General features: G+C 45.6%; 47 protein-coding genes, 2 other RNA genes and 2 pseudogenes (2 of these 51 running past the window's edge). 43 read left to right on the top strand and 8 right to left on the bottom strand.

Annotated features, from left to right (window positions below; translation table 11 throughout):
* The 8 genes from eno to BLQ82_RS06835 all read left to right on the top strand — a co-directional run.
* Positions 1-1,213, top strand: partial view of a phosphopyruvate hydratase gene (gene eno, locus BLQ82_RS06870; protein WP_062523642.1) — the 3' portion only. Its footprint begins 74 nt before the window's first position; 1,213 of the gene's 1,287 nt are visible here — the last part of the coding sequence; its start codon lies beyond the left edge, outside the window; the stop codon is at positions 1,211-1,213.
* 109 nt (positions 1,214-1,322) lie between these two features.
* Entirely contained in the window at positions 1,323-1,589 is a 267-nt protein-coding gene (locus BLQ82_RS06865) for a YesK family protein (RefSeq protein ID WP_082722676.1), read from the top strand.
* 142 nt (positions 1,590-1,731) lie between these two features.
* Positions 1,732-1,965, top strand: a complete 234-nt coding sequence (gene secG / locus BLQ82_RS06860) for a preprotein translocase subunit SecG (protein WP_020425581.1) — start codon at positions 1,732-1,734, stop codon at positions 1,963-1,965.
* A gap of 252 nt (positions 1,966-2,217) precedes the next feature.
* On the top strand, positions 2,218-5,064 hold the full coding sequence (rnr, locus tag BLQ82_RS06855) for a ribonuclease R (RefSeq protein WP_062523682.1): 2,847 nt from the start codon (positions 2,218-2,220) through the stop codon (positions 5,062-5,064).
* A 577-nt stretch (positions 5,065-5,641) separates the two neighbouring features.
* A complete protein-coding gene (gene smpB / locus BLQ82_RS06850) occupies positions 5,642-6,121 on the top strand; it encodes an SsrA-binding protein SmpB (protein ID WP_020427771.1) in 480 nt (159 codons plus the stop codon).
* A 191-nt stretch (positions 6,122-6,312) separates the two neighbouring features.
* Positions 6,313-6,677, top strand: a transfer-messenger RNA (tmRNA) gene (gene ssrA / locus BLQ82_RS06845).
* Between the two features lie 435 nt (positions 6,678-7,112).
* Positions 7,113-7,358: a PD-(D/E)XK nuclease family transposase gene (locus BLQ82_RS32950; RefSeq protein ID WP_062523640.1), complete on the top strand. Its 246-nt coding sequence runs from the start codon at positions 7,113-7,115 to the stop codon at positions 7,356-7,358.
* A 27-nt stretch (positions 7,359-7,385) separates the two neighbouring features.
* A complete protein-coding gene (locus BLQ82_RS06835) occupies positions 7,386-8,186 on the top strand; it encodes a hypothetical protein (RefSeq protein WP_062523639.1) in 801 nt (266 codons plus the stop codon).
* A gap of 197 nt (positions 8,187-8,383) precedes the next feature.
* Here the strand turns inward: BLQ82_RS06835 and BLQ82_RS06830 are convergent, their stop codons facing one another.
* Both BLQ82_RS06830 and BLQ82_RS06825 read right to left on the bottom strand, forming a co-directional pair.
* Positions 8,384-11,071 carry a hypothetical protein gene (locus BLQ82_RS06830; protein WP_062523638.1) on the bottom strand — a complete coding sequence of 896 codons (2,688 nt, stop codon included), beginning with the start codon at positions 11,069-11,071 and terminating at the stop codon, positions 8,384-8,386.
* Complete coding sequence (locus BLQ82_RS06825) at positions 11,072-11,302, bottom strand: helix-turn-helix domain-containing protein (RefSeq protein ID WP_062523637.1); 231 nt, start codon at positions 11,300-11,302, stop codon at positions 11,072-11,074.
* Positions 11,303-11,991: 689 nt separating this feature from the next.
* Here BLQ82_RS06825 and BLQ82_RS06820 point away from each other — a divergent pair.
* Together BLQ82_RS06820 and radC are read left to right on the top strand one after the other, a co-directional pair.
* On the top strand, positions 11,992-12,210 hold the full coding sequence (locus tag BLQ82_RS06820) for a hypothetical protein (protein ID WP_062523636.1): 219 nt from the start codon (positions 11,992-11,994) through the stop codon (positions 12,208-12,210).
* 294 nt (positions 12,211-12,504) lie between these two features.
* Entirely contained in the window at positions 12,505-13,113 is a 609-nt protein-coding gene (radC, locus tag BLQ82_RS06815) for a RadC family protein (RefSeq protein WP_062523635.1), read from the top strand.
* A 146-nt stretch (positions 13,114-13,259) separates the two neighbouring features.
* On the opposite strand, the gene BLQ82_RS06810 is transcribed toward radC, so the two are convergent.
* Complete coding sequence (locus BLQ82_RS06810; RefSeq protein WP_244280713.1) at positions 13,260-13,619, bottom strand: helix-turn-helix domain-containing protein; 360 nt, start codon at positions 13,617-13,619, stop codon at positions 13,260-13,262.
* Between the two features lie 165 nt (positions 13,620-13,784).
* Between BLQ82_RS06810 and BLQ82_RS06805 the strand changes: the two genes are divergently transcribed.
* From BLQ82_RS06805 to BLQ82_RS06730, 15 genes are all read left to right on the top strand, one after another.
* Positions 13,785-14,027: a toxin-antitoxin system YwqK family antitoxin gene (locus BLQ82_RS06805; RefSeq protein WP_062523634.1), complete on the top strand. Its 243-nt coding sequence runs from the start codon at positions 13,785-13,787 to the stop codon at positions 14,025-14,027.
* Between the two features lie 18 nt (positions 14,028-14,045).
* Positions 14,046-14,480 (top strand): tetratricopeptide repeat protein, encoded by a 435-nt coding sequence (locus BLQ82_RS06800; RefSeq protein WP_062523633.1) that lies wholly within the window; start codon positions 14,046-14,048, stop codon positions 14,478-14,480.
* Positions 14,481-15,049: 569 nt separating this feature from the next.
* A complete protein-coding gene (locus tag BLQ82_RS06790) occupies positions 15,050-15,385 on the top strand; it encodes a hypothetical protein (RefSeq protein WP_062523631.1) in 336 nt (111 codons plus the stop codon).
* 13 nt (positions 15,386-15,398) lie between these two features.
* Entirely contained in the window at positions 15,399-15,863 is a 465-nt protein-coding gene (locus BLQ82_RS06785; protein WP_062523630.1) for a hypothetical protein, read from the top strand.
* 39 nt (positions 15,864-15,902) lie between these two features.
* Positions 15,903-16,844, top strand: a complete 942-nt coding sequence (locus BLQ82_RS06780; protein WP_062523629.1) for a copper amine oxidase N-terminal domain-containing protein — start codon at positions 15,903-15,905, stop codon at positions 16,842-16,844.
* A gap of 197 nt (positions 16,845-17,041) precedes the next feature.
* Positions 17,042-17,194 carry a hypothetical protein gene (locus BLQ82_RS31830; RefSeq protein ID WP_157243809.1) on the top strand — a complete coding sequence of 51 codons (153 nt, stop codon included), beginning with the start codon at positions 17,042-17,044 and terminating at the stop codon, positions 17,192-17,194.
* Between the two features lie 247 nt (positions 17,195-17,441).
* Entirely contained in the window at positions 17,442-18,290 is an 849-nt protein-coding gene (locus BLQ82_RS06775; protein ID WP_062523628.1) for a recombinase family protein, read from the top strand.
* Between the two features lie 99 nt (positions 18,291-18,389).
* Positions 18,390-19,988 (top strand): recombinase family protein, encoded by a 1,599-nt coding sequence (locus BLQ82_RS06770; protein WP_062523627.1) that lies wholly within the window; start codon positions 18,390-18,392, stop codon positions 19,986-19,988.
* A 290-nt stretch (positions 19,989-20,278) separates the two neighbouring features.
* Positions 20,279-21,397: an AAA family ATPase gene (locus BLQ82_RS06765; RefSeq protein ID WP_062523626.1), complete on the top strand. Its 1,119-nt coding sequence runs from the start codon at positions 20,279-20,281 to the stop codon at positions 21,395-21,397.
* The gene (locus tag BLQ82_RS06760; RefSeq protein ID WP_062523625.1) at positions 21,384-23,774 is read left to right on the top strand and encodes a S8 family peptidase; all 2,391 of its coding nucleotides are present in this window, start codon (positions 21,384-21,386) and stop codon (positions 23,772-23,774) included. The genes BLQ82_RS06765 and BLQ82_RS06760 overlap by 14 nt, the downstream gene beginning before the upstream one ends.
* Before the next feature lie 1,146 nt (positions 23,775-24,920).
* Positions 24,921-25,337 (top strand): hypothetical protein, encoded by a 417-nt coding sequence (locus BLQ82_RS06755; RefSeq protein WP_062523624.1) that lies wholly within the window; start codon positions 24,921-24,923, stop codon positions 25,335-25,337.
* A 1,997-nt stretch (positions 25,338-27,334) separates the two neighbouring features.
* Positions 27,335-27,694, top strand: a transfer-messenger RNA (tmRNA) gene (gene ssrA / locus BLQ82_RS06745).
* Positions 27,695-27,786: 92 nt separating this feature from the next.
* The gene (locus tag BLQ82_RS06740; RefSeq protein WP_020430878.1) at positions 27,787-27,984 is read left to right on the top strand and encodes a hypothetical protein; all 198 of its coding nucleotides are present in this window, start codon (positions 27,787-27,789) and stop codon (positions 27,982-27,984) included.
* Complete coding sequence (locus BLQ82_RS06735; RefSeq protein ID WP_062523623.1) at positions 27,977-28,549, top strand: ATPase; 573 nt, start codon at positions 27,977-27,979, stop codon at positions 28,547-28,549. The genes BLQ82_RS06740 and BLQ82_RS06735 overlap by 8 nt, the downstream gene beginning before the upstream one ends.
* Before the next feature lie 277 nt (positions 28,550-28,826).
* Positions 28,827-29,084, top strand: coding sequence for a hypothetical protein (locus tag BLQ82_RS06730; RefSeq protein WP_062523622.1), 258 nt, complete (start codon positions 28,827-28,829; stop codon positions 29,082-29,084).
* Positions 29,085-29,574: 490 nt separating this feature from the next.
* On the opposite strand, the gene BLQ82_RS06725 is transcribed toward BLQ82_RS06730, so the two are convergent.
* Positions 29,575-29,823: a hypothetical protein gene (locus BLQ82_RS06725; protein WP_157243807.1), complete on the bottom strand. Its 249-nt coding sequence runs from the start codon at positions 29,821-29,823 to the stop codon at positions 29,575-29,577.
* 270 nt (positions 29,824-30,093) lie between these two features.
* Here BLQ82_RS06725 and BLQ82_RS06720 point away from each other — a divergent pair, with 270 nt between their 5' ends.
* Positions 30,094-30,447 (top strand): nitrous oxide-stimulated promoter family protein, encoded by a 354-nt coding sequence (locus BLQ82_RS06720; RefSeq protein WP_062523620.1) that lies wholly within the window; start codon positions 30,094-30,096, stop codon positions 30,445-30,447.
* Positions 30,448-30,526: 79 nt separating this feature from the next.
* On the opposite strand, the gene BLQ82_RS06715 is transcribed toward BLQ82_RS06720, so the two are convergent.
* Complete coding sequence (locus BLQ82_RS06715) at positions 30,527-32,857, bottom strand: helix-turn-helix domain-containing protein (RefSeq protein WP_062523619.1); 2,331 nt, start codon at positions 32,855-32,857, stop codon at positions 30,527-30,529.
* 254 nt (positions 32,858-33,111) lie between these two features.
* Between BLQ82_RS06715 and BLQ82_RS06710 the strand changes: the two genes are divergently transcribed.
* The 9 genes and pseudogenes from BLQ82_RS06710 (at position 33,112) to BLQ82_RS06670 (ending at position 45,659) form a co-directional block, all read left to right on the top strand.
* On the top strand, positions 33,112-34,050 hold the full coding sequence (locus BLQ82_RS06710) for an ABC transporter permease (protein WP_062523618.1): 939 nt from the start codon (positions 33,112-33,114) through the stop codon (positions 34,048-34,050).
* A gap of 10 nt (positions 34,051-34,060) precedes the next feature.
* The gene (locus tag BLQ82_RS06705; RefSeq protein WP_062523617.1) at positions 34,061-34,945 is read left to right on the top strand and encodes a carbohydrate ABC transporter permease; all 885 of its coding nucleotides are present in this window, start codon (positions 34,061-34,063) and stop codon (positions 34,943-34,945) included.
* A 77-nt stretch (positions 34,946-35,022) separates the two neighbouring features.
* A complete protein-coding gene (locus BLQ82_RS06700; RefSeq protein ID WP_062523616.1) occupies positions 35,023-36,555 on the top strand; it encodes an ABC transporter substrate-binding protein in 1,533 nt (510 codons plus the stop codon).
* A 32-nt stretch (positions 36,556-36,587) separates the two neighbouring features.
* On the top strand, positions 36,588-37,634 hold the full coding sequence (locus BLQ82_RS06695; RefSeq protein ID WP_062523615.1) for a glycoside hydrolase family 130 protein: 1,047 nt from the start codon (positions 36,588-36,590) through the stop codon (positions 37,632-37,634).
* A gap of 238 nt (positions 37,635-37,872) precedes the next feature.
* Positions 37,873-42,579, top strand: a complete 4,707-nt coding sequence (locus tag BLQ82_RS06690) for a polysaccharide lyase family 8 super-sandwich domain-containing protein (RefSeq protein ID WP_074647942.1) — start codon at positions 37,873-37,875, stop codon at positions 42,577-42,579.
* A 566-nt stretch (positions 42,580-43,145) separates the two neighbouring features.
* Positions 43,146-43,349: pseudogene (locus BLQ82_RS32560) on the top strand (sugar ABC transporter permease); the annotation flags it as partial.
* 109 nt (positions 43,350-43,458) lie between these two features.
* On the top strand, positions 43,459-44,175 hold the full coding sequence (locus tag BLQ82_RS06680) for an ABC transporter ATP-binding protein (protein WP_062523612.1): 717 nt from the start codon (positions 43,459-43,461) through the stop codon (positions 44,173-44,175).
* The gene (locus BLQ82_RS06675) at positions 44,172-44,906 is read left to right on the top strand and encodes an ABC transporter permease (RefSeq protein WP_062523611.1); all 735 of its coding nucleotides are present in this window, start codon (positions 44,172-44,174) and stop codon (positions 44,904-44,906) included. The genes BLQ82_RS06680 and BLQ82_RS06675 overlap by 4 nt, the downstream gene beginning before the upstream one ends.
* Before the next feature lie 9 nt (positions 44,907-44,915).
* Positions 44,916-45,659: a MerR family transcriptional regulator gene (locus tag BLQ82_RS06670; protein WP_062523610.1), complete on the top strand. Its 744-nt coding sequence runs from the start codon at positions 44,916-44,918 to the stop codon at positions 45,657-45,659.
* Positions 45,660-45,814: 155 nt separating this feature from the next.
* Here BLQ82_RS06670 and BLQ82_RS06665 read toward each other — a convergent pair whose 3' ends face one another.
* Positions 45,815-46,216, bottom strand: a complete 402-nt coding sequence (locus BLQ82_RS06665) for a CHRD domain-containing protein (RefSeq protein WP_074647984.1) — start codon at positions 46,214-46,216, stop codon at positions 45,815-45,817.
* A 428-nt stretch (positions 46,217-46,644) separates the two neighbouring features.
* On the opposite strand from BLQ82_RS06665, the gene BLQ82_RS06660 reads away from it, so the two are divergent.
* The 8 genes and pseudogenes from BLQ82_RS06660 to BLQ82_RS06625 all read left to right on the top strand — a co-directional run bounded on the left by BLQ82_RS06660 (position 46,645) and on the right by BLQ82_RS06625 (position 56,004).
* Positions 46,645-47,994, top strand: a complete 1,350-nt coding sequence (locus BLQ82_RS06660) for an MFS transporter (RefSeq protein ID WP_062523680.1) — start codon at positions 46,645-46,647, stop codon at positions 47,992-47,994.
* A gap of 392 nt (positions 47,995-48,386) precedes the next feature.
* A complete protein-coding gene (locus tag BLQ82_RS06655; protein WP_074647939.1) occupies positions 48,387-49,361 on the top strand; it encodes a stalk domain-containing protein in 975 nt (324 codons plus the stop codon).
* Positions 49,362-50,026: 665 nt separating this feature from the next.
* Entirely contained in the window at positions 50,027-52,177 is a 2,151-nt protein-coding gene (locus tag BLQ82_RS06650; protein ID WP_062523607.1) for a pectate lyase family protein, read from the top strand.
* 141 nt (positions 52,178-52,318) lie between these two features.
* Positions 52,319-52,798, top strand: a pseudogene (locus tag BLQ82_RS06645) (Rpn family recombination-promoting nuclease/putative transposase); the annotation flags it as partial.
* Positions 52,799-53,029: 231 nt separating this feature from the next.
* The gene (locus tag BLQ82_RS06640; RefSeq protein WP_062523605.1) at positions 53,030-53,299 is read left to right on the top strand and encodes a DUF6809 family protein; all 270 of its coding nucleotides are present in this window, start codon (positions 53,030-53,032) and stop codon (positions 53,297-53,299) included.
* Between the two features lie 138 nt (positions 53,300-53,437).
* Complete coding sequence (locus BLQ82_RS06635) at positions 53,438-53,806, top strand: MerR family transcriptional regulator (protein ID WP_074647936.1); 369 nt, start codon at positions 53,438-53,440, stop codon at positions 53,804-53,806.
* A 22-nt stretch (positions 53,807-53,828) separates the two neighbouring features.
* Positions 53,829-54,590: an SDR family oxidoreductase gene (locus tag BLQ82_RS06630; protein ID WP_062523604.1), complete on the top strand. Its 762-nt coding sequence runs from the start codon at positions 53,829-53,831 to the stop codon at positions 54,588-54,590.
* A 277-nt stretch (positions 54,591-54,867) separates the two neighbouring features.
* Complete coding sequence (locus tag BLQ82_RS06625) at positions 54,868-56,004, top strand: outer membrane protein assembly factor BamB family protein (RefSeq protein ID WP_062523603.1); 1,137 nt, start codon at positions 54,868-54,870, stop codon at positions 56,002-56,004.
* Between the two features lie 575 nt (positions 56,005-56,579).
* Here BLQ82_RS06625 and BLQ82_RS06620 read toward each other — a convergent pair.
* Both BLQ82_RS06620 and BLQ82_RS06615 read right to left on the bottom strand, forming a co-directional pair.
* A complete protein-coding gene (locus tag BLQ82_RS06620; protein ID WP_062523602.1) occupies positions 56,580-57,407 on the bottom strand; it encodes a carbohydrate ABC transporter permease in 828 nt (275 codons plus the stop codon).
* Between the two features lie 13 nt (positions 57,408-57,420).
* Positions 57,421-57,671: the end of a carbohydrate ABC transporter permease gene (locus tag BLQ82_RS06615; protein ID WP_020427543.1), read on the bottom strand. Its footprint extends 631 nt past the window's final position; 251 of the gene's 882 nt are visible here — the last part of the coding sequence; its start codon lies beyond the right edge, outside the window; its stop codon occupies positions 57,421-57,423.

Here is a 57,671-nt window from a genome sequence, read left to right as displayed (position 1 = left end):
TTATCTGGAATCCGGTGCTAAAGGCCGCGCAATCGTTCCTTCCGGCGCTTCCACTGGCGCTCACGAAGCTGTAGAGCTTCGTGACGAAGACAAAAACCGCTACCTGGGCAAAGGCGTTCTGAAAGCTGTTGAGAACGTGAACGAGATCATTGCTCCAGAAGTAATCGGTATGGACGCTCTTGACCAGCTGGGCATCGACAAACTGATGATCACCCTGGATGGCACTCACAACAAAGGCAAATTGGGTGCGAACGCAATTCTGGCAGTATCCATGGCCGTAGCCCGGTCTGCAGCAGCAGCTCTGGATGTGCCTTTGTATGTATACCTGGGCGGATTTAACGCGAAACAGCTTCCAGTTCCAATGATGAACATCGTGAACGGCGGCGCACATGCCGACAACAACGTTGACGTACAAGAGTTCATGGTTCTGCCGGTTGGTGCACCTAGCTTCAAAGAAGCTCTGCGTACAGGCGCTGAAATCTTCCACGCTCTGAAATCCGTACTGAAAGGCAAAGGCCTGAACACTGCAGTTGGCGACGAAGGCGGATTCGCTCCTAACTTCACTTCCAATGAAGATGCATTGTCCTCCATCATGGAAGCTATCGAAAAAGCCGGCTACAAACCAGGCGTTGATGTATTCCTGGGTATGGACGTTGCTTCTACCGAGTTCTTCAAAGACGGTAAATACCACCTGGAAGGCGAAGGCAAATCCTTCACTCCAGCTGAATTCGTTGACCTGCTCACTTCTTGGGCTGACAAATACCCAATCATCACCATCGAAGATGGCTGCTCCGAAGATGACTGGGAAGGCTGGAAACTGCTCACTGAAAAATTGGGCAACAGAATCCAGCTCGTTGGTGATGACCTGTTCGTAACCAACACTGAACGTCTGAACAAAGGGATCGAAGAAGGCATTGGTAACTCCATTCTGATCAAAGTTAACCAAATCGGTACTTTGACTGAAACTTTCGATGCGATTGAAATGGCAAAACGCGCAGGCTACACTGCTGTAATCTCCCACCGTTCCGGTGAGTCCGAAGACAGCACTATCGCTGATATCGCCGTGGCAACCAATGCCGGCCAGATCAAAACAGGTGCTCCTTCCCGTACAGACCGTATCGCTAAATACAACCAATTGCTCCGCATCGAAGATGAACTGGGTGAATTGGCTCAATACAACGGCCTGAAATCCTTCTACAACCTCAAAAGATAATTGCTTTTGAGCTAAGCTTTCTAAAGAGTCTGCCTTATGGGCAGGCTCTTTTTTGCATCCTATCCGCTGAGAAGGTATTCTATAATAGTATATAAATGGAAGGAGTGGGATGATGAACGCCGTTATAGCCGGTATAGGGGTTGGAGTGCTCCTGGTACTGATCAGCTGGTTGCTGTCCCGAAGCGGACACCAGATGAAGGGCATTGTTTTTTATCCAGGGTTGATAGGGTTAATAGGCGGTGTTGTTTTGCTGGTTTGCAGCTTTTCCGTAATTGGAGGCTGGGAGGGAATCGGATATGCCTTCTTTTCCGTGCCTATTATTGTGATCTCCTTGCTGCTATTGCTGTTTCTGGGCTCGTTCAAGAGACAAACCTGAGAAATCACTAAAGTTATAAGGAGATCTCGGTTTGTATAGTTGTATTCGTTCTATGGCTATGATAAAATTAAAATGCTGTTTATGAAACGTAAAACTTAAATTAGCATAGATAGTGATGCTTGGACGTAGGAGGTGGAAGTGAATGGATATCTTTTTGAAAGTATTGCTCCTGATTTTTTCCGTCGGTCTAATTGCGGTCGTTCTTCTGCAAAAAGGGAAAAGCGCAGGTCTTTCCGGTGCCATCTCCGGCGGTGCTGAGCATCTCTTTGGTAAAACAAAAGCACGTGGTATGGAACTCGTACTGCAGCGTGTAACAGTTGGACTGGCAGCAGGATTTTTCATTATGTCAATTCTTGTGGCCGTTCTGGTTGACTAGATAGCTTACATTAAGCCTTTGCTCTGTTCTGAATGGAATGGGGCAGAGGCTTTTTTATTTTGAATAAGTAAATATTGTGTTTCCGTTAACCTTCGGTTGATCATTACAGGGATGCCTGGGATTAATTTCGTGTATACTAGGGTATGAGTATATATAGGTAAAATTTACTGGAATACACACAGGCATTATAGGACAAGACATACATATATGCCAGCGGTATACGAAATGCTGCGGAGGGCCGAGGTGACGAAGTTGATAACACAGGAACAATTACTGAATTTTATGCGGGAGACCGCTTATAAGCCGCTCACTTATGACGAACTGGTGAGCCATTTCGCATTAGAGGACAGCGAGTCGTTCAAAGCGTTCGAGGAACTGCTGCTTGCACTTGAGCAGGATGGAAGAATGATACTAACCCGGAATGCCCGCTATGGGGTACCGGAACGAATGGATTTGGTGCGGGGACGTGTACAGGCTCATGCGAAAGGGTTTGCTTTTCTGATTCCCGATGACCGTGATCATCCCGATATTTATATTAATGCCAATGATCTGAAAGGTGCGATGAACGGCGATATCGTGCTGGTGCGCATTACCTCGCGAAGCCCGTCCGGCGGGCGTATGGAAGGCGAAGTTGTGCGGATCGTCAAAAGAGGGGTGCTGCAGACTGTGGGTGTGTTCCAGAGCCTGGAGACCTATGGTTTTGTGCTGCCTGATGATAAGCGGATTAACCGGGATATTTTTATTCCAAAGCAATCCTTCAAGGGTGCGGTTGACGGGGAAAAGGTCGTTGTCCGCATTGTAAATTACCCGGAAGGCCGGGCTGCGGCGGAGGGGGAAATCATAGAGATCCTGGGCCATAAAGATGATCCGGGTGTAGATATTCTGTCGGTGATCCGGAAGCATCAGCTCCCGGAGGCTTTTCCGGCTGAAGTGATGCGTGAAGCGGAGCAGGCTCCTGACTCAATCACGGAGGAAGAAATTATCCAGCAGGGACGCCGCGATCTGCGCGGGCTGAACATTGTCACTATTGACGGCGCGGACGCCAAGGATCTGGATGATGCCGTGAACGTATCGCGTCTGGAGAACGGCCACTACAAGCTGGGCGTTCATATTGCGGACGTCGGTTATTATGTGCGTGAAGGGTCTGAGCTAGATAAGGAAGCTTTTGACCGCGGGTGCAGCGTGTATCTGGTGGACCGGGTTATCCCGATGCTGCCGCATCGTTTGTCGAACGGCATCTGCAGCTTGAATCCCAAGGTGGACCGGCTGACGATGTCCTGTGAGATGGAATTCGACGAGCATATGAAGGTCGTGAAGCATGATGTCTTTACGAGCGTTATCCGTACGAAGGAAAGAATGACCTACTCGGATGTCCGCAAAATCGTTGAAGACGAAGATCCCGAGCTGCTGGAGCGTTATAGTCCGCTGATTGAGGATTTCCGCCTGATGAAAGAGCTGGCGATGAAGCTGCGTGGTGCGCGGATGCGCCGAGGTGCAGTTGATTTCGACTTCGAAGAGAGCAAAATTATCGTCGATGAGAACGGCAAGGCTATAGATATCGTGAAACGCGAGCGTTCCGTGGCCGAGCAGATTATCGAGGAGTTCATGCTGGCGGCTAACGAAACTGTCGCAGAGCATTTCCACTGGCTGAAGGTGCCGTTCCTGTACCGGATTCACGAGGATCCGGACCCGGAGAAGCTGCAGAACTTCATGGCTTTTGCGGCGAACTTTGGCTATCATGTCAAAGGCCGGGGCAATTCGGTGCATCCGCGCGCGCTGCAGGATCTGCTGGAGCAGATCCAAGGGACGAAGGAACAGACCGTCATCAGTACCATGATGCTGCGCTCCATGAAACAGGCGAAGTATGATGCGGAGAGCACAGGCCACTTCGGGCTGGCAGCGGAATTTTATTCCCATTTCACATCGCCGATCCGGCGGTATCCCGACCTTGTTATTCACCGCGTCATGCGGGAGGTTATTGAGAACGGCGGAGCGCTGACAGAGAAACGCCATGAATATCTCTCCAGCCGGATGCCGGAGATCGCCCAGCAGTCCTCTGAACGCGAACGTGTAGCGGTAGAGGCTGAACGGGATACGGAGCAGCTCAAGAAAGCTGAGTTTATGCAGGACAAGGTTGGCGAGGAATTCGACGCCATGGTCAGCAGCGTAACCAGCTTCGGGATGTTCATCGAGCTGGAAAATACCGTCGAAGGCTTAATCCGCCTCAGCGCGCTAAGCGATGATTATTACCACTTCGACGAAGCCCATATGGCGCTCATTGGCGAGCGCACCTCGAAGGTGTTCCGTATTGGCGACGAGGTGAAGATCCGTGTCGCCAAGGTCAACATGGACGACCATACGATTGACTTCGAGCTGGTCGACATGAAGCCGCGCGCGGCAGGCGAGCACCGCAGTTATGGCGGGCGCGGCGGCAAGGGTGGCCGCACGGGCGGCGGCTTCGCCAAGCCGCCGGGAGCCAAAGCCGGCGGCAAGGGCCGCGCCGGCGGGAAAGGCAAGCCCGGCAGCGCAGCAGCGGGCCGGGGCAAGGCCGGCGGCGCAGCACATGCCGGCAAGGGCAAGGCCGGCGCGGTGGCACGCGCCGGGGAAGCTCCCCGCGCAGCGGAGGAAGCCAGCGGCGGTGCGCCGGCTGGCGGCCGCGGCAAGCGCGGGGGCGGCGGCCCGGCAGAGGCAGCGCGCCGGGCCTTCGCGGCCGTGAACCGCGGCGAGGCTGGCGGTGCCGGCGCGGCGCGGGAGCGGGACCGCAGCGGCGGGCGTAGCCGCAGCGGTGAGGCCGGAGGCGGTGCCGGGGGACGCGGCATCAGCTTCGGCTTTGGCTCCGGCAAGGGCGGCTATGGCGCCCCCACCGGCGGAGCAGAGCAGGCCAGCGAACTGCGCGGCGTGGACGCCAGCACGCGGTTCCGCAGCCGCGAGGATCTCGGCAGCGGGGCAGCGGCCAGCGGCGGCGAAGGCAAGAGCCGCCGCAAAAAGAAGAAAAAGGGCGGCGTCTTCATCAGCCCTTCCGTAACGCCGGGCAGCGACAAGAGCGGCAACGCTGAGGGCAGCGGCCGCCGGAAGAAGAAGAAAAAAACACAAGAGTAAACCGGGTACAATAAGAGGCACTGCTTCCTGTGTGAGGGAGCAGTGCTTTTTTTGTCGGATTCAATTGCCTTTTACAAACTAGTGCTGGCGAAAAAGTAAGGGAACAACCGCTAGTTGGAAAAAGGGAGCTTATTTCTCCCCAAAATCAACAATTGTGAGATTGAAGTGGAAAAAGGAAACTTAATTGGGCTATATTACATCGTCAGGAGCGAAATGTGCTGAATTAGTGATCCTTTTTCCAACTTAGGCTGCGGAGAGCAGGGTGTTCAAGCAAATTAGTGACCCTTTTTCCACTGGGAATTTCCGTAGGATTTATGAAAGGTCTCCAGACAACGCTTAACTGAAATCAAAAACGGCTACCTTATCCAGCCAAGGACAGCATAGCCGTGTTTTTTCCTAAACTGGCATGAGACGTGTGTGCCTTCATAGCTTTTCCTCTATTATTGCAGAGATAGATGAGCTTCTGTTCGGTTCGGTGGATCATCCTTTCTTGCGTTAGCGTAAGCGCTTTTGGTACAATATAGATCTGACGTTTGACTCTGTTCAAACGGGACATTTGATGCAAGGGGTGACTTTCATGGGTAAAAAAGCAGACGGGAAAGTGCTCGCCCAGAACAAAAAGGCTTCCCATGATTATTTTATCGAGGACACTTATGAAGCGGGTTTGGTGCTGACCGGCACCGAAATCAAGTCGCTGCGTAACGGCCGAGCTAACATTGGCGATGCTTTTGCCACCATTCGGAATGGCGAGATTCATGTGCACAATATGCATATCAGCCCTTTTGAGCAGGGGAACCGCAATAACCCTTCTGATCCGACGCGCACACGTAAGCTGCTGATGCATAAGGTACAGATTCACAAGCTGCTCGGCCAGTCCAAGCAGGAAGGCTACTCAATTGTGCCGCTCAAGATCTATGTGCGCAATGGCTATGCGAAGCTGCTGATCGGCCTGGGTAAAGGGAAGAAGCAATACGACAAACGCGACACCGCCGCCAAAAAAGACGCTCAACGCGACATCCAGCGTGCGCTGCGCGAGAAGCAAAAGATCGCCAGATAAGCCGATTGCCCGGCTCTTCCTGCCGTTCCAGATCTGCCCTTCAATTCCTTTAACCTACGTGTTAAAGTGTTGATAAATGTGCTATACTGTGTAAGTAAGATTTTTGCTTCGTGACAGTCCTCTAAGACAGAGGCTGCCTGGATCTCTCTTGCTGGAAGATCCGCTTGATCCGAAGCGCCCTTTTCTAATGAGGGGCCGTTCTTGGATTCGACGGGGGTAGTTCGAGCATGAGCAGCGAGTAGTGGGGACGCGTCCGCTTCATCAACGCTAAAGCCTATTAAACGGCAAACAACAAACAAACTACGCTTTCGCAGCTTAATAACCTGTGTGCGTGCTTCTACCCTGCATCGCCCATGTGACAGGGATAGGGGCTAACAAGTAGTGGGATACGCTGTCTGGTCTCCGCCTGGGGTCAGCAGAAGAAGATAATCAGGCTGACCCAAAGTATAGCCGGTTACGGGGCGATACTCGGGTGACATCAAAACTGTGACTACACTCGTAGAAACTTATGTGCCGTTATCTTCGGACAGGGGTTCGACTCCCCTCGGCTCCATATGGAGTAAAGTAGAAGACACCTAATCGGTGTCTTTTTTCATTTCAGCAGCTGTTTTGGACTATAAGTGGTGGTTAAAAAGCTTGCCATTACGCGGTTTTTGGGGCTTGTTGTTAATGGATACAGTGAGTTTCACTGAGACTATACGGAGACAGGAGGTTTGGGCCGCTCCGTAACCAGTGATAAATACAATCCCCTTCGGAGTGAGTTTTTTCCCTCCATGCCTCATCATCCGCACTTCGATTACTTATGACTACTCCTCAAGTTACCTCTCTAAAGTCTTCAAAGCTTCTCTTTTATTCAATTAGTCTACTCTGCACAATCGTATCTGAAATATTTCAAACGACAACCTGATTCAATCTGTGCAGTTTTACACATCTTTGCAAGGTTCGGAATCCTTGGGAAATGCTATAATAAAAACGAATTGAGCCAATGCCGATGGATTTGCTGGACCCGCGTGTAGATTTAATATTCAAACGGATATTTGGCAGAGAGAACAATAAGGATGTGCTGCTAGCGTTTCTTAACCGCATTTTCACGGAAGCTGGCGAGCCACTGCTGAAAAAACAAGTTGAATATCGCCACCACTACCACTTAGGCCAAAGCAACTGGAGTATCGGAGCAGGAAATACTGGCGAAAGCGGAGTTCTCGTAGGGCTCCCCCCTTCGGAGACTTCTAAGTAGGGAAAATCATTCTTAAGGAGTAAACATATGAAAAGAAAAAAGAAAAAGAAAATAAAACAAACAAAATTTTTAGAAGGACGAATACATGAGGGGAATTTTCTTGGAGCAGTAATTGACAATGAAAACAATCAAATCCGAGTTTACTCGAATGACATGCTACAAAAGAGAATTCAAAGAGATTCAAATATAATAGGAAAATCTTTTGATAAATTATGCCATGATGAATTGTCTCAAATGGGTGAATTATTTAGTAAAGCAACTTTTTTGATTAGTAATGGATTTTTTAGAGCAAACCAAGAAGAAAGTGAATTAAAATTAACGTCTAGTAAATTATTGATGAACGCTTCTATTACAATTCAAGCGGCAGTTGAATTGTTACGAACTGGATATACATTGCAACCATGTATGCTGCTTCGATCCGTTATAGAGACCATTAGCACAGTTGCTTATTTTCTTATGGAACCAGATGCTCATCAGGTTTATTTAGATGGTAAACTTGATGTGAACAAAACAATAAGATATGGAAAGCAGTTAATTCCTAATTTAGGGTACTTACAAGGTATATTAAGCAATCATTTTGTACATATTAGTTCTCTTCATTCTGATCTTAATGGGATTACAAAACACATAGAAGTCACACAACCACTAAGAGTAAATTTAAACATGATTAAGGTTTGTATGTGGTGTCTATTCGTAACTAGTGAAGTTACATTTTATGACTATTTTGATGATCATATTTATTGGACCAAAATATCTGAAATTGAATATAAGTTTAAGCAAAACGAAGAAGAAAAGAAATGGATGAGTGAGTTTCTCAAAGAAGAATAACAGTAATTACTCTTCGGGGCTATCACTCTTTGATTATCAAATGTATAATCGTAGAAAATATTCAGGCGACAAAAGACCCGGCCTAGGATAATAGTTACTAAGGCTGGGTCATTTCGTCAATACAGAACGTTGGGTATTCTTCAAATATGCCTGCTGAGTCTACTAAGAGCTTTCCCACGGCACTCATGGAGCAGTATTTACACTTCCTCTCCCAATTCTTTGATTCTGGCTCCAGGAATCGGATAGTTTGATAAGATCAGCACTGAGCAGTTCTCACGAATGGCTCTGGCTCGGCCAACAGCCTGAATCAGTTCCGTTTCAATCTCCCACAACTGGATTTCACGGATCAGCTCATTTTCGAACGTGTTAAACCAAAACTCGTAGCCGTTACGTTCGGTTAAACGATATTGAGCAGTTTGATCTGAAAGTCCCGCCATGTATCCCAGACACGCTGCAGTTAGCAGGTACTCATTGTTTGTAACATGAGGAGTACCCACAACAGCAATATCCTGTCCTTTGAAACCATCGTACCCCGCAGTATTTCCAAAGTATCCAACTACGTTAATATTGTATTTCTGAGCCAGTTTGACATATTCTTCAGTCACAGTTGCACCTTTGTAGAAGAAAGTCGGGAGTGATCCGACTTTCTCGCTGATCTCTGCGAATGCTTTCTCAGGATTCTTTTTTATCGAAGCTCGGGAATACCCATTCTTGATATACTGCTCAATCTTGCCTTTATGCTCCACAATTCCGATATCATGGAACCGCAGACGTTCCTTCAACAGAACACTGTACAAGTATTCAGAGCAGGTTGCTGACAAGACGATGAAGTTCTTATCTTTAGAGAACACGGTATCAGCTCTTTTAACTCTGTAGTCGAAGCTTTTACCATCAGCAGATTTAATGAAATTGCAGTTGGATTGCAAGAACTCCAGCATGTTGGATTGGAGAGAATCGCTGTGGTTTTTAATGACTTTGGCTATAAGTTTGGTATCAAAGGAATACGTGCCGACGGGGGTAACCCGATGCGGGGTAGCGTTCTCAAGGTCTTTGATAACAGCTTGGAATTGCTGGCTGAGTGTGGTCTTCTGAGTTGAAGTCAACTCGTTACTAATGAGAATGTATGACAAGAAGTGCTGGAAATCGTTCATATAAGCTCTGCCGCTCTTCATAACAGCAGTTCTCATGATGTCTTCGTCCACGATGACTGTTGAAATGTTCTTTGTTCTAATGTACGGCAGTCTATCATGTGTACACAAAATGGTCTGTGCTGTACCATTATGTATCTGATCCACTGCTTCCTGATACAAAATGGCTTGCTGTTGGCATGCAGAAAGCGGTTGTCTTTTGCCTTGCATCAATTTGGCTTGGAAGACATATCCTTGAAACACCTTTCCGGCCTCATGATAAGCTCCAATCTTGGTATAGCTTTGAATAAGACGTTCTTTTTCCTGATCGTCGAGTTGGGGACGCTCGATGACATTGCAGAACTTAACACCGTTTTCAAGCAACTTTTGAGCCACCTCTTCTCGAAGTTTATGGGTAGGAACTACGATCATTGTGTTTTCCAAATCACACTCGGTGTAGAGCTTGGTTTTCCCAATACCTGTGGGTGCCTTGATGACATGTACCAAGCCAGTTTCGCTTGTCTTTGCTTTTTCGAAAGCATCCATCAGTTCGAATTCTGCGTCCTCCAATGACTTATCCAAGGATGTTGAAACACGTCTGGTCTCACAACGCTTACAGTCGGTCTGTTGCAACATAACGTTCTTGTGACTGCAAGTACCTGAGTATGGGCAGAAAGATTCACATGCCATTGGGCTATACCCTTGACGGGCTGCGTATCGAAATTCGTATAAGCCCTTCTCGATGTGATAATCTTCACGTGAAGATAAGCCTTGTGCAAATCTGCTTTCCCCGCCTTCTACATTGACTAGATTAGTTGTTATTCCAAACCGCTCTGGATGACTAAGACGGCGGTTGCCATCGAGAAGTTCTTGATACAAGGGACATCGTTCGTAGAGGCTGTCGAAGTCAAATCGACGACGAACATTCGTCCGGACCTTTGTTTTGATCTGTTCGATATTATATTTAGGCTGGCGTTTCCCGGTTTTTACACTGCTTCTCATCTCCGCTTCGGACACACTGAATTCCAAGATGACGTTTTTATCGCCAGCTCTATAATTATATAATAATAGAGTTGGCGGCGTTTCTGTCATTTTCTCAGTCGGTCCGAAGGCGATTGCGGGCAATCCATTAACCATATTCAGACCCGTCTGTTGGCAAAATGAACGTATATTCCGCGTAGCATTTCCGTTATTGTCCTCAGCGAAGCAATAGCCCTGTATCAAGGTCTGGATATCAAGCCGTGCTTCATTGTTGAAGACAACAATATCAGGGCCCCCGTAGAAATGTCTGGCAGCGTCTGAGCATACCGAATCACATTGTGGGAACAGCCGCATTAGGGCAATCTGAATAACGCCTCTGGTTCGATAATCGGTCACTGGTTGTTCCAGAGTAAAGATAACCCGAAACTTCTCCTGCTCGGGGCTGCTGCTAAAGGTGTGATATACGATTGAAGGTTGAATGGAGTATTCATTACATAACAACATGAACTGTTGTACGGAAAGTCCCTCGTCGAAGTCCAGTTCAAAGATTTGCTGGGAAGACCAGCACTCGTTGTTCTTACGGGCTGCTCCGTAAGTTCCGTAAGGTGGTTGAAACGTAGCGGGTGTATGGGTTCTACCTTCTGTAATAGCTTGGGCAAGCAACTCCAGTGTCACGGAAGCTTGGTGTTGTGTGATTCGATTGACGATTTTCCCTGCTTGATCCTTGGTAGGTTTGGCAGTGAACTTCTCGGTATCCAGCATCAGACGAATGTTCATTTACAGCACCTCCTTAGAAGTGCTTCCTGAGCGAGTATCCGTGAAAAGCTCATTGATAGGGCAATCGTAAAGGGTTGCGAGGAATAGCAGCTCATTGGCTGACAATTCGGTTAGCCCCTTTTCCTTTCGCCAATAAGCGTTGGCACTGGAGAAGCCCAGCAGATTGCTGATTTGAATGCAGGAGTAACGGTGGGCCTTGCGGAGTTGTTTCAGTTGTTGTAAATTGATCATGTGAAGATTCCCTCCAATAAAAGAAATGGCGAGTACGGTCATTGACCGCCTCGCCATCCCTATTACTTGGTGTCAGGGGCTCTTTTACACTGTGAGTGAAAAATAAAAATTAATTTTGAGAAAGATTACAGAAGGTGGCATTGGACATGCTTAAAGGAATATTACCGATTAAAAGTAGCCATTCACATGTCCAAATGGATAAATAGCATATACTTCACGAAAAGCTTAATACTATAGGGATTTTGGTGAAATATAATAAATTCACACAAAAATAAGCCGTTTTTCCGTTTTGGAGAAATGGCTTTTTTTGTGCTGTTTTTTCTCAATATACCTGATGATAAAGCGTATTAAGGAAACAAAAATAAAGAAAATTTCCTGACCCCTCCAGGATAATTATAAAGAAGGGCCTATTGGGAATTATTGCTCGGGGGGTGTCATTTGTAATCTGCGTCCATGTACTTAATGATACAGATCCATTTGTGTTGTTGTGTTTGCAGCGAATAAGAGGAAGGTGAAATATATGACTTTAGAGTTGGGCTTAACCGAGGGGGGGATTAGAGGCTTTACGATAAATTTATCGGAAACTTCTTCAGATGTGACGCTTCATACCTTCTCCCCAATTCTGGGGAACAGGGTAGAATCTGAAGCAGTCTTATAGAAGTGAACACTCTTGAAAGGAGGTGATAACAATGGTCGAGAAGCGAGGATTACCTGAAGACATAACCATGCTGATGCGACAGTTGGTCATGAACGGCCACATGCGTATGGCTGGCACTGTCCTGTACACATACTTTATCCGGTGCTGGAAACTGGATGATGAACATGCAGCTTACTACATGCGGCGTTACTTTGAGAAGTATTTCGCTCCGCAGTTGCAGAGACATCTTCAAAAGCTTAATAAAGTGTGATCCATCTTAAATGTGAAAGGAGAACTTCCATGCGTTATCCTTCATCGGAAACGAACCGGATACAGAATCCACCTTACCTTGATTCTCCTGAAGGCCGTAAGTACATGCGATTGCTCGTTCAATCTGTCCTGCACCAAATGAAGATTAACCAAACAAAAAAAGGTGGCCCACAGAAGGAGCACACCAAGTAATTCAAACTATCATCAGCTTACCAAAAATATAGTTCGCCCACAAGCAGGAGAGACCACTACGGTCTCTTCTGTTTGCATTTCAACCATATGGAGGTCAATCGACATGCAATCATATCAAATGAACAACCTGAAAGCCCTACTGGCTGATACACTCTGCGAAAAATCAGAGGGATATGTAATGAAGCAATTATTCAGCCGCTATACGACTTTGCCTGAACTATTAGATGTAGATGAACACGAACTGCTGAGCATTAAAGGGGTTGGCAAGTCTAAGGCTCGTCAGATCATATCTGCTCTACAATTGGCCCGTGTTCTGAATGCACCAACTCAACAGGTATACACCATACGCTCACCCAAAGATGCAGCAGTCCTCATGATGCCGGAGCTCGCCTACTTGCAACGGGAGCATTTCGTAGTGCTCTTTCTTAATACGAAGAACAGAGTCATAGGTAAAGAGACTATTGCTATTGGATCACTGGATTCAGCTATTGTCCATCCACGCGAGGTCTATAAAGCCGCTGTTAAAAGAAGCTCTGCTGCGATCATAGCCGTTCATAACCATCCTTCAGGTGACCCAACACCTTCACGGGAGGATATCGCTCTTACCGAACGTCTGGTGAACGCAGGAGAGATTATGGGAGTGCAGCTCTTGGATCATCTAATCATCGCTAATGAGAACTACTGCTCAATGAAAGAGCGTGGCCTAATGTAACTCTTTATTACTACGTTTGAGCCGCCCTTGACACGGAGCCTCTGTCGCCATGATACAAGGCGATAAGGCGATGCCATGAACCAGCATCGCCAAGGCATCAGCCTATCATGGCGACTCCTCCGTATAAAGGGCTTTAATGTTCGTCTTTATTCGTTGTTGTGCTGCTCCAGTTTAAAGTGTGGCAACATGGCCTTGACAACATCTAAGACCATTTGTTTCTGTGGATCATCCAATCCATTTGTTAGTAATGCAAATTGAAGGGAAAAGGTATCTCTTTCCACACTGTCGAGCGTTGCTTTAAGCAAGGTATCAGTAGAAACATTAAGAGCAATGGACAATTTCACCAGGGTCTCGACAGAGAGAATACGCTCTCCACGTTCAAGCAGCCCCATGTATGAAGCAGATATCCCTACGCTCTCCGCAAGCTTTTCCTGAGTCAGGTTGTATTTTAATCGCTCTTCGCGTACGCAATTTCCAATGAGTTTGTAATCTATTTTATCGTCCATACTACCATCCCTTTCCTTTCACGAATGTAGTGGAAAGTGAAGGAAACAGTAACAGACTTCAAGAATTAACATAATACAACCACAAGCATTGACGTATATTGGCACATTTTGTATGCTTATGGGGTTACTGCCCATGCACGAGCAACTTGAAGGGAGGGAATCAAAATGTCGATGCAAAATGGTTTGGGAACTGAATATTATCCAAGCGGTCGCGTCAGATATGTCGGTGAGTTTAAAGATGGAATCTATCACGGAACAGGGAAAGTATATTGGGAGACGAATGGAATCCTCATGTATGAGGGTGAACTTAAAGACGGTGACTTTAACGGACACGGAACATCTTACTTTAGTGATGGGAGATTGTGCCATAAAGGGATGTTTAAAGATGGAAGACCGTCTTTTCAATAATAGTTGGGGGTAGTGAAAATGGATGTTCAAACAGCGGTCAACTTAATGCAGCAAGGGCTGCAACATAAGCGTAACGGAAAATATGAGGAATCTTTAAAATGTTATTTGGTAGTTGTGCACTGGATCAAAAGTGAACCGGAGCCGTACAAGAACCTTGGGAAAATCTATTACATACTTGGTCAATATCAGAACTCAATTAATTGCTACAAGAAATGTATTAACTTAATGGGCACCATGGACATTGATAATCTGCGGCATATGGGTCATGCCATCTGCGATCCGCTAGCAGCTTCCGTAGAGGAAAAAGCGATTGCAGAGAATTACCGCTGCTCTATTGACCCATACTTTGGGCAGTTTGGCTCAAAAAAATACGGGCATTTAACAATAGCACCGGATACTCAAGAGGAGTACAACAGGTTATGTATGAACAAGGCTGCATCGCTTCTAGGATAATGGATTCGTTCATAACAGAGAGGTGTCCTGAACATGCTTATGCTTTCTCGGTTCGACGGCTATTGTCGTAAATGTGGATTTCCTGTTTTTGAAGGAGATATTTTTGATTATCAGCCTAATACTCCCTATAGAGCACAATGCGTCAAATGCTTCAAGGAGGTTCCAGTTGAATCTCCATGCCCTCATTATGCTGTATGGACAACAGCTGACTACTTTACACCGTCCAATCGCCATAGGCACACTACTTCAGGAACACGGAAACATATGGTTCACTGTTGCATTTGTCAGAAAGATTTTAATAACGTTCCAGAGAAAGCGGTATGCGTTAAAACTTTCATCACTTCCCAGCATGGAGCAAGCTATCCAACATCCAGAATGGAATTTGAAGTATCGACCTCAAGTTTGCAGCGGCAGAAGCATCTTATTAAAACGGTGGCATCGGTGATTCAGGTTATGTTGTTGAAGCATCAGTTTCCTGAGACGTTGATAACAGAGGCATACGCACAAATTGATAGACTGATCGAGCTGTATCAAAGGAATTAATCAACCTGTTGAAGGAGTCTCTCAACTTGCTGGTAATGGATAAAATTAAGCAATTATGCAACATGCTTCCCCATGAGGTGTATCTCGAAGTCAGCGGAGCTGTCTTTTTTACCCTTGAATGTCTCGGCTGTTCTAACGGCACATTAGGTGCAGGGGCACTCTTCTATCTTGCATCGTTAGGAGATAATGACAGTTTAATGGATGAAATAGTGCAGCATATAAGGCGTTATGGCGATTCACAAGAATCCTTGCTTTTTGCACATGTTGTCACTGAATTGTCTGCTCAGATGCACTTGTCCTTGCCGCAGAGCATCGACCTATCAGATATGGTCGCAGATATAATCAGGAAGATGAACCACTGAAAGGGAGTCAAACATGCAGATAAGTAAACTGGGTTCATTGGTTGAGAATGAGACGGATAAGATTATTTTTTCTCATATGGCCGAAGACGGCGACGCGAAACTGAATAAACGAATTGGAGACATGATTTGTACATGTATCGGAAGCTTTCGGCTGCATACGGAACAAAAGAATCAAATCCGAAGCACGCTTAATGGCTTTAACGCGGATTCATTTGGCGGTGTTGGGGCAGCTCTTTTAATCATTCCGTATTTTGAGATCAAATTTAAACACATGGAGAAAATTGCAGAAGCGAGCAATGGATTTGTCATTCATTTAATGAATTACTTGATCAAGGAAATCGGTAAAGCTGAATTCATCCAAAAAATCTGGACTCTTCAGGAAGCCGTAGGGATATCAGACAAGTTCTACGATGGACTCGTGGATTACTTTGGCTCCAGAAAGAGTGAAATCATTGTTCCGATCATGAGCAGAATCTAATGCCGTAGCTGTTCCTATTATACTTGGAGGTGTCGAAGAATGAATAAAAGAGCAATTCAAATGATGTTAGTATTATGTTTGATTCTGGCCTCAATCGGTACAGGTGGTCATGTGCATGCCGATCCTACACAAACCATAAAGGTCATGGTAAACGGCGATTATCTTAAGCAGGACAAGCTTGCTGCAATGAATAATGGGCGAGTCATGGTAGCGATCAATCCGGTCAGTGTCGCTTTGAAAGCCACTTTACAGTTCCAGTCCACTAAGAAGCCTATCAAGATCAAGTATGGGACCAACGAGGTCACTTTTACATTGGGTCAAAAGACGGCTTATGTAAACGGGAAAAAGCTTGCACTTAATGTGCCGCCGCAGACCATCAATAATACGACCATGGTACCCCTGCAACTCCTGAGCAAAGGGCTGAATGTTGATACTGCTTGGAAAGAAGCATGGAAAGTCGTCGCTATCGAACCTAAGCATGCAGCTAGTGAAATTGCCCTTACTGAGTCCGAAGCGTTGAAAAAAGTAAAATCTTTACTGGGCAACGGCGTAACCGTCAAAAGTAAAGGGACTGACCTGCTCAGATTCTATACATTTCAAGGTAGCACATCCGAATATGAGTATGATTTCTTCCACTATGTAGACAAGTACACTGGTGAGATATATTCCGTCACTCTTGACGCATCGTTTGAGAGTCTCTCCAAGGCTGAAGGGCTCAAGGCACTGGATGCCAAGGTTCGCCCATTGCTCACGCGGGAGCCGAACATTGAAGATGGATATGAGACAAAGATAATCAATAGCAAAAAGTATTATGCATTTGATGTCTTTTTCGTTGGAGCCAGTAACCCCTATTATTATGTGACTACTGCGTATGTAAGCGTGGATGCCAAAAGCTTTTATATGCTGACGAAGGACAATAAGGTTGTTCTGTTCTCGGACAAATTGTTTGTTCAATATATGAATGATGCTCTTAAGGAATAAACGACTTCCTTGAAGTCATCTTAGCTGAGCCATTTATCCGCTTTAGCTTTATATGTTTGTTATAAGTCCTTTACTGAGTTTCTCGGTTGAGGGCTTTTATATTGTGTGGATGAACGTGTTGGGCACGTAATAATGAATCAGCAGAAGTTATTCAGCTTCTGATTACATAGATACTTTACAGGAGAGGGGGAAACCAAATGTGGACTAAAAACTTATCTGATGACTTAACTGTGGAGGAACTGCGTGAGATTCGACGGGCTCTTTACTTCTATGCCAGTAACAAACCGGATATCAGCAAGGATGAAGCAAGACTTCTCAGCATTCTTGCTCAGAAAGTGCTCTACGAATAGAAAGTAGTCTTAGAAGCCGTGGTCCTATGGATTGCGGCTTTTTCAGTACCATTAAGTACCAGTACAACTTGTGCTGATTATATAGATACTTCAACGATGAAAGGAATGACTAGTAGAGGATCAAACAAGCAGTAAAGAATGATACTCATGCACATCAGAGTCAGGGGACTATCCCCTGGCTCTTTTTTGCGTTCTGGAGGTATCTGCATCTGCGTAACACCACATTACCATAGGAGGCCAATTAATCATGAATATAGTTATTTATCTGAGAGTGTCCAGTGAGCAACAGGCCAATAAAGAGCTGTCCATTCCGGCACAGCGAGAAGCATTAATCAAATACGCAGTGGACAAAGGTTGGACTGTTGTAGATGAATACATTGACGAAGCTAAGTCCGCTAAAACCGATGCCCGTCCAGAGTTCCAGAGGATGATCGCTGCCGCCCAGAAAAGCGATAAGGGCTTCCAGATGATCCTGGTGCATAAGTTTGACCGTTTTAGTCGGAGTCGTGCAGATCATGTCATTTACAAGGCTTTGTTGAAGAAACAGGGCGTTATCGTAACTTCTGCATCAGAGCCGACAGAACCAGATACGCCGCATGGTGTTTTATTGGAAGGGATGCTGGAGGTCATCAGCGAGTTTTATAACGTCAATCTCAGACATGAGACGCTCAAAGGCATGAGAGAGAATGCAGTACAGGGATATCATTGTGGAGGGCGTGCTCCGTTTGGCTATCGCCGGAAGCGTGAAGGCGTTAAAGTCACTTATTGCCTGGGACCAAATGAAGAGGTTGGAATTGTTCGGACTATTTTTGAGTTGGCTGCTGAAGGTTGGGGAGGAAAACGCATTATGCGTGACCTCAATCGTATGGGAGCTTGTGGGAGACGATGGACACCTTCAACGGTGCTATCCATTCTTGGCAACCAGGCTTATCGCGGCTATCGCATATGGAATAAAAGATGCATTATAGAAGGCACCAGAAATGCAGAGGTTGAATGGATCGTTGTAAAAGACGCTCATCCCGCAATCATAGATGATAAGCTCTGGAATGCTGCTCAGTCAGTTTTAGAGCTTCGTAGGCCCACAAAGTTCGAATAAGAAATATTCAATCGAATAGCTTTCCCCAAGCAGGTATGCCATTGACGGTGTACCTGTTTTTTTGTGCCCAAATAATCCACACAAAGGAGAATGAATGTAATGAAAGTAGTCGTATATGCACGTGTATCTTCGGAACGCCAAGCAGAGAAAGAATTATCAATCCCGGCCCAACTCAAAGCTATGCAGCAATATTGCCAAACTAAGGGGTGGACCATCGTTAATGAGTTCATCGAAAAAGGTAAGTCCGCCAAGACCGATGATCGTCCAGAGTTTCAGCGAATGATTGCAATGGCGAAACGTACGAATCGTTCTTTTGAGGCTATTTTAGTGCATAAGTTCGACCGCTTCTCACGTAATCGTGACGATCATGTGCTTTACAAGGCTCTGCTGAAGCAATGTGGGGTTAAGGTAATCTCTATTGTTGAACAGACAGAGGCTGATTCACCGCAAGATATGCTGCTTGAGGGGATGCTGGAAGTGATCTCTGAGTTCTTCAATGCTAATCTGGCCGTGGAAGTCCGTAAGGGCATGACTCAGAACGCCAAGCAAGGTTACAACAACGGTGGTACGCCCCCATATGCTTACCGTACTGAACATATTGCACTTGGCAACCAAAAGACAAAAGCGGTATGGGTACTTGGACCGCGGGAAGAGATTGATACAGTTCGCTTTATTTTTAGCCAATATGCCTATGAAGAGATGGGTTACAAGAGAATAGCCTCGCTCCTTAACGAGAGCAATGTTCCAACGCAAAAAGGCGGGAAGTGGTCGGCCAGCACTATTCAGGCCATCATCCATAATGAATCGTACCTGGGCCGCAGAATATGGAATAAGCAAGAGTATCAGACTAAAGGGAAGAAGTGGCGGGATCGCTCTGAATGGATCATTACGGAGAATGCACACCCTGCCATTATTAATGAAGAATTATTCAAGCTCTGTCAGCAGCGTTCTGAGAAGAGGCATAATGGGGGCGGCGTGACTCATAATCCATATCAGATCAAGCCAGCTTCACCATTTTGGCTCAGAGGTATTTTTACATGTGATAAGTGTGGGTCAAGAATGGTTGGCAACTCGACATCAACGACTAAGAAGTACGGGGGGCAGAAATATTATGTCTGTGGTGGCTATATGCGGAAGGGCAAAGAGTTCTGCCCCTATGTAAGCTGGAGGAAAGATCGTATTGAACAGATCGTCGTCAACAAGCTTCGTAGTGCGTTACTGCGGCTTACATTCGACAATCAATTGGAGGAAGAGATTAGAAAGTATCATGATGAAGCCAATCGTCACCAGATCGTATCGGCAGCAAACATGGAAGCCGAGATTAATTTCTTGGAGAAACGGATTGAACAGATGCAGCAGGAAGTACAATCCGGCAGCGGTAAGGCATATTACGCGGAGATGATTGCCGAAATGTTTTCAGAATTGACGGAGAAGCGAAGAGAGTATGCCGATCAACAATCAGCCAGTCAAGCATTTAGTGTGTCGCAGGAGAGCCTACAGACGCTTCAGCAGGACATTAAGACGATGATTGGTTTGTTGGATGAGGAAACGCCGAGTCCGCAGTTGATGAATGAGTGGGTGAAGAGGTTTGTTTCAAATGTGACGGTGCATAGGGAGACAGAAAAGCTTCATATAACAGTTCAGATCATAAATGCAGAACAGATTTTTTATGAGAAGATCATAATTGCCGTACTATAACCTTAGTATTTAAACAAACGTGTGGTATAAGAGGCGTTTGTTGAACAGGATGGTGATTAGTAATCATGCATACCAGAAATAAATAACTGCAAAGGGTACAGAACTTTTTTCTGTACCTTTTTTGTTATCTTCAAGGCTACAACCCGAAATCACAGCAAAAATAATATCAGAGCTGTATGAACCTTTACTTTCAATGAAATAAGAATGATGTTATAATTTCAAAGTAAACGTGATAAAATATAAAGAAAACGTGTTTTTTTGATTAAAAAACGTTATTGGGAGTGAATCCTTTGGAATTCGGAAATGAGATCATTAAAATTATCGAAGGTGGTTTGGATAAGAATAAAGATAAAGTAAAGAGCTATTCAAAGTTGTTGATGGATAAGTTGCAGGATGAAGGAGACAGCAGATTCGCCGAAAGAATTAGAAGACTATTGGAGAACAAATCAGCCCACCCTGTTTACATGGATGAGTTTTTATCTAAGCCAACAGACCAAGATAGCCAGATGGACATGATCGACATCACTCTTCCTGGAAGTGAAAAAATTAATTTGGTGTTGTCAGATACAACGAATAAAAAGATTCATAGCTACATTGACTCTGTAAAAAATCGAAGCAAACTGACCGCATTAGGTATTGATTTATCTGAAGCATTACTTCTTTACGGTCCACCTGGATGCGGGAAAACCAGTATAGCTCACTACATTGCTCAAGAGCTTAATTTACCTCTCGTTACAGGCAAGTTGGATAGTATGGTATCTTCACTTCTAGGAAGCACGGCAAAGAACATAAGGAAAATATTTGACTACGCTAAAGAACGCCCCTGCATTTTGTTTTTAGATGAATTTGATGCAATTGCAAAAGCTAGGACTGACGAGAATGAGGTTGGTGAACTCAAGCGAGTAGTAAATAGTTTGCTTCAAAATATTGATAACTTTACACAAAATAACTTGCTAATTTGTGCAACAAATCATGAGAAGTTACTTGATGAAGCAGTTTGGAGAAGGTTCTCTACTGTTATTGAGGTACCACGACCAACTTCAAAAACATTAATTCCACTCGTTCAAATGTACTTAAATAATGTTGATTACGATTTTAAAGACGAATCAAAAAAATTAAAGAAAATCTCAACAGCATTAGATGGATTAGCACCATCGGATGTTAAGACTGTCTGTTACAGTGCAATTAAAAATTCTGTCATTGCAGATTCAAACACCGTAACTCACATTGATTTCCTATACCAACTGTATCTATTTAAAAACTATAACGAAGATGAGTTATCACCAGTGCAGTTCCTTTATCAACTTGGAGTTAAGCAGAATGACATTTCCAAATTCTTGAATATATCTTTAAGGCAAATAAGAAATAACTTATCTCAAGAGGAGGATGTAACCGATGACGAACAATAACTACCTAATAAAAATTATTCAAAAAAGGAAGGAAACCGATGAAAGAGAAACCGAAGGAGGTGGAGATAACTCTAAGCTTCCTGATTGGGTTATGGAGGGGGCGGTTCTGGAGAAGCACTCCAGAACTCTCATGGGCTCTTTAAGCTCTCTTGAACAGTTTGTATCGAACAAAACAAAACAGTTTCAAGCAATACCAGTTGTTATTAAAGCTAAGGTTAATAACGATGCCCTTGCAAAATCGCATCGTACCGCAATTAATGAGTTTTTTCAAAAAAAAGGAAGGGATAAAACAATCGGCCTTACAAATAACAACGAATTATTTGTTAGAGTGGATAATGCCAATGAATTTAAGCAAATAGCCGAAAAACTATCTAACTTTGATGATAATGCAAAAGCGATTTCTGCACTCGAAAATCTTGATCCTTTTGAAGTATCTTTATTGGATGTGAACGAGTATCCTCTACGTGATGGAAAATATGTTCTTAAGATTAAGTTGTTCGATTATAAAAACTATCGTATTAATGCAAAAGTCGAGGACGAGTTTAAAAATATTATTCTGTCTAACAAACAACTTGACTTAGTTAAAACTGTGCCGTATTCAAGACACTTGAAAGTTCATGAAGTCACCGCTGATAGTTTTGAAGCAATACATGTCTTAGCAGAATTTAGCGGTACATTAGCGATTGATCCTATGCCGATGTTTGAGGTCAATGAAGATGATTTTTTTGTTGAAACGGATTTGAAGTTCCCCCAACCCGAAAAAGAAATGGATTACCCTGTCGTCGGCGTACTGGATTCAGGAATTGCACCTACAACTCAACTTGAGTCGTGGATAATTGATAAGCATACAAATGTTCCAGATGAGTATATCAATCAATCACATGGTACGTTTGTTGCAGGAATCATCGCATTCGGTGATCTTTTTGAGAAAAAAACACTTACAGGTGTGAATGGGTGCAAGTTATTTAACGCCACTGTTTTCCCAGACGCCTCTAAAGAAAAAATTTCTGAAACAGACCTTGTAGAGAACATCCGAGATGCTATTGAGAAAAAGAAGGACGAGGTTAAAGTCTGGAACATGTCATTAGGAAGTATGGCCGAAGCGGATCAGAATGAATTTTCCGATTTTGGAGTTGCTCTTGATAACATCCAAGATGAACACGAAGTGCTCATAATAAAATCAGCTGGCAACTGCAATAACTTCTTGAACAAAAAATCTGTAAGCAGGATAGCAAGAGGAGCGGATTCTGTTAGGTCCCTAACTGTGGGCTCAGTGGCTCATTCTCAAAATGTTGGTGATCTATCCAAGGTTAATACACCGTCTCCGTTTAGTCGCATTGGTCCGGGGCCTTCTTTTATCATCAAACCCGAACTCGTGCACTATGGCGGAAACTGTGGCGTTGACAATGGTGTAGCTATTATTAATGGAGTAAGTTCACTAAGTCAGGATGGCTTAATTAAAAAGGCAATAGGAACCAGCTTCTCTACACCAAGAGTTGCCGCAATTGCCGCAGATTTGAATTTAAAATTGGAGGAAGAGTTTGATCCAATTTTGATAAAAGCTCTGTTGCTGCACTCAGCGAGTTATCCCGACAACGTAGACATGGAGATAAATCAAAAGATTGATCAAATGGGCTTCGGTCTACCTAAAAAAGCAGATGAAATACTGTTTAATAACCCCCATGAGATAACAGTTGTTCTACGCGACAGTATAAGTAAGGGGGAATATATTGAAATTCTTGACTTTCCATACCCCGAATCTTTAGTAGATGAGGATGGACACTATACCGGGCAAATCATTGTGACTTTAGTCAACAACCCTATTCTGGACAGCCAACAAGGCCCGGAATATTGCCAGTCAAACATAGATGTTAAGTTTGGGACATATGACCAAAAAAAGCTGCGGGATACTACTAAGCCTATGATCAAAAATGAACTGGGTAAAGAAGGAGCTCAAAACTTATTACAGTCGTCATTGTACAGCAAAAAGAAAGCCGCAAAAGATTTAGTGGAATTCGCTAATCAAGAAAAGACCCTTATAAAATATGGGAATAAGTTTTACCCTAATAGAAAGTATGCTTTGGATTTAACTGAATTAACCAAATCAAATAAAGAGAAATTTTTAATAAGCCCTAAGAATTGGTACTTAAAATTAGAGGGATTATTCCGCTCTCATATTGAACAACTGGCAGAGTTTGAAAGAAGTGATCTGACTCAAGAGTTTTGTATGCTTCTTACAATTCGTGATCCTAACCAAAAGGCACCAGTGTATCAAGAGGTTTCCAAGTTGCTCGAAATTAACAACTTCATCCATAGAAACATCAAAATTAATCAGAATATTGATATCAGACTTGATGATGATTCAATGGGAGTGTAATCTATTGGGCATATATCTGCCAGATCACTTCAATTTTGACGCAATACCCTGCCTTAAGTGCATTCCAGTCGCAATTGGTGCCAGTCACTATCAGTAAGTTGTAGGACGCTAGAATGATTGCTCGTTCACTAATCATTTATTCTAAACCCACTTGCTTTGTAACCAATAGATTGAATTCCTAGCTCCGTATACCCTGCTTTGCGGCAATGGTCTATAAACGGTAAACAGCGGAAAGGACAACTTGTATCTTCTCCGCTGTTAATGTTACTCATTTGCATTAATTATCCGCACTCTCACACCGCCCTCCTTCTTGTAGTCTTCGGAATGCGTCTCCTGCTTGGCCTGTATCTATTGTGGCCCTAGTCAATTCATATCTGCATTGTAAGTCGTCTAGCTAGCGTCACGCCTTTATCGGATCAGCACCATAATGCAGCAACTGATATACAATACCTTGATCCAACTTCATCGCTAATTGCAGACCATTATCTACATCCGTACCGCATTAAGCGATCAACTCCGTAACCTCCAGAGAGCCCTTCTATATTGCATCTTGCATGGCTGGCTGAAAAGTCCTCTGACGGATCGTCTTCTGCTTCCAGGAAACGACTCCTTACCCAGTTAGGATCAGCTGCGATGTTCGGTAGATCTCTCTCGTCCAACTATCGTTGTATCTTATCCCAATAATCTTTCCTAATGGCCATACTTAGCTACGTGAATATGCAATCCGTTCTTATCTGCTTAGATTGTTGAGAAGTCAGTACTTGTTCTACAAAAAGACTATCAGGGCCATCAAGCAAAGAACAAAAGTCCAAATGCATTTATCCCTCGTATCTTCATTGTCATTCGCCCCCAGACATATGACATTCAGACGTTGATCGGACTACTGAATGCGAAAGTGCAGAATCCGCAGATGTTGCATCAGATCGTGAGTAAATTTGTGTCGAAGGTGGTTGTGCAGAGGGAGACGAAGAATGTGTAAGTGACGGTGCAGTTCAAGAATGCAGATGAGGTTTTGTATGAGAAGAAAATAGTAGCTGAAATGTAATACAATTATAGATAAATCGGCCGACAAATGCTTTGACAGTCAATTGATGGTATGGGAATATTGGTATATCTCATTCCAATATATTGAAGGAGTTGTTGTAATTGTCGGCTGAGCTTCGTATTAGTATTCAGGGTGAAAATCCACCATCGTGGGCAGTAGGTAATCAGAATAGTACATACTTTTCATACTATGAAAATGAGCATGGAGAGCAGTGGGTAGCTAGGTTGGATGGAAAGACTCTTTGCATATCTGGACTCGATATTGACTGGGAAGAGATTGAACTCAATGCTGAACAGGCTGTAGCTGAGAATAATAGAATTGTAGATCAGATTGTTGCAGTGACGTTAATGCAGTCCAAGAATGTGCCTGAAAGCGTCACAAAGGCGTATCTGGATGTAATGGCTTTACACCAACAAACCTCTGGAGGAATGCTTCCGTTAGCTCATATCATGTTTGGTGCGGGTGAGTTATTGTGGTTGGCTTCGGTATTGAATGCAACAGTTGTGCGAATCAAATGATTAGAAGAGAGGTGATTAATATGCAATCAATTAACAAACTTGCTGAACTCAACAACAGAATGTTGCTAAATTATTATGTTGTGTTTAAGTCAAACAACAATGATTTATTGAACTTTAAACCAATAGTGGATCTAGCGGAAGTTGGCATGGAACAATATAAAGAGACAATGCATATATTAGATCCTGATTTAATAAATATCATGCCTGCTTTACACTATGCTATGCATCTACCTCGAATTGGTTTTGATGTTTTAGATTTGGATGAAGAAACACTACTGCAAAGTTATGATCAGCCTAATCATATAATTCCTTTTCCTTCTGATATTGTTCATATGATAAAAGATTTTTCTATGCCGCGACCTACTTTAATTATTTATGAAGAGGGCTGTGCGGAGTTTGCAAGTAAACTTCAAGAGACAGTAGGATCACCGCTTGGAGTAATTGGTATAGATAGCTTATCTACAGAAAGTTTAAGAAAACATTGGAATATGATTTGGAATTTGGTGAGTAAGAATAATAATAAAAGCATTGTAGATTATAATAGCTTACAACTTTACGACCTTGGTGATATCGAATTATTGCCACTTGTTTTTTTCTCGACCCAATTTAGAAAATTAAAAAGTGTTATTGAAGCTGTGAAATTGTCAAAAAATAGCGTGGAAAAAATTGCTGCATTTCAATTTGAAGCACATGCTACATTAGCTACTTATGATAAAATTCTTGAAAATACAAAAGGAGATATTCGAAATGTTGATGAAGTTGAGTATGTTACATTATTAAAAAATAATCGTCGAACTGTACAAGTTCCAGTTGTTATTACAATGCCTGGAGTCCCAACTCAACAGATTAGCCAACTTGGTCGCCCCGATAGTTTGCCTGATAAGGAAAGAGAAATGATTAAATTATTAGGGATACATCGTTCTATTGCAAGGAATGCAGTGTATATTGAGCTAGAAACTGCCCCGAGCGAATTATTCTATGAACTTAATCAATTAGAGTTTAGTTGTAAAGATGACCGTGGAACGAATAATCGATACGTGTGGAGAACATTAAGAAAACTAGGGAAGATTCTTTCAAATCATATAAGCAGTACGCAAAAAGATATTATTTTAAGAGCGAGTCACATAACAGTATTTTCTGATTTCCCTGTAGGTCTAGCAATATTCGAAGAAGCATCCTCTCCTTTGAGTTGTTATAAGTCAATTTCCTATAGACCATTGACGCCGCTTACAAAGGCAGTCCAGTATGAGATACCAAAGAAAGGACATTACTACATAGGAAAATATCTTAAAGTTATCATTGCTGAATGTATAAAAAAAGATGATCATCGTATAAGACCACATTCAGATAAGGTATGGTCAATGCTTGAAACACTTGGAAGTGAATATGAGACGTTGGAAGTAGTATACAAAGAAACTAAGAGCATTCGCGAATTGAAAGGATTTCTAAGTGAACATAGAGATGCTGGTTGCTTAGTTCTATCAGCACATGGAAGTTATGATAATAAAAATAATAGTGCAGGTCTAAGTATCGGGGAAGATATATGGATGGCTAATGAAAATGATTTTAGTGTGCCGCCTATAGTTTTGTTAAGTTCATGCCACGTTAGTCCGAGAGGATCTGGGGTCGTTTCGGTTGCAGATATGTTCATGCGTTGCGGTGCTTTTACAGTTTTGGGAACATTCATTCCCGTAGATGTGAGAAGAAATGGCTTATTAATGATTAGATTGTTTCTTTACATTGCTGAAACTCAAATAGGAAAGTACGATTTTAAAACGCTGGATGAAATTTGGGCATTCATAGTCTCTTCAAATGCAATAAATGAAGTTATTGATTCTAACCCGGCTTTGAAGCGTTGGGCTATGCAAGTTAAACCGGATGGGAGTTTTCCTTTGAAGGATTTTCAGCAGATTCAAAGCGTGGGTAAATTGAGAGTATCTCACGTGTATGAAGATACTATGAATGTACTATCGGAAATGATGAAAGGAGAAAAACTGGAAGCCCACTTAGAGAATATTAAGCATACAGATAATTTCTTTCCTGAATCTCTTTTTTATCAATTAATAGGACACCCAGAAAATGTGTTTATAACCAATAAGGTTTTTGAACAAGCGAGTGAAAGTTAGCTCAGCGTGCTTCTACCCTGCATCGCCCATGTGACAGGGATAGGGGCTAACAAGTAGTGGGATACGCTGTCTCATCTCCGCCTGCGGTGAGCTGAAGAAGACAATCAGGCTGACCCGAAGGGGACCCGGTTACGGGGGGCTTCTAGGGTGACATCAAAACTGTAACTACACTCGTAGAAGCTTATGTGCCGTTATCTTCGGACAGGGGTTCGACTCCCCTCGGCTCCATATGGAGTAAGTAAAGAAGCCATTAACCAGTATTCTGGTTGGTGGCTTTTTGGTATGTTATAATAAAGCCAAATTCGAATCGGAGGTTAGTCCTAATGACTGTGGATCGCAAGCAACTCCAAGAAATACTCAAAAAGGCTAATCAATATGCACGTAAGCAGGCCAAAGAGTCGGGAGCATCCATTTACTATATAAAGAATAACAAAAGGGTTCGTGAGGATGCGGAAGGCAATAAGTTCGAAATTGTTTATGACTCGGCCGGCAAGAGACAAGAGTTTGCCTACCATGATTGAGACAAGACCCGTAATGACGGTATTTGCCGGTACTAACGGGGCTGGAAAAAGTACGCTCAGCATGCAGATGAAGAGCTGGTTAGGTGAATTGGTTGATCCTGATCAAATAGCCCGGGAACTAAAGCCGGATAACCCGAGAGGTGCCGACCTCTCTGCCGGAAGAGAAGCAGTGAAAAGAATTCGCTCGCTCATTAAACAAGCTCAACCTTTTGCTATCGAAACAACGTTGTCAGGTACATTTGTGCTGAAGCATATGCAAATTGCTAAAGAAAACGGCTATGAGATTGTAATGTATTATATTGGGCTTCAGGATGTGCAAATGCATATAGATCGTGTTGCCTCACGTGTGGAGCAGGGGGGGCATTGGATTGCTGAAGAAGATATCCGTTGGAGGTACGGCCAATCTTTACAGAATCTAACGCCAGCTTTGGCCATTGCAGATCAAGTTATTATCATTGATAATACTTATGAACCTACAATTGTTGCAGAAATAAAGCATAACAACATGGTTTATTGTGTGGAGAATGTACCTGCCTGGTCTGAAGCGATTGTCTCTGGATATTAGTCAATTTGACATCAAAACTGTAACTACACTCGTAGAAACTTATGTGCCGTTATCTTCGGACAGCAGTTCGACTCCTCCTCGGCTCCATATGGAGTAAAGTAGAAGACACCTTATCCGGTGTCTTTTTTCGTTTTGTGCCTTTTTATTGCAAGATTAATCTGGTTCAAACTACCTTCATAAAAGAGCTCCAAAGATCAGGCGGAGGTCTGACTCTGGTTTAGAAGTTAATACCCGATATGCTATAATAATAGTAATTATTTAACCGGAGGTGTCCAAGATGCGATGGGATGAAGTTCAGGAGCGTTTTCCTAATGAATGGGTCGTTCTTGAGGCGACCAAGGCTTATTCTAAAGAAGGCCAGCGTTTTATTGAAGAGATGTCCGTGATTGATTCCTACGAAGACTCTACCAAAGCTTTGAAGCGGTACAGTGAGTTGCACCAGGAAGACCCTCACAGAGAATATTGTTTTTTTCACACCTCCCGTCCTGAGGTTGTGGCACGAAAACGATATGTGGGGATCAGAGGGCCAAGATGAATATAACAGAATTTTGGAAACATGGATTATGGCATGGAGATCAACGGAATACTTGGTTTTAACTTCTTGAAACAAGCGGGTTCTGTGATGATACTGGAGAAATGCAACTGAAAACTAACGTGTACTAAACGGCTATCTCGTACAATTCCAGCAGCAACCCACGCCGAATTGTGGCTCTGCATGTCCACGCCTCGGCTCCATAAAAAGACTCAAAAACAAAGTAATGAAAAAACAAAAAAGCTAATTTCAATCACTAACGCTATCACAGCCACTTTGCTGCTTCCAGGTGATTCGAATTCAATATGCTGTTGCAATAACCTATATGATGTTGAACATGCCGGATCTGCATTAGGATGACATCAGTTTTAGTTATTTCTTCGTATGTACACATGGTTCCAATAATTTGCTGTCAGTAAGTTCATCAAAAAACTTATGAGCCACATTTAAAATATCCTCTACATACTTCGTCATTTCCTCTTTAGTAGGGTAGTCAGAGCACCTCCTTATCCAGGTCTTCTGTTACATCCTTACCGAAGTCAGGTATTTTGAATTCCTCATCCTTCTGCTGCCTAAACCAAAATTTCATACTGGTTGTAGCATGAAATATATGCTTCCAGTATTTTTGCTTGGCGTCCATCCAGAAATCATCAGGGCATACACCGATTAGATTCTTCAACATTTCTACTGTCGGTTCAAACTGTCTTCTTAAGACAACTACCATCTTGTCATTCATGCTCATCAACTCACTTCCCCAATTTAGAATCTTAACTCTATTCTTGTTCTCAACAACCATAACCTTCCTTTTCTCGGCGGTCCTTTTGGAAAATTTGTGAAATTGGGAAGGCTCGGAGACTTATTTATCCGTTCCATTCCAGGAGCCTTTTTTCGACTCTCCTTCACACTATTCAAGAGATTATACTCCTTAGCAGGAAAATCCCTACCATTCAACGAATCCCCTACATATTAACTACCGAAATCTAAGTGCAATTGAGCAGGGAGGCTTCACTATATGAGAACAGAAGCAGAGCAGCAGTTGAACGATGGCCCTAAAATTCGGAAAGAAAAAGATATTGTTGCAAAAATGATTCGTATATATTGTAAGAAAAAACATCGTCAAAAAGAGCTCTGCGAGGAATGTCAGAGCTTAAATCAGTACGCTATGAAAAGACTGTCCCACTGCAAATTCGGTGAAGAGAAAACGGCTTGTGCGAAGTGTCCGATCCATTGTTATCAACCGGTTTACCGTCAAAAAATTAAGGGAGTTATGCGTTTTTCAGGCCCGTGGATGCTGCTATATCATCCATTGGAGTCCATAAGGCATATCCCTATACCCCATAAGTTAAGAAAATCAATTTCACGATAGCAATCCTGGGTTGACCGCATGCGGGTGTGGATTTTGACATTTCCACGATTTTATCCTATAGATCGTTCTTCTGGCCGGTCTATATATTCTCCATGGTATCGCCATTTCTATGCTTCTTCCGATATTGGGCCGGTGTCATTCCATACACCTTTTTGAAGATGGAATAAAAAGTGTTCAGCGACGAAAAACCGGAATTTTGGACGATGGGCTCAATCGGCGAGTCGGAGGCAATTAACTCCTGACATATGAAGTTTAGGCGCTTCTCTGATATCTTGTCCGTAATGGACTGGGTTGTCTCCGCTTTATACAAGCTGCGGAAATAATTCACGGACAATCCCAAATGATCGGCCAGCATTTTGGCGGACAAGTTCGGATCGGTTAATTGTTCTTCAATGAACCGGTCCGCCTGCTCGATCAGGGCCACGTTTTTGGACAGACTGCGGGCAGCCACAATGTCTTCGAGCGTCTTGGTTACCAATGCTTCCATCCATGGCACCACGTTTTCCATCGTCTCCTGCTGAATAATCTGTTTCTCGATGGAAGTCAGCCCCCATGAACTGGGCAGCGGCTGACCGGAGTGCTCTTGCATGAGCCGGCGTATATCCATAAACAAGGTGATCAACGACATTTTACATTCAAAATAGGGCATTCCCCGCAGCTTGACTACGGCTGAGCGTATGACTTCCAGAACCGTATCGGCATTCCCCTTGGAAAGAGACTGAGCGATCTGCCGTTCTTTGTTCACAGGCAGATGATACAGTTCTCCGGGCGCGTCGGGCAGCCATGCTTTCACGATAAGCGCTCTGTGTCCGAACCGGAACCGTTCCTGCGTCAGTTCATACGTCTCCATATAGATCTCATGCATGTCGGTCAGGCTGGGCAGCGTCCTGCCCCAAGCGGCGGTCGTTCCAACTGACAGATACTGCTCTATTAACTGTTGGGATACTTGCAGCTTCTTGGCATATTCTTCGGACAATGGAGCGGATAAGACAACTGCCACATGATCGTCCCCCATGTCCACCGTTTGCAGCTTGTGCTTGGAGGATTGCAGCGACTCTTGAATAATATTGGACATTGCAAACCGGAGCAGACGCCGGTCCTTCTCCGGGTAGGTCTCCGAAAATTCCGAGAAGTGGTCAATCCGGAAGATGGCCACCGACAGCTGATCTTGCGGCAGATCAATTCCCCATTCTTGAAATTGAGAAGCTATTTCCTCTGCTGAATGGTAGGTCTCCCCCAGAAAATCCCGTAAAAACCTCTCTCTGCCCAAAAATTTATTAAGCCGCCATTGCTCGGTCAGTTCATTAATCTGATTACGTTGGGCTATAAATACATTGGATAAGTAGTCAAGTTCATTTGTGCTGTATCCTAGACCGGGCTTTTCAGCTTGATGCTGCCGCATCACTCTGCTAATCAGTTCTTGAATAGGTGAGTACACCCGTTTGGAAATCAGAACGATAACGGTCAAGGATGCTACGAACAGGGCGAAGAACAAGAACAGGCTTGTGTTGCGAAGAACAGTGATTTTTCCCAAAATGACAGACTTCGGGATCGTTTCGATAAAGGTCCAATCCTGGATTCCTTTGATGGAGGAGCTTGTGTAAACCATTAGCTGCTCTCCCTGAGTGCGGGGCTGAAAGAGCTTCCATCCGCTTTCGCCCTTACTCCCGTGGCTCCTGAGCTCCGCAATTTGTTCCTGATTCAAAGCAGTGCTGCTAAAAACCTTCTCATCCCGATCATTCAGAACCGCAACCGATCTGTTGGCATAATTCGAATTGTTCTGAAGCAGGGTCATGAGATTATCAGTATCTATATTCATAACGAAAGCGGAGATGGAACTGCCTCTTTCGTAAAATCTTATGATGGTCATCACCTCTTTGGGCTTATTCCCGGTAAGAGGGAGGGACAAGGTTCTTGGAATGAGAACGCTGTGGTTCGCTGTAACCGGATTCCGTAAGCGCTTAATAATGTCCTGATCGTAGAAAACTTCCGCATCATTCAATCCAAGTCGGGAATCGACTACCGTATTCGTGTAATCGTTGATGAGGTATACCGAATCGATAGACGGATTGGCGTTCTTAATGTCCATAAGCCGGCTCCATACCTCGAAAGTTTCAAAATCGCTGTATTGATCCGAAAGGGCATATACCTTGAGGGTGCTGTCATTGCTGGAGGAGAAGCTAAACTCCAGCGCCCATTCCATCAGCCGCGCCGTGTTTTGGGCGCTGTTTACCAGCAGGGATTCAGAATGATCGCCGATCTCTCCCAGAAGCGTTTTGGAAGACTGCCAATAGAGCAGCGCAAAAGATATGCCCAGCACCAGAACGTTTGCACTGACAAAATAAAAAATAAGCTTCATATAAGTAGGATGCCTCTTCAGCGATGCGAGGAGTGGATGTCTGAATTTCATTGGTCTGGAACCTCCATAATCATAACTGTCGAGCTCATAAATGTAGATTAATTATAGCATACCGGGCATTTCCGTCTTCAGAATCGTTTATTTTCGAAATAGTGTTGTTTTTAGGAAGTTCGTAAAACTGCGCTTGCAGGAGAAATTGGAGCTTTTCGGAATTGCCGTTGCAGCAAGGGCTTGGTAAGGTAGCGGCATAGATAACGGGACGCTGATGCGATTGCCGGTCTTGATGAAAGGGGGGAGATAAAAAGATGCAATACCAACTTAACGCAAGTAAACGGTCCAAGCTGAAGCATATTGTTCAAAATCCTTTTCTTTATGCTATGGCCGTGCCGGGGCTCTTGTTTTTTCTCGTGTTCAGTTATTTTCCCATATACGGGATTATAATCGCCTTCAAAGACTATAATTTTGCCAAAGGCATTACGGGAAGCGATTGGGTCGGTTTTAAAAACTTCGATTATTTTTTTACTTCGGATGATTTCTGGATCATTCTGCGTAATACGCTGGTGCTCAACATGCTGTTCATTGTATTTACTACGGTGGCTGCGGTTATGATTGCTCTTATGTTCAATGAAATCCGCAATAAGTATTTCAAACGAATTTCACAGTCGCTCATCTTCCTTCCTTATTTTATGTCCTGGATTGTGGTAGGAATGATTGTCCAATCCTTATTTGGCGGGGAAGAGCCGATGATCAACACCTGGCTGCAATATCTCAGCCTGGAACCGGTCAACTGGATGTTTGAGTCCAAGCTTTGGCCCTACATTCTGACGGTAATCCGTGTGTGGCAAGGAGCCGGTTATCTTTCAATTATTTTTCTGGCGGCGATTACCGGCATATCGGAGGATTTGTACGAGGCTGCCCGGATTGACGGGGCTTCCAAACTGCAGATTGTGCTGCGCATTACGCTGCCGCTGCTCGTTCCTACCATCATGATCATGACTTTGCTGGCTGTAGGCAAGATTTTCAATGGTGACTTTGCCATGATCTATGCCATCATTGGAGACAATTCATCGTTGTATCCGACTACCGATGTCATTGATACCTTCGTCTTCCGCTCCATGAGACAGCTGCATGACTTCGGCATGTCCTCGGCGGTTGGCCTGTTCCAGTCGATAATGGGTCTAATCTTCGTCATTACCGCCAACTGGATAACCCGAAGGGTGTCTAAAGAATCTGCTTTATTCTAGGAGAAGAACTATGAGACAGAAACAGAGCGCTGCGGATCGAACTTTTACGGTATTTGCCCATACGTTCATTTTGTTGTTTACCTTATTTTGTGTGTTTCCTTTTCTGCTGATGATTATCGGCTCTTTTACGGATGAGGAGGAGCTGATTGCACACGGCTATACTTTATTTCCGCAAACCTTATCGCTGGATGCGTATAAGGCGGTTTTGCAATCGGATGTGCTGTTCAACGGCTATGCGGTCACGATCTTTATCACTGTCGTAGGCGCATTAACCGCGTTGTGCATTTCGGCAATGCTCGGCTATTCGCTGGCTAACAAACGGAATGTCCTGCAAACACCGTTTCTGTTTTTTTGCTACTTGCCTATGCTTTTTTCCGGAGGCATCATTCCATTTTATATTGTGGTCAGCCAGTGGCTGCATTTGCAGAATACCATCTGGGTGCTCATTTTGACGATGTTATGCCAGCCGTTCCTCGTCTTTTTGCTGGTCAGTTTCTTCCGCACCATTCCCGAGGAATTGGAGGAAGCCGCAAGAATAGACGGGGCGAATGAAATGAGGGTTTTCTTTCAAATTATGATTCCGATCTCGAAGCCGATTCTGGCTTCCGTCGGCCTCTTCTATGCCCTGAGCTACTGGAATGACTGGTTTATGGGACTGATGTTCGTGGATAATGAGAAGTTGTTCCCGCTGCAGCTGATTCTGCGCCGGATGGTCTCCAATATGGAAGCGGCCAAAAATCTCATTCCCGCCTCAGCAGCCATTGCCGTGACGCCGCCTACCTATGGCGTACGGATGGCGACGACCGTGCTGACGATCGGCCCGATTGTCCTGCTGTATCCCTTGCTTCAGAAGTATTTTGTCAAAGGTCTAACGGTAGGAGCGGTAAAAGGTTAACGAAGCATTTCCGGCATTAACCGGATTAGTCCGGGTGAATCATAGATTGTTTTCCATAGACAGGGGAGGGTTACGGAATGAGGTTAAAAAAATGGTTTGGCACAACGACGACAGCGGTATTGGTATCCTCACTGATGCTGGCGGGCTGCGGCGGCAATACGAAGACTGGCGGCAATGAAGGGAGCTCTGGAACGGATACGCAAAGTGCTGCACCCGCAGCGAAGGAAATCGTGACGTTGAAAGCTTATTTTCCAGGGGATAAACCGACTGGCTTTGACGCTGTGCTGCAGGCGGTTAACGACAAATTGAAAGCGGACAACGTCGGAGCGGCCTTGAACATCAACTTCTTGCCGTGGTCCGATTACGGGAATGCGGTATCTGTGAAGATGTCTGCCGGGGAAGATTTCGATATGTATCTCGATGCCCCATGGTTATCCATGAATCAGATGATCGAGGGCAATTCTTTAATGGAACTGGATGCCGCAGTGGCTGAACGTCCGGAGCTCAAAGCATCCATTCCCGAGGAAATGTGGGAATATAACAAATTCGGCGGAAAAATTATGGGAATTCCGCTGGGCACTACCCAGGGCCAGCTCTATGGCCTTCTGATCCGCAAAGACTTGCGCGAGAAATACGGACTTCCCGAGCTGAAAACCCTTGACGATTTGGAGAAATTTTTGTATACGGTCAAGGAAAAGGAGAAGGATGTCAAGCCCTTCGTCATTAACGGCATCAAAGCCGATAAACTCCCGTTTGTCCTGAGCGAATCCGCTAATCTGGCGCTGGATGAAGTGCTTGAAATCGGTGTCAACATGTTCGCGTATTCCATCAAGGACAAGAAGGTAACCGGCCAATGGGCAAGTCCGATGATTGCCGATGGTTATGAACGCGTCACCAAATACTATAAGGACGGCATCATCTCCAAAAATATCGCGCAAGAGCAAAATGCAGAAACACTGTTCAAGCAGGGCAAATATGCAGCTACCTATTATGCGGCGGATGGTGTAGAAGGATTGAAATATTCGGAAATGCTGCAAGACGGCAGCGACAAGCTGGAGATTTTCATTCCGAACGGGGATAAGGCCAAGCCGTATACCGCTTTCCAGCAATGGAATTTCCTGTGCATTCCGGCTTCCTCCAAGCATGCTGATCTGGCTCTGGACGTAGCCAATTGGATGTCGATTAAGGAAAACCACGACTTGATGGAATACGGTATTCAAGGAAAGGACTGGGAACCGGTCGGCGATTCGAGCTATAAGGTGCTGTCCAGCTATTCATTCCCGGGTTATGTGTTGACCTGGCGGCCAACGCTGAACCGCACGCCGGACACGATGATGAAGGATGACAAGAAGTGGTTCGACTTCTCTACTAACCCGGCCAATTTCACACTTAGTCCAACGGCGGGCTTCAACTTTAACGCTGAAAAGGTGAAGACGGAATATGCCAAAATCACTCCGCTTCATGATTCGACCTTCCTGCCGCTTAGCCAGGGCCTGGTGCCTGCCGAAGAAGGCAAGAAGATGATGGACAAAAAAATGGAGAGCCTCGGCGGACAAAAAGTAATTGATGAAATTCAGGCGCAAATCGACGCTGTCACATCCGGTAAATAACAGCATTTAAAATACTGAAAGAGGTATTTCACATGAACATAACACGCAGCGCGCAAAATCCTGTTATACGGGTTCGGGACGTTGTCCCCTCCCGCCCCGATTTTCGGGTGCTGGGTGCGTTTAATGCAGGGGTTGCGCAGTTAGGGGATGAAACGATCCTTTTACTGCGCATTGCGGAAGCGCCGATATCGGACCGGGCGGACGAAGTGCTCGTCCCCCGGCTGAATGAAGCGGGTACCGATGTACTTGTAGAGCGCTACGACAAGACCGATCCGGGCTATGATTTCTCCGACTCGCGCTTCATAGCAAGGGACGGACGTACGGTCATGCTCACATCCTTATCCCATCTGCGGGTGGCGCGAAGCAAAGACGGCATTCATTTCGACATCGAGCCGCAGCCGGCCTTGTTTCCGGAACACGCTCTGGAAGCGTGGGGAATTGAAGATCCGCGCGTGACCCAAATCGGAGACATCTATTATATCACTTACAGCTCCGCCTCCGCCCGCGGCGTTGGCGCCGGCCTGGCGGAGACCCGGGATTTCCGGACATTCAAGCGCCGCGGACTTATGCTGGCTCCCGAAAATAAGGACGTCATGATATTCCCGGATAAAATTAACGGCAAATACTACGCTTTGCACCGTCCGGTGCCGAAATCGTTCGGCTCTCCCGAGATGTGGATCGCCGAATCCCCTGATCTCGACCATTGGGGGAACCATCGCTTCCTTATGGGGCTAAGCGAACAAGGCTGGGATTCGGCTCGTATGGGCGGCGGGGCGGTTCCGATTCGAACCGAACGCGGCTGGCTGGCGCTGTACCATGGAGCGGACAGCAAGCACCGCTATTGCATGGGCGCGGTGCTGCTTGATCTGGAGGACCCAGCCAAGGTAATCGCGAGATCCCGTGTACCGATATTGGAGCCGGAAGCTGCATATGAGGTGAATGGATTTTTCGGCAAGGTCGTGTTCTCGTGCGGAGCCCTGTTGCTGGATCAGACGGTCCGCATGTATTACGGTGCCGCAGACGAAGTGATGGCAGTGGCGGACATACCGCTAAAGGATATCTATAATACGCTTTTGTAAAAGGTTGGAGGCAGTGTGAACTGCCTTCTTCAATCCTTAAAAAGGAAAGCGCTGTCAACAACGATTTAAGTTTAGATGAGCAAAGGAGCGCATGTGCATGGCTGACAAGAAGCAAAGGTTTGTAATGAGGTGGACATGTCTTGTTATTGTTTGTTCAATGATATCGTCCATATGGTTATATTCGCCTGCATCGGCGAGTACTGCCGGGACGGCAAACGCTTCTCAAGAGACCGCTGAAATGAAATTGATGAAAAACCGGATTGTTGCTTTCTACGTCTCCAAAGATATCATAAACGACGGAACGAACGGCCGGGTCGAATGGACCTTTAAATCCCAGGCTGGCACTTACTTATCCAGTCAAAACGCTAATGGAAGCTGGGGGGATGTAGATTACGCGAGTACAACCTCCAGCGCCAATGGGAGAGCCTGGTCGCCCTACCTTGCCTTAGACCGGATGCAATCGATGGCTCAGGCGTTTGCTGACCCGAATGGTCAATACTATCATAATGAAACCCTGTTAGGAGGGATTCAAAAGGGGCTGGACTATTGGTTTACGGTAAAGCCGACTTCAACCAACTGGTGGGAGACCGGAATCGGCAAACAATTAAGGTTGGGGAAAATCGCGCTTTTATGTGAAGGCTATTTAACTGAAGCGCAAGTTTCCAATATTATCGGCACGTTAGACAGCAGCCCGCACACTGTCGATGGAGCCAACTCGTCCTGGTACAATCAAAATTATATGATCCGCGGCTTATTGCTGGAGGATGCCCAGAACGTCCGGAACGCCGTGGAAGCGTTTAACGTGCTGTCGAATGTGACGACGACTGTCACGGGAATCCAGTCAGACATGTCTTTTTTCATGCATGGCAAAACGAATTATACGACGGGCTATGGAAGAAGCTTTGCCAGAGATATGTCATTCTGGGCGTACATTACCTCGGATACCGCTTTCTCTTACAGTGAGGCGGCGATTGATTCCTTATCGTCCTACCTGCTGGACGGCACCAGGTATCTCGTGAGAGGTGATGTTGCCGATCTGGGTATGGGGATGAATGGACCCGATTGGCCGGATTATGCGAGCGCGGCTTTGACCTTCTATGAAGATCCGCTGCAGTGGATGCAGGTGGCCAATCCGAAGCGGGCCGGGGAGTTTGCGAGTTTTCTTGACAATATCCGCAGCTTCGGCACGAGCACGAGCAACGGACTGAACGCCAACAATATGACGCAATGGCAGACGCTGGTCTCCTCCCACATGCGGAATGATTATGGAATTACGGTCAAGATGTCTTCCAAAACGGTCAAAGGCGGCGAATGGAGAACCATTAATCCCAGCGGATATAACCTGTTGTACTGGACGCCGCAAGGAGCCACTGCCATTCAGAGAACCGGCGACGAATACAGACCCGTGTACCCGCTGATGGACTGGGCTCATGTTCCTGGCACGACAGCCCCGTACGTACTCACGAAGGATGGGAATTTCAACAATCCCAAAACGTTTGTAGGCGGCGTGACAAATGAGCGTTATGGAGCCACCGCGTTTGATTTTAACAAGCTGAGTACAAGCGGTAAAAAAGGCTACTTTTTTTTCGATGATGAAATGGTGGCGCTGGGCGCAGGCATCGCTTCGACGAATGCCGCACCGGTCCACACGACATTGAACCAAAGTCTGGCGGTAGGCGATGTGCTCGTAGACGGCGAGGTATTGGCGGACGGAACGAAGCAAGCTAACGGGCGCTGGGCTTATAATGATAAGGTCGGCTATGTTTTCCCGAATCCGACGGATTTTCAAGTGAAGCGGGAGACGAAGACCGGTCAATGGAGCGACGTCATCACGGGAAGTTCAACGGAGCCGATCACGAAGCCGATTTTTTCGATTTGGCTCGATCATGGCGTGAAACCGACTGACGCTTCCTATCAGTACATCGTATTACCGAACAAAACCCCCGAAGAGGTCGGCAGCTACGCGAGCGCGAGCCCGATCAGTATTCTTTCGAATACACCGTCGGTTCAGGCGGTCCGGCATAATTCTCTTGGCATTGCGGAATTGCTGTTCTATCAGCCCGGGACGGTGACGGTAAGAGACGGCTTGACGGTCACCGTTGATAATCCGTCCATGGTGATCATTGACGAATCCGTGACACCTGTCCGCATCTCGGTCGCTAATCCCGAAACACCGGGGATTACAGTGAACGTAACGCTGAACCGGAACGGAGACAAAGCCACGACAACCTATAGACTCGGCAAGGATACGTTTACCGGCCGAAGCATGACCCTAAACGAGGGAACCTCCATCGACGACAGCGGGTTCGATCTCGCTTACAGTAAAGGAGCGACCGCTTCCTCCAGCCAAGGCAAGCAATTTGCCTCGAATGCTACGGATCTATACAGAAGCTCCTATTGGAGTTCAAGCGCTTCAGACAACGAATGGATTTATGTTGACCTGCAAAATCAATATACAATCAATAAAGTTAGGCTAAATTGGGAGAAGGCGTACGGGAAAAGCTATAAAATTCAAGTATCGGACGATGCTGTCACCTGGACGGACGTTTATACAACTTCGATGGGGGATGGCGGAATCGACGACATTTCTTTTAGTAAGGTCAGTGCCAGGTTCGTCCGGATGCAGGGCGTTCAGCAGGGTACCGGAGACGGCTACTCGCTTGCTGAATTTAACGTATTTGAAGCGGTGGCACCCAATCTCGCCGAAGGCAAGCCGGTAACGGCAAGTTCGGCCAGAGCCGCCGACGTGTCGCCAGGAAATGCGGCCGATGGGTCATTGACGACCCGCTGGGGATCTAACTATGCCGATCCGCAGTGGATTTACGTCGATCTTGGCTCCAGCCAGCCCATCGCGAAGGTCATGCTGCATTGGGAAAGTGCGTATGGGAAGGAGTACCAAATCCAGGTTTCCGACAACACGGCGGACTGGACAACCGTATACAGCACCGCAACCGGAGACGGAGAAATCGACGATATCTCCTTCGAACCGGTGAATGCAAGATACGTTCGGATGTATGGCACGAAAAGAGCGACCACGTACGGCTACTCGCTCTGGGAATTTAAAGTGTACGGTACAGAGAACGTACAAAGGGTTCCCGCCCGGATTGAACTGGAGGCAACACCGTCTTCCGTGGCGGCCCAAGGCAAAGCGTCCGTTACGGGAGCCGTCTACGACGGCGACGATCTTCCGGTCCCCGGCGTGGAGGTCGAAATAGCGGCTGCTTCGGGCAGCATCGAAACTGCTAAAGCAGTAACGGATGCGAACGGCCGGTTCAGCACGGTCTTTACAGCGCCGTCCGCAGCCGGAGAGGTGACGATCGCAGTCGTCCTCCCTGCAAGTCCGTCCGTGACGGATACGGTTACCGTGTCCGTGAACCAGGACGTACAAGTGCCTGCTCGAATCGAACTTGAAGCAACGCCGTCTACCGTGACATCCGGAGATAAAGTATCCGTTACGGGAGCCGTCTACGACAGCGACGATCTACCGGTATCCGGCGTGGAGGTTGGAATCACGGCTGCATCGGGCAGCGTCAATGACGCCAGGGCGGTTACGGATGCGAACGGCCGATTCAGCACGGTCTTTACAGCGCCGTCCGCTGCCGGAAAAGTGACGATTACGGCAGCCTTGACCGCGAATCCGTCCGTGAGAGGGACGACTGCCGTTTACGTAGATGGGGTCGTACAAGTGCCCGCCCGGATCGAGCTCCAGGAGGCACCGTCTTCCGTGACGGTCGGAGGCAACGTGTCCGTAACGGGAGTCGTCTACGACAGCGACGATCTTCCGGTCCCGGGCGTGGAGGCCGAAATCGCGGCTTCGTCAGGCAGCATCAAAACTGCTAAAGTTGTAACGGATGCGAACGGCCGGTTCAGCACGGTCTTTACAGCGCCGTCCACTGCCGGAGAAGTGATGATTACAGCGGTCTTGGCCGCGAGTCCGGCCGTGACGGATACGATTACCATTTCCGTAATTAAGGCCGCACAAGTACCCGTTCTAATCGAACTCCAGGCGACGCCGTCTGCTGTGACGTCCGGAGATGATGTGTCCATTGCGGGAATCGTCTACGACGGCGACAATCTCCCGGTCTCCGGCGTGGAGGCCGAAGTCGCGGCTTCGTCGGGCAGCTTTAAAACTGCTAAAGCAGTAACGGATGCGAATGGCCGGTTCAGCATGGTATTTACGGCGCCATCCGCTGCCGGAGAAGTAACGATTACGGCCGTCTTGACCGCGAATCCGTCCGTTACGGGCAAAATAAACGTTTCCGTAAGCGAGCGTTCAAACGGCGGAAGCGGAGGAAGCGGAGGCAATTCGGGAGGAGGAGCTCCCGTGATCCCGCCGGTAACCCCCGTTGATCCGAAGGATAATCCAAACGGTGGTCCGGACACGCCGAAAGTTCCGGTACCCGGCCATGCCTTCGCGGATATTGGCGGTCATTGGGCCGAAGCCAATATCCTGGAAGCAGAAAAGAGGGGAATGATCACAGGTTATCCGGACGGTTCGTTCCGGCCCGATCGCACGGTGACGCGCGCTGAATTCGCAGTGATGCTGGCGAAAGCGCTGAAGCTTCAGAACGAAGAAGCAGTCCTGTCCTTCAAGGACGCGGACCGGATCGGGCAGTGGGCCAAGGCAGCCGTTGCGCGAGCCGTAAGCTTGGGTCTTATCCAGGGCGATAAGAACAGTAACTTCCGTCCAGATGCGCCCTTGACGAGATCGGAAATGGCCGTAATGCTGGCGAGAGCATTAAACCTCGTACCCGATGCCCGTTCCGCCGGATTCGAGGATGACCGCGACATACCGGCCTGGGCTGTTGGAGCAGCAGCCGAGATGAAGAAGCTAGGGATCATGCAGGGGAAGGGCAACAACAGCTTCTTCCCGAAAAATGCCGCGACGAGAGCGGAAACGGTCACGGTTCTGCTCAGGATGCTGGAAGCCAAGGATCAAGAATAAAAAATAGACGTGGCTGGTTCCAATATGGAGGTTCAGCAGAGACACCTTAACCGGTGTCTTTTTTTATTGTTTAGGAAATTATAATTTCAATTTATTGTGGATAAAATGTGCATAAACTTGGGGATAAGTAGGCACGAATTCAGCAAATACACTCAAACGGGTTGAAATCAGCCGGATTCGATAGCCTTCTTCCAACTGGCGCTTGCGATAAAGCAGGTGAGCCGTGCTAGTTGGAAAAAGGGAGCTTATTTCTCCCACAAATCAACAATTGTAAGAATGAAGTGGAAAAAGGGAACTTAATTAAGCGATATTACTCCGTTAGGTGCAAAACCGGCAGAATTAGTTAACCTTTTTCCACTTGAAATTTCCGAAGAATTCAAAAAGTTCTCCAGACAACGCTAAACTGAAATCTATTCAGACAAGGACGGCGTATCCGTTTTGTTCTTCTAAACGTCCAAAAATAGAAACCAAACGTAAAATATGACGCCTTATGTCGAATTCCTGCTTGCTCTACAATGGGGTTACAGCTGGAAGTTAAATAAATCAAACAGGAGGGTGTGGTTGGGATGAAGGTTGGAGTGGAGGCTGCAGCGGACCCCGAAATAAACCAGAAAAGACGGGGAATCCTGCGCAGAATGTACAGACAACGTTATTTGCAGGTCATGGCCTTGCTTGGCGTGGCATGGATGATCGTATTCAACTATTTTCCAATGTACGGAATTGTCATCGCTTTCAAGGATTATGACATCATCGGTTCGATAGGCAGCGCCTAGGTTAAGAAAATCAATTTCACGATAGCTATCAAACCCTCCAGTAAGACACCACCCTATAGATCATTTGTTATACTGACGTCCTAAGATTTATTTAGGAGGTTAGAACATGGTATTAAAGGTTGGGAATTTGACGGTTACATACGGTCAGAAAAAGGCTGTCGATCTCATTAGCTTTGAAGTAAAGCCGGGGCAGGCCTTTGGATTACTAGGGGCGAACGGGGCAGGAAAGTCTTCAACCATTGCTGCAGTGCTTGGAATTGAAAAGAGTACTTATGATGAGCTTGTTATCGTGGGTAAATCACCAATACGCAATCGGAAGGAGATATTTGAACAGGTAGGGGTGCAGTTTCAAGAAACCCATTTCCAGGATAAACTAACCGTTTCCGACGCATGCGAACAGTGGAGATCACTGTATAAACAAACGGCGGACTTACCTGCTTTACTACAAACCTTTGGGTTGGCAGATAAGGAACAGCAACCAGTTAAATTACTTTCTGGCGGGGAGCGTCAGCGGCTGGCCGTACTCCTCGCCTTAATTCCTGAACCGAAACTTGTGTTTTTAGATGAACTGACAACAGGGCTTGATACAAAGGCTCGTCGTATGCTGTGGAAACAGCTCGTAACAAGAAAAGAAAAGGGTTTGGCGATTGTTTTAACATCACATTACATGGATGAGGTTGAAGCGTTATGTGATGAGATATTAATTCTGCGTGAGGGTCAAACCGTCTTTCATGGAACCATTCAGGAAGCGTTAGTGGCTAGCGGGAAAACAACGCTTGAAGACGCATATTTACATTTTGCCGGCGAGGAGGACTGGGGATGAGTACAATGTTTACGCTCCTGAAAATAGAAGGTAAGCTGGTATGGAAAGGCATTGATATTCTAATTTTCGGTATATGCTTTCCGGTCATTTTGGCGGCCTTGTTTGGTTATGTGCTTAGTAGAGATGCTTCGGCTGGTTCATCTGATTTTGAATTATCTTACGCAGCCGTTATAACGATTGGTGTGCTTGCAACGGGTGTAATGGGTCTGCCATTAACCATTGCTGATTACCGGCACCGGGGCATTCTGAAACGATTCCAGGTGACGCCGGTATCACCTTTACAGATTTTATTCGCCCAAGGTATAATTCAGCTTTCCTCTGCCCTTGTTTCATTTATGGGTGTTACTCTCGTGTATTATTTATTGTTTGATTATCAAATAGCAGGCTCCTGGTTTATATTTTTGAGCGTATATGCCTTTGTTGTCTTAGCCATGTACAGTATTGGCACTTTTATTGGCAGTGTCGTACCTGATCAAAAGGCAGCTAATATGTGGAGTTCTATTGCGTACTTTACGATGTTGTTGTTCTCAGGTGCGACCATTCCATATGAAGTGATGCCACGCTTCGTTCAATGGATCATGGATATCTTACCCTTGTCACATGGGATTCATTTATTAAAGCTGGTAAGTACAGGTAGAGAAACAGAGGGGATGACGGTGCCGTTTTTGATATTGGGCATTGTTACTGGGGTCAGCCTGATTGGGGCATTCAAATTTTTTAAGTGGAAGTAGGGTTGAGTGATGTACCGGACCAAAGAAATTGCAGCAATGGTTGGGGTACATCCCAACACTGTGCGGATTTATGAAGAATGGGGATATATCTCAGCTGTTCCGAGAGGTGTGAATGGCTACCGCATGTATTCCGACTTGCATTTATTTCAACTAAAAATAGCTAGAACCGCTTTTCGTTGTGAAATTGTTCAAGGACTCATTCGGGCAAAGGCTAGAGCCATAGTTGAAGCTAGCGGCAAAGCCGATTTTACTCAAGCACTAGAATATGCACAGGCCTATTTGTCCCATCTGGAAAAAGAATATGACCGGGCGCTAGAAGCTATTGAACTGTCGGAGCAGTGGGTGTGCGGAATAAAATCTACACCAGCTCGAACTTATACACGCAAAGAGGCTGCTCTGATTCTGGACCTCTCAACTGAAGTTATTCGAAATTGGGAACGCAATGGGTTAATAACGGTCCATAGACATACCGATGGGTCCCGGGCATATACAGAAAATGAAATAAGACGGTTGAAAATGATTCGGACCTTAAGGACGGCACATTATTCGATAAGTGCAATTCTCCGGTTGATGAATCAGGCAGAGAACATGAGGTGGACTAATCTTAATATTAAGAAAGTGCTCGACACACCAGAGGAGCATGAAGATATTATTTCAGTGACAGATCGGTTAGTCTATTCATTGGAACAAGCCATTGAGTCTGCAAAGGAGCTTATATGGATACTGAGGACAAAACTGAACTTAGAGATATGACATTTCAGTTTTGGCTCTGCATGTCCACCCTACGGCTCCATACCAAAAAAGAGCATCAATCCACTGGATCGGTGCTCATCTGCATGTGGAGAGCGGGTTGGTTTTGCAACCTGCGTAAAGGCACTTTCTGCGTTACGTTATTAGTCATGTACGATTTACGAAAAAACCTGGCCGCGGATTTCTCCATTTGGATTTTGTATGGTGTGGACATTCACATAAGCATTGCCTCTTTCAAACTCACGGACCAGATCGCGGATCGTCTTTCCATTTAGAGGGCCGACTAAATCATTGCGGGTCAGCGTTCCTCGAATAACTCCCTGTCTTACAGAAATCCCAAATTTCGACGGACCGAATAGAAAGGCGACTACAGGACCGTTTTCACCTCTTCGCCCAAGATGAATATGAGCTTGTGTTACCCGGTTTATATTTCGGATAACGAGTCTGAACAATATTTTATCACCCGCACGGTTAAGTTGAAAAACAATATTTCCTGTAGAAACTGTCCTTACAGGAGGCACCTCGCTTCTTCCTCTCAAGAAAGCCCTAAACGTTGTGATATCCCTCACCCCTTTTTGTTGATATGGTATTTTATTCCTGAGGTAGGGAAAGGATTGTTCATCTGTCCGGTTTAATGGATTTTTTATGAATGAATAGAGGTTTCCAATTCTGTCACTGCAAATAAGGGAATTAACCGGAGGTTGTGACGGAGATTCCCCATAAATGATTAGATTAGCGTTAGCATTACCTTACCGTTCCCATCAGTTGGATAATGTTTTAATTGTTTTTTATCTATTCGAAAATGGTTATACATGCTACACTGCAGGAAATTATGAAAGGGAGGCATCACCATGAGGTATATAAGCAAAAGAGGGCACAAAAGTTAGGGGAACCCGCATCATTGGCCCTGTAAACTGCGCGATTTCCCTTGATTCTAGAGGGGGAACCCCAGGTGACAAAATTAAATTCAAGCGGCGTTTCGAAATCGATGGTTTGGCTTAGCATCCTTGCTTTTTTCAGCGTGTTCAACGAGACAGTATTTAATGTTTCTTTGCCGGATATCGCCAGACAATTTGGCATTAGACCTTCAGCGGCGAATTGGGTAAATACAAGCTTTATGATCTCATTTGCTGTAGGATCGGCTTTGTATGGGAAAATCTCGGATTTGTACGGTACCAAAAAACTGCTTTTGTCCGGCCTGTTAACATACTTTGCGGGATCTTTGACCGGTATGGTATTTCATAAGTGGTTTCTTGTCGTATTAATTGCACGCTTTGTTCAAGGAGCAGGAGCATCGGCGGTTCCAGCGCTGATCATGGTTTTTGTAGCCCGCTATATCGAGCCGAAAAATAAAGGAAAAGCGTTTGGGATGATTGGCTCCATGGTAGCCTTTAGTGAAGGAATCGGACCTGCGGTTGGAGGGGTCATTTCTGATTATATCCATTGGTCTTACTTATTTATACTACCGATGATGACACTGCTCACACTTCCATTTTTTCTTCATGTGCTGCCAGATGAACCTTCGAACAAAGGGAAGTTTGATGTTCTGGGAGCTAGTTTGCTATCCATCGGAATTTTAATGTTCATGCTATTCACATCCGTGTACCAGTGGGGATACCTCGCTATAAGCGTTCTGTGTTTCTTCGGATTCCTGCAGCGTATTCGGCGTGCGAAGCAACCTTTCATCGAACCCTCCTTGTTTAGACGGAAAAAGTTTTTGGCTGGGGTGCTTTCGGGAGGCGTATTGTTAGGAACGGTGGCTGGTTATATTTCAACGGTCCCTTACATGATGAAAGATGTGTACCATATGCCGACAAGTCTCATTGGAAGCGCCGTTCTCTTTCCCGGGACCATCAGCGTGTTATTGTTCGGATTCCTTAGTGGCATACTGGTCGATAAGCGGGGATGTTTTTTCACGATGCTAGTAGGGTTGTTAATGATTATCGCAAGTTTCCTGAGCATTTCGTTGTTTGCCGACCGGACGCCATGGCTTATTTCTATAACAATGGTTCTGACATTTGGCGGGCTTTCGTTTGTAAAAACCGTCGTGTCCACCAGTGTTGCGGAAGCGCTGAGTTCCGATGAATCAGGCTCCGGTATGAGTTTTCTGAACTTCGCCTGCTTCTTAGCTGAAGGGATCGGGGTTAGCTATGCAGGAGGTTTGTTGACGATGTCTTGGCTGAAATTCCCGCTCCTCCCGACTGTAACTGACACTGCCGCATTTCTATATAGTAATTTGATGCTGGTGTTTATCACGGCTGTGATTCTTGGTGGAATCATATTCTCAGTAGCTTACGGTCGAAATCAGGATTCATCTGTGCTGGGGTCTAAACGGTAGATTAGTGAATTTGTATCCATATCTAGTATCGAAAAAGCGGCCTGTAATGGCCGCTTTTTTGTGTGCACCCAGTACGGGTGCTATCTTTAGGGTTGAAATACCGAATGGTGAAGGCAGTAGACATTAGCTATTACCTTAAGACAAGGTGTCTAAGAGGACAGGCTGAACGTAAGGCTCAGACTATAATAATCAGTGATATACATAATAGACAGATTTACTGATGAAGTTATATAATTATTAATTATACCGTGTAAAATAATGTAAATCAAGTTCTATTTTTCATGCAGACATTTTGTCACATTCTAAAGTCTGTTGAGCGAAATAAGAGAAAGATATTGTAGGAGTATGGTAGTGCATGCAACATCAAATAAATTTGTAGGGGGATTTTGAGGATGAAGATGGTTAAAATGAGGAAATCTGTTTTTGTTTCAACAATTGTAGTTTCAAGTCTGCTGTTTGGCTCAGTAGGGGCATTTGCAGGAACTGGTATTGAAGCGATTAAAGCGAAGTTAAACCACAACATAAAGTTTGTTCTTGATGGTTCAAAGTGGACTCCAAAAGATCAGTCTGGTAATAACTTATCCGCTTTGGTATATAGCGGATCTACATATGTTCCCTTAAGAGCAGTTTCAGAAGCCCTTGGAGCAGAAGTTGATTTTGATGCAAATTCTTCAACTATTACTATTAATAGTTCAGGTGATAGTGGTGTTCCTTACAATGATGTTACGGCATCTGCACCAGCAGCGACATCTGCACCGGCAGCGACATCGGCTCCAGCAGCCACATCTGCACCGGCAACTCCATCAACTCCATCAACACCATCGACTAGCAATGGTAAAACCTTTGGTTCTGCAATTCCAGTTGGCAAGTCTGTTTCATTTGATGATCCCTACAGTTATGACGGTCTTGCGTACACCGGGAACTATACGGTTTCAGTAACCTCGGTAAAGTCAGTCACAAGAAGTGAAATTGCAGCCCTTGGTTTCAGAGAACCAGAAGCAAACTCCTTGATTGAATACAAATTGGCGAAGGTAAAAATCGTTCTGAAGAACGGTAAGCTCATCTCAGATGATAACCACGAAAACACTTACGTTTCGGTTGCCTTAATACCAGAGCTTTGGGGTTCGAAAACTTCAGACGGAAACAGTATTATTGGGGTAACAGATTATGGTTTCACTGGTTCCCTGGATGATGCTCTCGATCAGGCAACGGATGGTAAAAAACTTTTATCGGGTCAAACTTACAACTACACTGCAGAAGGCCTTGTAATTGTACCTGTAACTAAGGGTTCGACAAACTACCTAACCATTCAGCTTAATAACAAGGACGACTATGATAACTCTTTCTTTTACTTTAATCTTCAGTAAGTAAGGGCCAATGTATTTACACTTATTCAGAGGTGGGGTTCCCCAAAAGCCATAGAACGGCTTAGGGACACCCCCTTTTTTTCATTAGGAGAGGCGTGGGCAGCAAAACTGGGCTCGTAGAAACTTATGTGCCGTTATCTTTGGACAGAGCTCGATTCCACTCGGCTCGATATATAGTAAAGTAGAAGACACCTTGAGGGGTGCTTTTTTTTGTTTTGCACGTCCCCAGCCAAGCCTCCGTACCCTACTACCCAGTCGTTCTTCAGCGAAGATATGCCGTGGACCTACGATGTATCATCTCACTGCTCTATAATCATTAACCCAGAATACTGCAGGATGCGCTCTAATATGAGCAAATGATTGTTTCGGAACCGCTTTCACGCTTGATATGCTGTGGACGTTAGAGTTTCAAATATTTGTACCTTTTTCAAAGAATACAGTGGCTAAAGGAACTACCTCCTTCCATACATAGAGAGGCTTTCGCCCAAGCCCCTGTAATATCGAGCAGCTGAATTTGAGAAATCGGCAAACCTCAGCTCAACGGTCCAGACCAGCTGGAATGAAAGACAAGACGCTGTGAGAAGGAGGAGGATAAAGGAGCTTTACAACTATTTGCGAACGGTTTCATTGGCGTCTGCAACAAATTCACATTGGGAGGGAACAAAGTGAAAAAAAGAGCTGCAAAGGTATCCAGCATAGTTTTGTTATTTTCGCTGGCACTATCTTTAATCGCTGGTGGATGGTCAAGTACGGTAGTACACGCTGAGGGTCTTACGATAACGGGCAGTGGAGCCGGGAATGAAACGGCCTATGTGGAATGGTCGCCTGTTAGCAATGCAACGGGGTATAACGTATATATTAAAGCTGCAAGTGCAGCAGATTCTGGGTATCAACAAATTAATAATGAATTGATCCGAAAATACACTTCCTATTGGAGAGCTGATGCTGTAGGACTTGCAGCTGGAGCCTATGTAATGAAGATTGAAGCAACACTGTCAGGCGGTTCAACAGCAAGTGCTGTCTCAGGTACGCTGTCTGTAACGTCATATGACCGGTCTGGATTTGCTTTTTCGGCAAACTCACCCTATGGCACGGGTTCAGGTGCTTATAATGAGAATGGAACCTTGAAGAATGGTGCGCAAGTGCTGTATATCACCTCACAGAATGCACAGACCGTTACGCTTCCTGTAAAAATCAACAGCTCAGGCGCTGTACAAACGGGTGTTGGTCTTGGGGGGATTTTGACACTGAGACAAAAAGGCTATGATACAACGCCACTTGCCATCCGAATGATCGGAAAGGTTACAGCTGCTGACCTGAGTGGACAACTTAACAGCGGTGGATATCTTGAAGTCAAAGGTAAAAATAATTATTCGGAAATGAATATTACGATCGAAGGGATCGGGGACGATGCTTACGCCTATGGTTGGGGAATGCTGCTTAGATATGTTGGTAATGTGGAAGTAAGAAACCTGGGGGTGATGTTATTCCCTGACGATGGCATTTCAATGGATACGGGCAATGTTAATGTATGGGTGCATAATAATGATATTTTCTATGGATCTGCAGGAAGCGATGCGGACCAAGCCAAAGGTGATGGTTCCACCGACCTTAAAAAAGGATCAACGTACATTACAATCTCGTACAACCACTACTGGGATTCCGGAAAAGCTTCTCTAGTCGGTTTAAGCGAGTCGGCAGAGTTTTTTGTCACCTTACACCATAACTGGTTTGATCATTCAGACTCCCGTCATCCGCGTATCAGAGTGGCCTCTGTTCATGTATATAATAACTTTTATGATGGAGTCTCCAAATATGGTGTCGGGGTTACCACAGGAGCTTCAGCTTTTGTAGAGTCCAATGTTTTCAGACATGCAAAATATCCAATGATGATTTCCTTACAAGGTACTGATATTCTAGGGGAGGAGGGTACGTTCTCAGGCGAAAACGGAGGTATGATTAAAGCCTACAACAATACTGTTGTGGATGCGGCAAGTCTTATTTACGCCAACTCCAATGCCGGAACAGCTCCGGCTAATGCAACCTCATTTGATGCATACTTAGCCTCATCGAGAAGTGAAACCGTCCCAAGCTCATACAAAGCTCTAGTCGGTGGAACAGCTTATAACAACTTCGATGCGCGCGTCGATACAGGTGTAAGCGCATCTGACATCGATAGCGTAAGCGCTGTTGAACAGATTGTTACGGCAGAAGCCGGACGCTTGAATGGCGGAGACTTCACTTGGGCATTTAATGATTCCGTGGATGACGCGTCGTATGCGCTTAATCCCGCGCTGATGTCCGCGATCAGAAGCTACACATCGGGGCTTGTATCTGTAGGAGGCGATTCAAACCCGACGAGCCCGACTCCGACAGCAACACCTACGCCAACAGCGACATCTGCGCCAACGGCAACACCTATGCCAACAGCGACTTCTGCGCCAACGGCAACTCCAGTGCCAACGGAAACCCCGGTGCCGACAGCGGGTGCAACTGTTCATAACTTTACCACAGACGGGACAACAAGCAGCTTCTTCAATATCCAAGGGAATCTCTCAACGACTAAGGGGACTGTGGTATATAACGGTCTGACCCTAACCCAATGTCTGAAAATCGAGAGCGCAACCAGCATTCAGTTCACCGCTGCCAAAGCTGCAACCCTAACCCTTGTGTTCAACTCAGAAGGAACCAAAATCAAGGTAGATGGAACAAGTTATCCCATAACGAATGGTATTGCCACTGTCTCCCTTGCTGCGGGCGCGCATACCATTACAAAGGATAGTACTGCGAATTTGTATTATATGGAGTTGGATTAGAGAGTGTTGGAGTAACCGTGAAGACACCTTAATCGGTGTCTTTTTTTATGTTAGCGGCTGCTTTGGACTATATATGTGGTTAAAAGCTTGTTGGTTTTTCGCATCCTCGCAAGGTTCAGGACCCTTGGAAAATGATATACTAATAAAGGATTTCTGAAGAACGATCAGTACCATAACGTGTTTCATCTGCGGGAAGACCGGACCGGGATATCCTTGATTGACGACATAGAGGTGCATTTCTTGGAGTTACCGAAACTGGATGAACACAGTGTTCCATCTGGGGGCGGATTGATCAATGGGCTGTTGTTTCTGAAAGGTGCCGATACATCACATTGGGAGGTGCTGAAGATGAATAAACCGGGTTTGGAAAAAGCGATGGATACCCTGCAATATTTGAGTCAGGATTCGGATGCCAGACGGTTGTATGAGGCCAGACAGAAGTACTTGCATGATGAAGCCTCTATGATTGAAGGGGCGAAGTCTGCGGGTATTATTGAGGGTAAGCTACAAGTCGCACGGAATTTGCTGGCGATGGGAATGGATTATGTGGCTGTCGCTAAAGCGACTGGTCTGAGTGAAGAAGAGATTAGATCTATAAAGTTGAAACGATTCGTTGATTAATTGAAGAACCAGCACTATAGTGACCCCAGCGGACTTCTGTTTTTGTTTACAGCACCAAAGAAGATAGGTTCAAGGCTTGTGTCTATGTAATTACATGGATCCAGGTCTTTTTCTGTTGATATCGTAACTTAGAACTCGCAGATTACGCACAAGCGTACCACATACACTTTGCAAATATGCTACGCTGAATTATATCATTTCAATCCTGAATCTTAAAAAGGAGGCCTTCCCATGCCCAGCATTCTCGAATCCCTATACCACGGCAGCTTATTCCCTAACGAGGACATTATCTCCAAGGACCCCAATTATCGTCCGATCAACAGACAAATTACCGAATCTCTAGAGGTTTGGAAGCAGAAACTGACCGCAGGGGAGTTTGAGGAGCTGGAGTCTTTATTGGAGCTGTATTCTCAAGCACAGGGGATGGAGATGACAGCTGCGTTTGTGTGTGGGTTCAAGGCTGGCTCCGCGATGATGATAGAAATTCTAGTCGACGGCTAAGGGGAGCAATGCCCAGATTTTTAAGGTTTCCGAAATAGCCTTTTTACCTGTAATTTTTATTATCCTGTTGACTTAAACCATGGTTTAAGCCGTATGCTAAACCTGTCGACATGAAAGATCAATTTGGAGGCCTTCAAAATGAAATATGTAACGATCGGGGAGGCTGCGGCCGCCTATCATATTCCGGAATCCACGTTGAGGTATTATGAGAAGCAAGGCTTGTTGCCGCTGATGGAGCGCGATGCCGCCGGCAGACGGTTATTCTCGGAAATGCAGATGGCGCTGCTTGAAACGGTGCTTCGCTTGAAGCAGACACACATGCCCATCCACGATATCAGGCAATATATAGCTTGGGTCATTGAAGGGGAGAGCACCACGGAGCTCCGGCTGGACATGATGACGAAGCACAAGCAGGCGGTGCTGGATGAGATTGCGTCCATGACAGACGCCTTGCAAGGCATTGATGTGAAAATTGAGCGGTATCTCACGCGTTTGCAGAAAAAATAGATCATAGAAAAGAGGAAGACTCATGAAGCTGTCAGGAAACACTATACTCATTACTGGCGGGAGTACCGGAATTGGGCTGGCTTTTGCCGAGCGGTTTATACAGGCGGGGAATCAAGTGATTGTCTGTGGACGGCGTGAAGATGTGCTTCGAAATGCGCAGGACAAATTCCCCGGCCTGATTACCCGTGTATGTGACTTGAATGTGGAGTCCGAGCGCATAGCCTTGTTTGATTGGGTTACCGCAAACTATCCGGAAGTCAATGTGCTAGTGAAAAATGCCGGAACTCAGCAACGGTTCAATGTGCTGCAAGCGGACGCCAAGCATAATTGGAGTTACTTCAATCAAGAAATCAACACTAACCTTGACGCGCCTTTCCATCTCTCTCTGCTGTTTGCTCCATTTTTTGCAGAAAAAGAGCAGGCCGCGATTATCAACGTGACCTCCGGTCTCGCTTTTACCCCGTTTGCCATTGCTCCGATCTATTCCGCAACCAAAGCGGCGCTGCACTCCTTTACGATGAGCCTGAGACACCAGCTGTCCGAGACATCTGTAGAAGTCATCGAAGTGGCTCCTCCGGCAGTGAATACGGAATTGGGCGGCGCGGGACTGCATACGCACGGAGAGCCTTTGGATGCCTTCGCAGATGGGATTTTTAAAGGCTTGGAAGAGGGAAAACAGGAGATCGGATACGGCACTTCTGTGGAGCGCTTGCGTATGTCCCGGGATGATGTGGACGAGTACACAGCAAAGATGTATCAGGCAACAAAGAGCATGATTGAATAATGTGACTGGATGGCAATATAGGAAAGGCAAGGCCTTCAGAAAACCGGGGCCCTGCCTTTTTTGATGAGCAAATGCACGCCTCCCAAGACGGATGGACTGCGCTCTTAAGCAACCTTTTATTTAGTGGCAGCTTCTATGTACGTGACACCTATTATCCGGGTTTCAGGACTGATGGGGTCCTTTATATTTTTTTGCAAGTATAAAAATAAATGAGATTGCCAGATAGACCATTTATAATAGGGATGATTTCAATATTTAACCATATTAGGGGTGCTGGATGAAAAAGGGAATAGTCACATTAGGACTGCTGGGTTTAATTATGATCTTTACAATGGGCGCTGCCGTAGTCAAGAATCCGTTGGATGTGACCCGGAAGCTGTCTGTGAAGAACGACCAGAGCCACAATATCATTTTAAAAAATGCTGCCGAGTATGAAATGAAATGGTCCCTCACCGATAAGAGCCCTTATCAAATGTACAGTTTGTACAAGGGGCCGAATGGACTGGTCTATGCCCAGAGTTTTGAAGAAATCTTCGCAATCAACGCCGCAACGGGGAAGGTTGCCTGGAGGCATCCAAGTGATTGGCAGGGTGAGCTTACTCCTTTGCTGGGAGCAGACGGTACATATTATAAGGTTTCATATGATGATGTCGAGCGCTTGTCCTCTACGGTATATCGAACCAATATTACCCGTTTTGCCGGCTCAGGCGAAGTAACCACTTTTCATGATATCAAGCTGCGGGTAGTATCCCACTTTGAGGATGGCTCTTTATTTGATCTTTTTCAGGCAGGGGATCATAAAGGGAATTACATAGTGCTCACAGATGAAGGATTGAAATCCATTAAAAAAGACGGATCAACGAACTGGCGCCTCACCACAATTCCTTTCAAGAACGGGGTTCTGGATGTCAACGATATAGAGCAGCTCTACACGGATTCCAAAGGCAATATTATTGCTGATTTTGAGAAAGTGGAGGCTACCCTTGATTTGAGCGGCAAGATTCTGCGGGTTGCGGATTATAATCAAATCCAGAACGAACCGGCGAGTTACTCAGATATTATTGACAAGGATGAGCACGGGGGCTATTACATATTAGATGAAGATGAGGGGAGCATTACGAATAAGGATTTCAAGACAGGGAAGCAGAAGTGGAAATATTCATTGAGTAAATATGAAAAGGCTGCCGGAATAGGTCTTTTTACAGGTAGCTTCACGACGGACAATAAAGGTAATGTATACTTCGGCGCCAACAACGGCAATGTGTATTCATTGGATCATAACGGGAAGCCCCGATTCACACTGTCAGTGAACAGCAATCAGCTTTCCTACCCGGATATTATTGCCGTAAACGATAATCTCACGGTGATCAGTGTGAATAACAACATCATCTGCCTGCAAAAAAAGAGTAAATGATCCGTAAAAGATTACCCAATCTAAAAGCCAAAGACACCCTAACCGGTGTCTTTTTCTTTCCCCTACTTTAAAGTAAGCTGCACCTAGACGCTTTACTGCGGCGCAGCGGGTTTCTATATAAGCTCCCAATGGGAGCTATGACCCGGTTCCATGTCAATCTTAACCGGGGCGGCAAAGCAATCTTGATCTTTTAGCATGCATAGGCAATTTCTGTGCCGGACAGGCGGAAATCAATTTATCAATATAGCGGCAAGAATAGGAGATAGCCAGGGCGGCGGGCTGGCGGTAAGGTGTAAGGGCAGGAAGCAGTGCAGGGCAGCAGGGGGTTGGCGGTGCAGGAGAGGTTAGGATTGTTGGCGTAACGGCTAAGAAGGGCTAAATATGGTTGCGCTTTCACAGCAATTCCCCCGATGATTACACGATCTGGGGCGATTATTACTATCTGGAAGCGCTGCTGCGTTTAGAGCGGGGAATCCCGGGGTATTGGTACGAGCGGTAAGATTAGAGCGCTATAAAAAACGGCTGCACCGTCCTCAATGGGACGCGCAGCCGTTTTCCAGTTTGCTCTCCAACTCCTACCCTTTTACCGCCGAGCTTGCCACACCCTCAATGATGTATTTCTGGCCAATCAGGAAGACGATAATCATCGGGATAATCCCGGCGGTGGCAGCAGCCATCATGCCGTTGTAGTCGACATTGTTCTCCAGAATGAAGTTCTGCAGACCCAGCGGTACGGTGAACAGGTCATGATCGATTAGAAAGACCAGAGCGTTCTCATAATCATTCCAGTGCCAGGAGAAGTCGATGATAGCCAGCGTAGCGATGGATGGTTTGGCCATGGGCAGAATGATCCGCGAGAAGATCCGGAAGTGGCCGGCTCCGTCAATAAAAGCTGCCTCCGAGATTTCATGAGGTACAGAGAGAAAGAACTGCCGCATCATAAAGACCCCGAAGATGGTGAACAACCCCGGCAGAATAAGCGCCCAGTGGGTGTTGTAGATGCCTGCCCAGTCGAACATGATGAATTTGGGCACGAACAGCACCTGAGGCGGCACCATCATCATGGACAGATATACCATAAACATGGTGTCCCGCCCTCTGAACTGAATCCGTGCGAAGCCATAGGCTGCGAGGGAGGATAATGTGACTGCACCAATGGTACTAAGCACTGAAACTTTAAGGGAATTTAAATAATAGAGCCCGAAACTGTTTTCTCCCGTCCATACCTTCACATGATGGCTCCAGTTGAAGTGGACGGGAATCCATTGGATCGGATATTGGAATACTTCAGCCGGGGTCTTGAACGAGGTGCTGATCATCCAGAGGAACGGAACGATCATCACAATGCTCAGGAACAGCATCACAAGCGTGATAAGGCTTTTATTGAACACAGCTTTATTCATGGCCGCTCCTCCTTTAGTAGTGAACCCAGCGTTTTTGACCCAGCCATTGGACAACGGTGAAGATCATGATGATCACGAACAGCGCCCAGGATACGGCGGAAGCATAGCCCATTTCGTAGTAGCGGAAGGCATTCTGGTAAATAAACAGGGACAATACGGTGGTGCTGTTCCCCGGTCCGCCCTGCGTGATCGCCTGAATAATCCCGAACTGCTTAATCGACATAATGAGTCCGGTAATCAGCAGCAGGAAGGTCGTGGGACTGA

Source organism: Paenibacillus jilunlii, from assembly GCF_900102965.1.
GTDB lineage: Bacteria > Bacillota > Bacilli > Paenibacillales > Paenibacillaceae > Paenibacillus_AQ > Paenibacillus_AQ jilunlii.
Note: the sequence above shows the minus strand (reverse complement) of the source record. Positions and strands in the feature narration are given on the sequence as shown.

Coding starts and splice junctions, on each gene's coding strand:
- BLQ82_RS06680 (WP_062523612.1), top strand. CDS start 43,459: ATGGTATTAAAGGTTGGGAATTTGACGGTTACATACGGTCAGAAAAAG.
- BLQ82_RS06785 (WP_062523630.1), top strand. CDS start 15,399: ATGCAGATAAGTAAACTGGGTTCATTGGTTGAGAATGAGACGGATAAG.
- BLQ82_RS06740 (WP_020430878.1), top strand. CDS start 27,787: ATGACTGTGGATCGCAAGCAACTCCAAGAAATACTCAAAAAGGCTAAT.
- BLQ82_RS06735 (WP_062523623.1), top strand. CDS start 27,977: ATGATTGAGACAAGACCCGTAATGACGGTATTTGCCGGTACTAACGGG.
- BLQ82_RS31830 (WP_157243809.1), top strand. CDS start 17,042: ATGTGGACTAAAAACTTATCTGATGACTTAACTGTGGAGGAACTGCGT.
- BLQ82_RS06640 (WP_062523605.1), top strand. CDS start 53,030: ATGCCCAGCATTCTCGAATCCCTATACCACGGCAGCTTATTCCCTAAC.
- BLQ82_RS06780 (WP_062523629.1), top strand. CDS start 15,903: ATGAATAAAAGAGCAATTCAAATGATGTTAGTATTATGTTTGATTCTG.
- BLQ82_RS06670 (WP_062523610.1), top strand. CDS start 44,916: ATGTACCGGACCAAAGAAATTGCAGCAATGGTTGGGGTACATCCCAAC.
- BLQ82_RS06720 (WP_062523620.1), top strand. CDS start 30,094: ATGAGAACAGAAGCAGAGCAGCAGTTGAACGATGGCCCTAAAATTCGG.
- BLQ82_RS06820 (WP_062523636.1), top strand. CDS start 11,992: ATGGTCGAGAAGCGAGGATTACCTGAAGACATAACCATGCTGATGCGA.
- BLQ82_RS06865 (WP_082722676.1), top strand. CDS start 1,323: ATGATGAACGCCGTTATAGCCGGTATAGGGGTTGGAGTGCTCCTGGTA.
- BLQ82_RS06825 (WP_062523637.1), bottom strand. CDS start 11,302: ATGATCAATTTACAACAACTGAAACAACTCCGCAAGGCCCACCGTTAC.
- BLQ82_RS06625 (WP_062523603.1), top strand. CDS start 54,868: ATGAAAAAGGGAATAGTCACATTAGGACTGCTGGGTTTAATTATGATC.
- BLQ82_RS06660 (WP_062523680.1), top strand. CDS start 46,645: ATGGTTTGGCTTAGCATCCTTGCTTTTTTCAGCGTGTTCAACGAGACA.
- BLQ82_RS06830 (WP_062523638.1), bottom strand. CDS start 11,071: ATGAACATTCGTCTGATGCTGGATACCGAGAAGTTCACTGCCAAACCT.
- secG (WP_020425581.1), top strand. CDS start 1,732: ATGGATATCTTTTTGAAAGTATTGCTCCTGATTTTTTCCGTCGGTCTA.
- BLQ82_RS06715 (WP_062523619.1), bottom strand. CDS start 32,857: ATGAAATTCAGACATCCACTCCTCGCATCGCTGAAGAGGCATCCTACT.
- BLQ82_RS06835 (WP_062523639.1), top strand. CDS start 7,386: ATGAAAAGAAAAAAGAAAAAGAAAATAAAACAAACAAAATTTTTAGAA.
- BLQ82_RS06695 (WP_062523615.1), top strand. CDS start 36,588: ATGAACATAACACGCAGCGCGCAAAATCCTGTTATACGGGTTCGGGAC.
- BLQ82_RS06705 (WP_062523617.1), top strand. CDS start 34,061: ATGAGACAGAAACAGAGCGCTGCGGATCGAACTTTTACGGTATTTGCC.
- BLQ82_RS06730 (WP_062523622.1), top strand. CDS start 28,827: ATGCGATGGGATGAAGTTCAGGAGCGTTTTCCTAATGAATGGGTCGTT.
- BLQ82_RS06710 (WP_062523618.1), top strand. CDS start 33,112: ATGCAATACCAACTTAACGCAAGTAAACGGTCCAAGCTGAAGCATATT.
- BLQ82_RS06700 (WP_062523616.1), top strand. CDS start 35,023: ATGAGGTTAAAAAAATGGTTTGGCACAACGACGACAGCGGTATTGGTA.
- smpB (WP_020427771.1), top strand. CDS start 5,642: ATGGGTAAAAAAGCAGACGGGAAAGTGCTCGCCCAGAACAAAAAGGCT.
- BLQ82_RS06760 (WP_062523625.1), top strand. CDS start 21,384: ATGACGAACAATAACTACCTAATAAAAATTATTCAAAAAAGGAAGGAA.
- BLQ82_RS06800 (WP_062523633.1), top strand. CDS start 14,046: ATGGATGTTCAAACAGCGGTCAACTTAATGCAGCAAGGGCTGCAACAT.
- BLQ82_RS06690 (WP_074647942.1), top strand. CDS start 37,873: ATGAAATTGATGAAAAACCGGATTGTTGCTTTCTACGTCTCCAAAGAT.
- BLQ82_RS06635 (WP_074647936.1), top strand. CDS start 53,438: ATGAAATATGTAACGATCGGGGAGGCTGCGGCCGCCTATCATATTCCG.
- BLQ82_RS06725 (WP_157243807.1), bottom strand. CDS start 29,823: ATGAGCATGAATGACAAGATGGTAGTTGTCTTAAGAAGACAGTTTGAA.
- BLQ82_RS06620 (WP_062523602.1), bottom strand. CDS start 57,407: ATGAATAAAGCTGTGTTCAATAAAAGCCTTATCACGCTTGTGATGCTG.
- BLQ82_RS06775 (WP_062523628.1), top strand. CDS start 17,442: ATGAATATAGTTATTTATCTGAGAGTGTCCAGTGAGCAACAGGCCAAT.
- BLQ82_RS06805 (WP_062523634.1), top strand. CDS start 13,785: ATGTCGATGCAAAATGGTTTGGGAACTGAATATTATCCAAGCGGTCGC.
- BLQ82_RS06770 (WP_062523627.1), top strand. CDS start 18,390: ATGAAAGTAGTCGTATATGCACGTGTATCTTCGGAACGCCAAGCAGAG.
- BLQ82_RS06630 (WP_062523604.1), top strand. CDS start 53,829: ATGAAGCTGTCAGGAAACACTATACTCATTACTGGCGGGAGTACCGGA.
- BLQ82_RS32950 (WP_062523640.1), top strand. CDS start 7,113: ATGGATTTGCTGGACCCGCGTGTAGATTTAATATTCAAACGGATATTT.
- BLQ82_RS06655 (WP_074647939.1), top strand. CDS start 48,387: ATGAAGATGGTTAAAATGAGGAAATCTGTTTTTGTTTCAACAATTGTA.
- BLQ82_RS06675 (WP_062523611.1), top strand. CDS start 44,172: ATGAGTACAATGTTTACGCTCCTGAAAATAGAAGGTAAGCTGGTATGG.
- BLQ82_RS06810 (WP_244280713.1), bottom strand. CDS start 13,619: ATGGACGATAAAATAGATTACAAACTCATTGGAAATTGCGTACGCGAA.
- radC (WP_062523635.1), top strand. CDS start 12,505: ATGCAATCATATCAAATGAACAACCTGAAAGCCCTACTGGCTGATACA.